Raw genomic sequence first — 57,671 nt, 5'->3', positions numbered from 1 at the left:
AACAATGCGAATTGTATTTATATTTATTGCAATTATAACCGCATTATACCTTTTATATCCCACCATTAATTTAAGTATGATGAGTGAAGTTGAAAAAGAAGAATTGCAAAAAACTGACAATGATCAACTCATCGAACTGAAATCAAAAGCAATTTCCCTGGGACTGGACCTGCAAGGTGGAATGCATGTTGTCCTTGAAGTAGATGTGCGTAAGCTAATGGAAAAGCTTGCAAAATATAAAAATAAAGAATTTGTGGATGCGCTTGAGGAAACAGCAACTCGCGTAGATGAAACAGATGAAGACTTTGTTACTGTTTTTGAAGAAAACCTTGTAAAAAAAGAGATGCGCCTTGAACGTTACTACGCCAATGCTGATCGTAGGACACGGGAAGATGTAATCACATTCTTAAATGATCAAACTGTTGAGGCTGTTGATAGATCTCTTGAAATCCTTCGTAACAGGATTGACCAATTTGGTGTTTCAGAACCAACCATTCAGAAAGCCGGTGGCAGGCGCATTATTCTTGAGCTTGCAGGTGTTACTGACAGAAACAGGGTACATCGCATTATTGGAAAAACGGCTTTATTAGAGTTTAAGCTTTTAAAAGATGATGTAACAACTGAAAGGGTTGCTACAAGAATAAATGAATTTATTGTTTCAAGAATATCTCCGAATGATACTTCAAAATCTTCAGAAGTTGAAAGTGATACAACCTCAACAGCATTAGAAGACTTATTTGGTGTAACTGAAACAAGCAATGACTCTACCGCGGACAGTACTTCCATTGCAAAAAACTCACTTTTCGAAGAAGGTCTTTTCTTTCAACATCCAAATGACAAAAACACTTTAGTTGTTCCTGTAGATAATGAAAACAAGTTCAAAACAATAATTGAGCTTCCTGAAATCTCTAAAATAATCGCAGAAACAGCAGGAAGTGCAGAATTTGTATGGGGATCAAAGAAACAACTCAATGATGAGTTTCTTCAGGTCTATCTTGTAAATGCACCTGTTGAGCTAAGCGGCGAAACAATTATTGACACGAACCCAATGCAAGCAGATCTAAATGATCCATCAAATATCGGGAAATATGAAGTTTCTATTACATTAAATGATGATGGTTCAAAAACTTTTGCACGTGTTACCGGGGCAAACATTGGTAAACGCCTTGCAATTATACTTGACAATAAAGTATATCTCGCACCAAATCTTCAAACAAAAATTTCAAATGGCCGTGCACGGATCACAGGCATGGATACTTTTGATGACGCTAAAGATTTAAGTATTATTTTAAAAGCAGGTGCTTTGCCGGCTCCTGTTGCAATTATTGAAGAACGTACAGTTGGGCCGTCTTTAGGGACTGACTCCATCAAATCTGGTGGCTATTCAGCTGCACTTGGGCTGCTTATCGTTATGATTTTTATGGTGATTTATTACCGCCTTTCCGGGTTTGTTGCAAATTTAGCACTAATTTTAAACCTTGTTTTTATTATGGCAGTAATGGCATCATTTGGAGCTACATTAACCCTTCCTGGTATTGCAGGTATCATTTTAACAATTGGTATGGCAGTTGACGCCAATGTGTTGATTTTTGAAAGAGTACGTGAAGAAATCAGAAAAGGAAAAACAATACGGGCATCGCTAGACCAGGGTTATGGCAAAGCATTGATAACTATTTTAGATGCCAACGTTACAACATTTATTGCCGGGCTTGTTTTATACACATTTGGTTCCGGCCCAATTAAAGGTTTTGCTGTTACATTGATGATTGGTATTGTTGCCAGTTTGTTTACAGCGATCATTATCACCCGAGTTATCTTTAATTCAGTACTTGATAGAAGTGCTGTAAAACAACTAAGTATTTAACCCGGATTTTATAGGAGTTTGTTAATTCATGCAATTTTTTAATAACACAAATTTTGCTTTAATCGATAAAAGAAAAATGGGATATATTGTAAGTGCAACATTGCTTATAATCTCCATCGGTTCTTTAATTTTACATGGCGGGCCAAAATTGAATATCGATTTTACCGGCGGTTCGTTATTACATTTACAGTTTGAAAAAAATGTTGAGATACAGGAATTTCGTGACCTTCTTGCATCAAGAAATTTAAAAGGTGAGATCAAACATTTCGGCGCTGAGAATGAAATTTCTATCCGCATGAGCACCGAGCATATCAAAGAAGATATTGCCAGCCTGCTTTCCGCTGATATTAATGCAGCTATTCCCGATAACCCGTTTGAAATATTAAGAAATGAAACGGTAGGGCCAAAAATTGGTGTTGAACTTCTTCTGGATGCTTTGTATGCCATATTCGTAGCAATGCTATTGATTCTTCTTTACGTCATTGTCCGATTTGAATTTAAGTTCTCTATTGGCGCTATTGCTGCCCTTGCACATGACGTTATTATCACGCTTGGGATTTTTTCTGTTTTTGAAATTGAAATCTCTGCACCAATAATAGCTGCCGTTTTAACCATTGTTGGATACTCACTTAACGATACAATTGTTGTATTTGACAGAGTAAGGGAAAATTTAAAAGCAGCCAGCAAAAACATCAAAGATATTACTGATCTTGTCAATAAAAGCCTCAACGAAACACTATCTCGTACAGTTGTGACATCGTTAACAACTTTGATTGTTGTAGTAGTTCTTTATTTCCTTGGAGGAGAGGTTTTAAAAACATTTGCATTTGCATTAATAATTGGTGTTCTTATTGGTACTTATTCTTCAATATTTGTCGCCAGTCCGATTGTTGTAGACTGGAAAACCAAGAAAGCTTAAAGTATTATAATACAGCTTTAAAGGAAGGGATTTAAGATGGTCAATCAGGTATCAGAAAAAAATGGTATTGTGATTATTGCTTTATCAGGCAAAATAATGGGAGGTCCTGAAGCAGGCCAGATAAATGAACAGATCAATAATTTTATCGATAAAGGAAAGATAAATATTGTAATTGATCTTGAGCATGTTGAATGGATGAATAGTTCTGGTCTCGGTATTTTGATTGGTGTAATTACCACTTTAAAAAATAATGGTGGCAAATTAGTTGTCACAAACGTTTCAGACAGGATTTTGAATCTTTTAAAAATCACAAAGTTGGTTACTGTTTTTGAAATTGAGCAAGATTTAGATTCGGCATTAGCTGCATTTTAAAACAATAAAATTTTAAATCAACTCCGGTTCTTATTGAGCCGGAGTTTTTTTTTGAGGTATTAGAATGTCCGTTCAAATTGTTGTAGGTGCCCAGTGGGGTGATGAAGGAAAAGGCAAAATAATTGACGTCTTGAGCGTTGATAAGGAAATGGTTATTCGCTATCAGGGAGGGGCAAATGCCGGTCATACCGTTTATATTGGAGAAAAAAAATATGTTCTGCATTTAATTCCAAGCGGCATTTTGCGGGAAGATGTAAAATGTCTTATCGGTGGTGGCGTTGTGCTGGATCCAAAAGCATTCTGTGATGAACTTGAAGTACTGGATAAAGCCGGCATTTCTTATAATGACAGGTTATTTATTTCCCCAAGAACACATATAATTTTACCATACCACAAAAAACTTGATGCACAATCTGAATCGAATAAAGGCAAAAAGCAAATTGGTACAACCCGTCGAGGGATTGGTCCGGCATATGCAGATAAATACAACCGGCTTGGCATTAGGGCAATCGATTTATTAAATCCTGAATTGTGTGAATCAAAAATTACATCCAATCTGGAGTTTAAAAATTTTGTTTTTGAAAAATATTACAAAACAGAACCTGAAGATGTAAAAGAAACAATAATGTTTGCCAGGGAATATGCTGAAAAACTACGGCCATATATTAAAGAAACCCTTTCCATTGTTCATGAGTACCAAAAAACGAATAAACCGATTTTGATAGAGGGTGCACAGGGCGCTTTGCTTGATATTGACTATGGTTCTTTTCCATATGTAACATCTTCTCATCCGGTTGCTGGCGGAGCTTTTATAGGCTCTGGTGTTGCTCCCTCACAAAGCGAAATAAGTGGGGTTATGAAAGCTTATTTGACCCGTGTTGGAAATGGTCCGTTTCCTACCGAATTGGAAGATGAAACTGGCGAAAAGCTTCGCAGAAACGGACATGAATTTGGCGCAACTACAGGACGGCCAAGGAGATGTGGCTGGTTAGATTTAGTCGCGGCTCGTTATTCTGTTCAGGTAAATGGCTTGACAAATATTGCACTAACAAAGCTGGATGTGCTGAGTGATTTTGAAAACATTAAGGTGTGCGTTTCATACAAGCATAATGGTAAAGAAATAGAATGGTTACCTGCTGATCAAAATGTTTTAGAAAATATTACACCTGTTTATAAAGAATTAAAAGGTTGGAATTGCTCGATTGACGGAATACAAGATTTTGATGAATTGCCAAAAGAAGCCAAAGATTATATTAAGTTCATTGAATCTTTTTTGGATATTCCTGTTAAATATATTTCTACTGGTCAACGACGAGACCAAATAATTTATAGAAAAATCTAAACCATTCCGTGGTTTAATACATGGGAAACAGTAGTATTATTTGCTGATTTCCCAAGATAAAAATTTTGTCCCTTACCTTAAATCAACCCTATTTTTAAATTATGAAAATATTTCTTGTTGTTTTGTTGCACTTTGCCTCGGCTACCTGTCAGGTAAACGAACCACCTCAGGAAAACCCGTTTTTTGAAGTGCTGTACTTTGCCAATCTAAATGGTAACATTGAAAATTGTAATTGCGGAGATCCGCCTCTTGGTGGATTGGATAGAATTGCTACGATAATTGAGAAACAGAGATCAAAGAATCCTGAATTAATCGTTATTGATGGTGGAGATACCTTTAATACTTACCCGTTTATCGAGCTTGATAAAGCCATTGTCGAGGCTTATCAAATTATAAAACCGGATATTTGGGTTCTTTCTGAACAGGAACTTATTGAGGGAACTTCTTTTCTTGCCAAAATCAGCAAAAATAATTTGGGAGAACATGTTTCCTCAAATTATAGAATAAAACAATTACCCGAGTCCAATTCGAAAAAACCTCTTATTGCTGGGAATACAAATATTACTTTTAATAGTTTTCTATCTCCCAAAATTGTTAGAGATTACGCCAATCAAATCGACAATAATAGTGGTTTATTTTTTCAGAATTTAAAGACTCTTAAAGAAAGTGACTTCAATATTCTTTTACTGCATGGTGAGGAAAGTGATCTTGTTGATTACACTACGAAGTTTAAAATATTTGATTTGATTTTAATGGCTCATGAGCAATCAGATGTAATTAATTTAAACGCCAAACCCGCTATTATTGGTTCCGGAGCAGATGGAGAAAATATTATTTATATTAGTTTGCACAAATCCAACAACAAGATTATAATTAATGCCGCGCGAATATCTGTTGGATTAGAAATTGAGCCACATCCTGCGATTGTACCAATAATCACCAAATATAAAGAAAGCATAAATCAGAGGGATCAATGACAATTAAAGAAGCATTGAAAAGTGTTATTCAAAAAAATGATTTGAGTCGTGCAGAGTCAAGAGAAATTGTTAATGACATAATGCAGGGTAATGCAACGGATGCACAAATCGCAGCTTTACTTACTGCTCTCCGAATGAAAGGTGAAACTGTTGATGAAATAAGCGGTGCTGCCGAGGCAATGGCATCAAACGCCGAACCGTTCAAAATTGATGCTCAAAATGTTGTAGATACTTGTGGTACCGGTGGTGATAATTTGCATACATTTAATATTTCTACAACGGCAGCCCTTGTTGCTGCAGGAGCAGGTGTCAAAATTGCAAAGCATGGAAACCGTGCTGTTTCCAGTAAATGTGGCAGCGCGGATATTTTAAAAGCATTGGGTGTTAATATTGATATTTCAATTGACAAATTCACTTCAGTTTTTAACAAAATTGGTTTGGCTTTCTTATTTGCCCCGGTTTATCACAAGGCGATGAAGTACGCTGTCGGGCCGAGAAAAGAAATGGGAGTCCGCACTATTTTTAATATTTTGGGCCCATTAACCAATCCTGCAAAAACTAAAAGACAGGTAATTGGTGTTTTCGATAAAGATTTATGTAACACCATGGCTCATGTCATGAAAGAATTAGGTTCCGAACATGTGATGATTATTCATGGCCATAATGGTCTGGATGAATTGACAATAACAGGAGAAACTTTTGTAAGCGAACTAAAGAATGGAACCGTTAAAAATTATACAATTCATCCGGAAAGTGTCGGGATAAAAGTTCGTGATATTTCCACAATTCAAAGCTTGGATTGTGATGCAAATAAACAGATTATCCTGGATGTATTAAATAATAAAAGCGGGGCAGCACTTGATATTGCAGTATTAAATGCAGCTGCTGCAATACTTGTAAGTGGTAAAGTAAATAATTTACTTGACGGAGTAGAGTTAGCATATGAATCCGTTTCAGATGGTAAAGCTAAAGAAAAACTTGATCAGCTTATCAATGAAACAAACAGGTAATATTTTACTGTGCATGATAAATTAAAAGAAATATTTAAAGTAAAACTTGAAGAAATTGAACAGATCAGATTGGATGGTTCGGATAAAAGACAATTTCCACTCGTTTCATTTAAAGATCAGATCGCTTCTTTAAAAAAATTAGCTTTAATTGCAGAAATCAAAAAAGCATCGCCATCAAAAGGAATTATTCGTAAGGATTTTAATATTGACGAAATAATTGATTCTTATAGTTCCATGCCTGCAAATGCCGTATCTATTTTAACGGATGAAAAGTTTTTCCAGGGGAGTAAGACTTATCTAAGTAGGTTTAAAACACTTTCTAAACTACCCGCATTAAGAAAAGATTTTATAATTGATGAAAAACAGGTCTATGAGTCTTTTAATATCGGTGCTGATATTATTCTCTTAATTGTGGCTATGCTTTCAAAAGAGAAACTACAAAGCTTATATCGCCTTGCAACATCTTTGGGAATGGAGGTTCTTGTTGAGGCACATACTGAAAATGAAGTAAAGACTGCTCTTGATATTGGAGCAGATATTATCGGAATAAACAGCCGCGATTTAAATACCTTTAAAGTGGATTTGAATAATGCATTAAAGCTTTGCTCTTCAATTCCCAGTAAAATAATAAAAGTTGCTGAAAGTGGGATCCATACTGCAGATGATATAAAAAAAATAGAGGCTGCCGGTTTTAATGCGGTTCTAATTGGTGAAGCGTTTATGACCTCAGAAAGCATCTCTCAAAAATATCGCGAGTTATTTTCAATATGATGCGAATTAAAATTTGCGGGATAACAAATCTTACAGACGCGCTTTTTGCACAAGAAAGCGGTGCAGATGCTTTGGGTTTTATCTTTTATAAAAAAAGTAAACGCTATATTGCACCCGAAATCGTAAAGAATATCACCTCAGAACTAAATCCATTTATTAGCAAAGTTGGCGTTTTTGTCAACAGTTCTGCAGATGAAATTAATAGTTATTCCGCTTTATGTGGCTTAACTCATGTTCAACTGCATGGAGATGAAGATATTAGTTTTGCAAGTTTAATAAACCGTCCTGTGATTAAAGCATTAAATTTCAGCGCTCAACTTCATGAGGAAGTTAAGGTTTGGAAAAATTATACATTGCTTATTGACAGTGGTGATACAGAAAACCGTGGTGGAACCGGGCAAACATTACCATGGAAAGAATTAACTAAAATAACAGGTGGTCTAAGGTTTATTTTAGCTGGCGGATTAAAACCAGCCAATATTCTGGAAGCAATTAAAATAACTAATGCGGCTGCGCTGGATGTTAGTAGTGGTGTCGAGAAATCTCCGGGAATTAAAGACCATTCATTAGTCAGGGAATTTATTGAATCAGCAAAGTATGAATTATTATAATTTACAACCCAACGAAAAAGGCTATTTTGGTCAATTTGGAGGACGTTTTGTCCCCGAGACTATTATGCCTGCTTTAATAGAACTTGAAAAAGCCTATAAATTAATCACCCCAACAAAAGATTTTAAAGATACTTTTGCAGAGTTTTTGGCAAATTGGGTTGGCAGGCCTACTCCTTTATACTTTGCAGAAAACTTATCAGATTATTTAGGCGGCCCAAAGATTTATTTAAAGCGGGAAGACTTAAACCACACCGGTGCACATAAAATTAATAATGCCCTTGGTCAAATTTTACTTGCCCGGCACATGGGCAAAAAAAGAATTATTGCGGAGACAGGTGCTGGTCAGCATGGTGTGGCTACTGCAACCGTGGCTGCCCGTTTTGGGTTTGAATGTGTTGTTTACATGGGTGCTGAAGATATTGAACGCCAGAAACCAAATGTGTTCCGAATGGAGTTGTTAGGAGCGGAAGTGAGGTCTGTTACCTCAGGGACTCAAACCTTAAAAGATGCAACAAATGAAGCGATCCGTGACTGGGTCAGCAATATCCGGGATACTCATTATATAATTGGCAGTGTTGTTGGGCCACATCCTTATCCGATGATTGTTAGAGATTTTCAACGCATTATTGGAGATGAATTAAAGCAACAGTCTTTAGCACGTTTTTCAAAATTACCTGAAGCAATTATTGCCTGTGTCGGTGGCGGCAGTAATGCGATGGGCGTGTTTTATCCTTTTATTGAAGACAATTCGGTAAGATTAATTGGTGTTGAAGCAGCCGGTGAAGGTGTAGATTCAAATCAGCACGCTGCATCGATCACAAAAGGGAGGTTAGGTGTTTTGCACGGATCAAAAATGGATTTGTTGCAAACTCCGGAAGGACAGATTAAACCGACACATTCAATTTCCGCAGGGCTTGATTATCCGGGTGTTGGTCCTGAGCACAGCTATTTGAACGAAATAAGACGTGTGGAATATAAAACTGCCAATGATGAATCTGCAATACGCGCTTTGAAAATGTTATCTGAGAAAGAGGGGATAATCCCAGCTTTAGAATCATCTCATGCCATTGCTTACTTAATTGACAACATCAAAGAATTTAGTAAGTCTGAAAATATTGTGATCAATCTAAGTGGAAGAGGTGACAAAGATTTGGAATCAGTAAGAAAATATTTATCCAAGAAAAAGGGAGACCGAAAATGAGCAGAATCCCTTCAATTTTCAAACGTCAGAAAACAACTGGAGAAAAAGTAAATATTGCTTATATCACTCCGGAATATCCTTTTAAAAACATTACTGTTCCACTTGCAAAGATGCTTTCTGAAAACAATGTACATATTTTAGAAATTGGTGTGCCTTTTAGCGACCCTTTGGCCGATGGTCCAACCATTCAACATTCTTCATTTAAATCATTACAGCATAATACAGATTTAAAAATGATATTTTCATTTGTCAAAAAAATCAGGGAAAGCAGCGAGGTTGGAATAGTTTTAATGTCGTATATTAATCCAATTCTATCGTTCGGTGTTGAAAATTTTTTAGACTATGCAGTAGAATCGGGAGTAGATGGGGTTATTATTCCTGATTTACCTTTTGATGAAATTGATTTTGTAAAACCAGATTTTGATAAGAAGGGTGTTGATTTGATTCTTTTGGCTGCGCCAACATCACCTGTAGAGAGGCTTAAAGCTATTGCATCAAATAGTAGCGGTTTTATATATTGCGTCTCTGTTACCGGTGTTACCGGAGCACAAAAGTCTGATTATATTGATAACTCTACCCTGGATTTTTTAAACAAAATACGCACTGTCAGTTCGTTGCCAATAGCAATTGGTTTTGGGTTGAGCAAAAAAGCTCAATTAGCAAAACTTTTCGAACATACAGATGGATTTATTATTGGTTCAGCATTAATCAATTCTATGGAACAGGCCGATAATGTAGATAACGCAGTTATGATGGCCAAGTGTTTTATTAACAACGTATTTAAATAAATAAAGCCAATCGCGATTGGGTTTTCACTAATTTTAAAAGAACAAATCTTGACAGATTCCAAAAGTATTGAACTCCAAAACAAAATTAAGAAGTATCGAATTGAGATTGATAATATTGATGCTCAATTGGTATCCTTGTTAAATAACAGGGCTTTATCGGCAACAAAAATAGGGCATATTAAGCGTGAATATAATGCGCCTGTTTACGTGCCGTCTCGAGAAGAAGATGTAATCAGAAATGTACAGGAGGTGAATCAAGGACCATTGAGTAATAATGCATTAAAGCGGCTGTTTGAGCGCATTATTGATGAGTCTCGACGCCTCGAAAGAGAGACAACCCATAAAGAGTAATATGAAAAATTTACCCGTTTTTGATAGGTTGTCCGGTAAACAAAAAGCATTTTTAATAATAATCTTTTTGATACCATTATTTCTTTTGGAAATTTTGACTTTTTTTTCAAGTCCGGAAGACGTTGTAACTGGCAAAGTAACAAATATTGAAATTCCTCGTGGTGCTGCTTTAACACAAATTGCAGACACACTGCTGGCAAAAAAATTAATAAAAGATAAGGATGTTTTTGTACTTCTGGCAAAATCTCTTGGGTACGAAAAAAAGATGCGTGCGGGCAGTTTTTCAATTCAAAATGGACTAAATGATTATCAGGTTGTTAACTACCTTATTTCAGCCAGGGAAAATACTACTGCAATTACTTTGTTAGAAGGATGGGAATTAGAGCAAATTGCTTCTGAAGTGGAAAAAAAACTAAATATTCCTTCAGAACAATTTATGGAATTGTGTTTTGATAGTTTATTTATTTCAGAATTTGGTCTTAATGTTAAAAATCTTGAAGGATATTTGTTACCGGAGACATATCACTTTGCAAAAGGTGAGAATGTTTATGAGGTAATTAAACATCTTGTAAACCAGACACTAACTATTTTTAAAGCCGATTCAGTTCAAACTAGACTTCAAGAATTAAGGCTGAGCCAGCATGAGATTTTGACGTTGGCATCAATAGTAGAAGGTGAAGCATTAAAGGACGATGAGCGTCCGATCATTGCTTCATTATATTATAACCGGCTAAAAAAACGGATGCGCCTGCAAGCAGATCCCACAATACAGTATATTGTGGACGGGCCGCCCAAAAGACTATTAAATAAAGATTTGGAGATTGAATCTCCATATAACACATATCTTTATTACGGATTGCCGCCCGGGCCAATAAACAACCCAGGCAGGTTATCGATTTTGGGAACAATTTTTCCAACTGAAACCAACTATTTGTATATGGTTGCGATTGGGAACGGCAGACATACTTTTACAACAAACTTAAAAGATCATATAAAAGCGAAAACAGAATTTGATAAAGTTCGCCGCCAGGTTGCGCGTGAACGTAGAAAAAAGGGAAGCAATTAATGGCATTTGATTTTTCCGGACTTAACCCAGAACAAACCAAAGCAGTAAAACAGACAGATGGCCCTGTATTGATACTAGCCGGTGCAGGAAGTGGCAAAACGCGCACATTAACATCCCGGATTTCTTATTTAATTCAGGAAAAAAATGTTGATCCAAAAAATATCCTGGCAGTTACTTTTACCAATAAAGCCGCCAGGGAAATGAAAGAACGGGTTGAACAAATACTCGGAGAAAATATTAGTGGTCTGTGGATCGGCACATTTCATAGTATAGCGGCAAGAATAATGCGTACTGAAGGTGAAAGCCTCGGCTTTACAAATAACTTCACTATTTATGATGTGGATGATCAGGTAAAAGCTATTAAAAAAGTAATCAGTACGTTAACTGTTCCGCAACAATTATACACGCCAAAATTGATTCAAAACAGGTTGTCAAAAATCAAAAACCAGTTTCTTTTCCCGGAGGATTTATATGATATGGAGAAAAGGGAAGGACTGGATGAATATCTTCCATCGATTTATATGTCGTATCAACGTTTTCTTAAAGAAAATAATGCTTTAGACTTTGATGATTTATTGATAAAACCTATAGAACTTTTTCAAAAGAATGACAAAATTAGAAAGAAATATGCGTCCCGCTTTAAATATGTTTTGGTAGATGAATATCAGGATACAAATAAAGCACAATATTTAATGATTAAAGAGCTTGTAAAAGATCACCAAAACTTGTGTGTTGTTGGAGATGAAGATCAGGCCATTTATGGTTGGCGTGGTGCGGATATCAGCAACATTCTAAACTTCCAAAAGGACTTTAAAAATGTATCCGTTTTTAAACTGGAAGAAAACTATCGCTCAAATAAATATATTTTAGATGCCGCAAATGCTGTTGTGCAACATAATAAAGACAGGATTGGCAAGAACCTTTGGACAAGTCGTGAAGACGGTACAAAAATTTCGGTTCAAATTTCAAAAAACGATCTCGGTGAAGCTGAAGTAATCCGCGAAAAAATCCATGATGAGGTTTTTACGAATAAACGAAGTTTTAAAGATATTGCCGTTTTATATCGCACCAATGCGCAAAGCCGTGTTATTGAAGACCAGATGAGGCGAAATGCCATTTCTTACAACATTGTAGGTGGTAAAAAGTTTTATGAGCGAAAAGAAATAAAAGATATTGTTGCTTATTTAAAATTAATTGTAAACACAGCGGATAGTATTTCATTAAAAAGGATTGTAAATTTCCCGTTACGGGGAGTAGGTGAAACAACCATCGGGAAAATAGAAAAATTCACAGAAATGGAAGAATGTACTCTGTTTGAAGGTTTAGGCAGAGTAGAAGAAGTTGCCCAAATTTCTCCGGCTATGAGCGCCAGAGTAAAAGGTTTCTTTGATTTAATTACTAACTTTATCTCGCTTAGCAAAGATTTGTCCGCGGTTGAACTTACTTCAACACTGGCATCCGAATCTAAAATAATGCATCACTATCAAACCGAATATGATCAATATGAAAGTGAGAGTCGTGTAGCAAATATTCGAGAATTCTTTAGTAGTATTGAGGATTTCACAGAATACCGCCAGGCAAATAATCTTGATGATAGCCTTGCTGCATTTTTAGAAGAAGTAAGCTTAATGACTGATATTGATAATTGGAATTCAGATTCAAATGCTGTGACATTAATGACTTTACATGCGGCCAAAGGACTTGAGTTTCCGGTTGTGTTTGTCGCCGGGATGGAAATGGGGCTTTTACCGTTACAAAGAAATGCAGCAAACCTTGATGAGCTGGAAGAAGAAAGACGTTTACTTTATGTGGGCATGACGCGTGCTGAGGAAAAACTGTACCTGAGTTACGCACAATCCAGACGGAAAAACAATCAGTTTATTCAAACATTGCCATCGCTTTTTATGGATGAAATTCCACAAGATTATCTGCAATATTCATCCAAAAGTTATATGCCTGATTCCAAAACTGTTCGGACACGCAGCAGGAAAAGTAAAATTGAATCATATATTGAGAAACAAGATGAAGACCAAAGCGTTGATGACACCTATAAAGTCGGACAGAGGGTGTATCATGCTACTTTTGGTAAGGGCCAGATTCGCAACCTTGAAGGCCAGGGTGAGAAAATGAAAATCACTGTGGATTTTACAGATGAAGGTATTACTAAAAAGCTTATGAAGGAATATGCAAACCTCACACCTCTGGAAGAGTAACCCTCCATTTCTAATCAGGTATGTACCAATGAGTTCTTTTCGGAATTTATTTTTAATCACATTTTTAATCATTTCAAATACACTATTTGTTTCCGCTCAATACAAGGACGCTGGTAACGAATTTTCCTATGCATTAAAATTGTATGATCAAAAATTTTATGATTTAGCTGCCCAGCAATTTATTAAATATTATAACAGTTACCAGGGAAGCCCTAATGCGGCAGAGGCTAAATTTTATGCTGGTCTTTCTTTGTTCAAATTGGAACAGTTTAGCAATGCCCGGGTCGAGTTTCAATCATTAGCACTGGAATATCCAAAACATCAAAAAGCCGGAGAAAGCTGGTTTAAGATTGGTGAGTGTTATGAAAGACTTGAAAAATATGCTGATGCTGCAAAATCATTTGAAACTTTGAAAACACTTTACCCAAACAACCCGATGGCTGCTGAAGCCCTTTACAAAGCAGGGCATAATTATAACACGGTTAAAGATTATCAAAAGGGGAAAAGTGTTTTAGCTGCTATTTTGGACAGATATACGGCAAGTCCTTTTTATTATAAGGCTTTGCTGGAACTCGCACTCATTTATCATCAAATTGATAAACCTCAACAAGCAAGGATGTATCTTGAAAAAATTATTCAAAACAGTTCCAACAAAAACGAACTGGCGCAGGCCTATTATACAAATGGATTAATCAACCTTGAACAAGGTTATTCAAATGTTTCCATTGAAGCGTTTACTAAAGTTACAAAAGACTATTCAAACTCAGAGTTTTATGCTAAATCCGCTTTTTATCTGGGAAAACTCTATCTTCAAAACAATAATTATAACCATGCGATTGAATATTTTGGAAAAGCCGAAGACGAAAATTCTGATCTGAAACTAAAAAACAGTATAACCATTTTAAAAGGCGATGCTTTTTATTTAAGCAAAAAATATGCTCTTGCGGAAAAAGCTTATAAAAATGTATCAGAGTTTGAAAGTGACTCTGCGAAATATGTTTTAAATCTAAAAAAAGCATTAAGCTTAAAGAAACAAGGCTTAACACGGAAAGCCTTAAATGCTTTATCCGAACTTATAAATTCAACACCATCAAATTCTTCAACAGCATTTAAAACAATATATGTTTATTTAGATTGGTCAATTGCCGCGAAAGATTACAATCAGGCAATATCGCTTATTCTGCAAAAATTGAAAACCGAACTGAAAAGTGATGAACAATTTTTATTACTTGATAAATTAGGATACACATATTGGGAAGCCCGTCGCTGGCGAGACCTTGTGCGTGAGCTTGGCCCTTATGTGAACACTCCAAACCTAACCAGCTTTAAGGATGATTTCCTTTTTTACCTGGCAACGGCTTATTATAATTTGGGCGAGTTTGAAGAGAGCGCCCATTATTATGAGGTATTAATAAAACAGTTTAGTGCCAGTAAACATTATCAGAAATCAAGTGAATATCACAAGCATTTAGTTGATTACAAATTGATAGATCAGGGAAAGGCTTTGAGGACCCTCGCAGCGATTGTTGCCAAAGACAGCCCATCAAAAGAAATTCCTCTTGGGAAATTCTATTTCAACGATCTAAAGGATTACCAAAGCGCCAGGCTTCAATTTGAGAAAGCTGTTTCAACTGAACCATCGCAAATAGGTGACGCACATCTGTATCTAGGGAAATCAATTCTAAAACTGGCAGACATGCCCGGTAAAAGTGAAGGGGAACAGCAACAACTACTAAAAAAAGCTTCCCAAAATTTTCAGTTAGCCGTTGAAAACCTTGCTACGTGTTCAGCCCCGGATGAAGCATCATGGCTTATGGTTAGAACCGGAATTGCTGTAGATACCATTTCTATTATTAAACAAAAAAAATATATTGAAACCCTGATTGCAAAGTATAAAAACAGCACTCTTCAAGAAACATGGCTTTACACTTTAGCAAATGACCTTGCCTTTGAACCTAAATATGAAGAGGACTCTCGAAATAACTTTCAAAAACTAATAAAAAATTATAAAAAGTCAGAAAACTATTCCTCTTATATTTATGGATATGCAAAGTTGCTGGTTAATAAAGATCTTGAAAAAGCAATTTCATTATTCAAAACTATTGCCCTGGAACATAGTAATACTCCGGAGGCTGTTCTTTCTTTGTATGAAGTTGCAAGATATTATGAGGAAAATAGAAAATATAAAGAGGCCGTTCAGCTTTACTCTTTATTACTGGATCAATTTTATTATTCCGACCTGGCTGAGAACGCAGACAATAAGGTTGGTGAATTGAATTTAAAATCCGGTTTATATGAAGAAACTATCCTTTCTTTAAAGGAAAAAGTAAACGATCCTTTTATAAACGATATAGTTTTATCACGGGAATACTTAAATGCTGATGCTACAAATAATCTTGTTTATATGGGGATTGCCAGTAGAAGAATAAAAGAAAACCAAAGAGCTCAAGATTATTTTAAACGTTATCAGACGTTATCGCCCAATGGATTATTGAAAAATGTAGTCTCTTTTGAATTGGGAGAGTTGTATTTTCACCAAGGGCGAAAAAACCTTGCTCTTGAAAGTTTTAGAAATATTTCAAAAAAAGACAGTTCATTATATAACCAGGCTCTTCTATATTCAGCAAATATTCTGTTTGATGACCAAAAGTATTCTGAAGCAGCAAAAGCCTACCAACAGCTTGACAAATTATATGAAAACAAATCACAGCAAAAAGATATCCAAGGAAAATTTATAATTAGTAAGATCAAAACCGGCGCTATTTCGGAAAGTGAAAAACTTATAAAGACATACAAAAAGAAATTCTCTAATGAAAAAGAAATGCTTGCTTCATTTACAATCGAGATGGGTGAATTTCAGCGGAAAAACAAGAATTACGATAAAGCTATCAGATATTATAAAACAGTTAAGAGTAAATATGATAATACTTCAAAAGTTGATGATGCAGATTATTTTACTGCGTTGACCTACGTAACTTTGAATAAAAACGAAGAAGCATTTGATATACTAACTAACTTCTATAAAAACTATTCTAAATCAGATAAGCTACCGGCTGTTCTAAATACTTTGGGCACTCTTTATTTTCGGGTTGAGAAATATGATAATGCGATAAGTGCATTTAAGAACGCATTGCAAAAATCAACAGATACATATCTGAGTGGTCAAATAATGGGAAATTTGATTAAAACATATACGCTCACCGGGTTTTGGGATGCAGCACAAGGCTTGGCAAGACAGTATGTTGAAGAGTACCCTGATGCTGAAGATATACTTGATAAAAAGATGATTATTGCCCAGGCATTTACAAACTTAAATCAATTTCAAAATGCAGTAGATTATCTTAAACGTATGAAATTAGAAGCCGATAGTGAAAAAGAACCGGAAATTCAATTCTATATTGGTGAAGCTTTATTGAAAGCAGGCCGGTATGAAGAAGCGATAGCAGAGTTTGTAAAAATTCCACTATTATCTAAAAAAACAAAGTTGCAATGGGAAGCCAGTGCTTTGTATTATTCCGGGCAGGCATACGAAAAATTAGGCCGGGTACCGGATGCTGTTAGAATGTACAGAGAAATTATCAGCCGTCCCGGAATTGACCTGATTTTAAAAAGGGATGCAGAAAAAAGAATTACACAAATTCAAGGTTAAAAATTTAACGGTAAGGCAGGAGAAATCATGTTTCGAAATTTAATTAAGGTGTTTTTTATAGGTTTGACTCTTTTAATCTGGTCATGCTCTGGTTCAAAAAGTACAACTGAACAGACACCTCAATTTGCTGACCAGGAAATGCAGGATCGAGTTGATGATTTACTGGACAAAATTGATGATAATCCAACTAATCCTGAATACCGCAGGCAATTAGCTGACTTATATGTTGAGAATGGACGCGGATTGGATGCACTTCAAACTCTTGAAGGCGGTTTGGCCATAGATCCAAATGATGCAGAGACAAAGTTTCAATATGGTGAAATTGCCGAGCAGGTGGGTGATAACCGTAAAGCTTTTACAGCATATAAGGAAGTTTTACAAAGCTCTTCCGGTAATGATTACCTGGATCGAATTGCACCAAAGTTTGTTGACGCCTTTACTGTCACTAAAGTTATGGCAACCTCAGCAAATGAGGCGTTTGGTAGTTTTTCCAGCGATGGTGATAAAATTATTTATCAGTCAGATCATAATGGTAATTGGGACCTTTTTGAATATACAATTTCTACGCAGGATACAAATCAAATAACAACAACTCCTGCACATGAAGAATCTCCTGTTTATAATCCTAAAACCAATTTTATTGCCTATACTTCCACTGTAGAAGATCATCGTAATGTTGATGTTAATATGCTTGTAAGGGATATCTTTTTATATGATCGTGACAATGAGCGTCATATTAATGTTACTTTAAATAGCTCTGATGATTGGAAACCTAAATTTTCGCACAATGGTGAATTTATTGCTTTTATGTCTGAACGAGACGACTTACGCGATGTAGATTTTTCCCAATTAAAGGGCGAAATCTATGTGATGGAAAAAGATGGTCGTTTTCAATTAAGGGTAACAAATAACGATGGTTTTGATGGCGGTGCTTCAATTGCACCTGGAAGTACTGAGGAAAATGGTTCTCTCTTTTTCGATTCTGATCAAAATGGAAAATTTGAAATCTTCAAATCAAACTTCAAAGGTGACGATATAACCCAGGTTACTTTTAATCCAAACTCTAATGATGTTTCCCCGGATGTTTCTGCAAATGGCGATAAAATAGCTTTCTTTTCTGACCGTGATGGAAACTATGAACTTTATATGATGAATAGCGACGGTTCAGCTCAGATGCGTTTAACATCAAATCCTGCAGATGATTTTAATCCTGTTTTTTCTCCGGACGGAACAAAAATTCTTTTCCACTCCAACAGGTCCGGTAATTACGATTTATATTTATTAGATTTGAACCAGCAAGGTTCTGCACCAGCGATGTTCCAGGTTATTGCTAATATCGATCAGGCTTTGCAGGCGTTGTAAAAAATTCAAAATTAAATTTAAGCGGTACTTCTGATTTTAGGAGGCCGCTTTTTTTTATTTAAACAAGTCCTGAAATGAGCCATTTAGAATTTGATACAATAATTAGGTATAGAATATCTAATAAAAAATTCCTATTTTCGTTTCATTAAAAATTAAACCAAATAATTCCTAACTTCCTCAGTGAACTCCCACATTCTCTGTGGTAATAAGAAACTATGAACCTGTCTCAATTAATAGACTTTCTTTCTCGTGACCAAGAGTTTCAATCCAATCTGACTAAATGGACAGAAATCCCTGCAAAAGAAGGGCAATTTTCCAATTTTCCAGAAAGTATGGATGTCCGCCTAAAAAAAGCTCTCAATGAAAAAGGAATAACTGAACTATTTACACATCAGGCTACCGCCTTTGATCTTGTTAATCAGGGTAAAAACATTGTTGCTGTAACTCCTACAGCCTCTGGCAAAACAATGACCTATAATTTGCCAGTTTTAAACCACCTTCTAACGAATCCGGAAGCAAGGGCATTATATCTTTTCCCTACAAAAGCACTTTCCCAGGATCAGTTAAAAGAAGTACAAGATTTAAACGACCGCTTAAAACTTGGGGCCAAAACCTTTACTTTCGATGGTGATACTCCCGCAGATATCAGACGTACTATTCGTGCTGCAGGAAATATTGTTGTTACAAATCCGGATATGCTTCACCAGGGTGTTTTGCCTCATCATACATTGTGGATCAAACTTTTCGAAAACCTTAAGTTTATAGTCCTGGATGAATTGCATACTTATCGTGGTGTGTTTGGCAGCCACATCGCTAATTTAATTGTCCGCCTAAAAAGATTGTGCGATTTCTATGGTAGCAAACCACAGTTTATCTGCTCCAGCGCTACAATCGATAACCCGAAAGAATTGGCAGAAAAAATATTAACCGAAGATGTTACAGTTGTTGATAACAATGGTGCGCCAAGTGGTGAAAAACATTTTCTGTTTTATAATCCTCCTGTTGTAAATTATGAGCTTGGCTTAAGACGATCGGTTGTTTCTGAAGTAAAGAATGTTGTTCGTAAACTATTACCAACCGGTGCCCAAATAATTGTTTTTGCGCGTAGCAGGATGCGTGTTGAATTACTTGTAACATATTTGCATGATCTGGCCCGTGAAATTAAAATGGATAAAAACCTCATCCGGGGTTATCGTGGCGGTTATCTTCCGAATGAGCGGCGCCAAATTGAAAATGGTCTCAAGAATGGCTCTATCCGTGTTGTAGTGAGTACAAATGCCCTGGAGCTGGGTATCGACATTGGTCAGCTGGATGTGGCTATAATGGCCGGTTACCCGGGCTCAATCGCGAGTACCTGGCAGCAATCGGGCAGGGCTGGGCGACGGCAATCCGTAGCTTTAACCATAATGGTTGCTTCCAGTGCACCATTGGATCAGTATATTATTGAGCATCCAGACTACTTTTTTGGCAAGAATCCTGAAACAGCTTATATAGACCGTGAAAATCTGCCTATTCTAATGAGTCACCTCAAGTGTGCTTCTTTCGAGCTCCCTTTTAATGAACAGGAGAATTTTGCACCGGCAATCACAAACCAACTGCTTGATTTTCTTGTAGAAGAACGTGTTTTGCGTAAAGCTGAATCAAAATATTTTTGGATGAGTGAAATATATCCGGCAGATGAAGTAAGCTTGCGCAATACAACTCAGGAAAATGTGGTAATTATCGATACAAGCAACCAGAATAAAGTAATTGGCGAATTAGATTTGTTTGCGAGTCAGGAAATGCTTCACGATGATGCGATTTATATTCATAACAGCATTCAGTATCATGTTGAGAAGCTGGATTGGGAAGAACTGAAAGCATATGTACACCGTGTGGATTCTGATCACTATACTGATGCAATCACAAAAATTGATATTAAAGTTCTGGATGTCCTTGAAGAGGATGAAAACCCGGCATATGCAAAATATTTTGCCGACGTAGCTGTTGCCAGAACCACCACCGGCTATAAAAAGATTAAATTTAGGACCCATGAAAATATTGGTTTTGGCAGGGTTTATTTGCCGGAAATTGAAATGCAGACCAATGCCTTGCTTTTACAATTTTCCGATGCATTTTTTACAGATGGCTATTTTAAGGAATCTGTTATAAGTGAAGGATTAAAAGGGATTGCATATACTTTGCGCAACCTCGTTCCACTTTACGTAATGTGCGATACAGCAGATGTTTCGGTTTTTTCAATGGTGCGTGATCCATTTAGCAAACAACCAACAATTTATATTTACGATCGTTACCAGGGCGGTATTGGACTCAGTAAAAAACTAATCAAAAAAGACAAAGTTTTATTGAAAGCAACACTGGACCACATAAGCAAATGTCCTTGTAAAACTGGCTGCCCATCTTGCACAGGCCCAACTTTGGAGGGAACTCTTGTCGCAAAAGAGAGTGCCTTAAGAATGCTGAATTTGCTGAACTTGGAATAAGCTACATTTGTCATTTCTGCAGGTTTTATGCAGGAATCTTGATTAGATAATCACGTTGTGGTTAGTCAGACAAGATTTTATCAATCTAATACATTTATGGACTTATCAAAAAAACTCACCTACTACAAAAAATCACCTGAAAAAGAAAAGCTAAATCACCCGCCTTCGTTAATAGCTTTAAAAGATCATTATCATGGTGAAATTCTATTTGATGAAGCGCCAATTTTAAAAATTCAAAAGAGACACCCGTATCCAGATTATAAAAATGATAATATTCATATTAACCTGATTTCTAAAAATGAATTCACCGATCCGATCCGGCGTGAGAAATGTGTTTTCTTTGATCTTGAAACAACCGGCCTTGCAGGTGGCACCGGTACTTTTGCTTTTCTAATTGGATTTGCATACTGGCAAAATGAAGAAATAATCACTGATCAGTATTTCCTTCCGGATTTTGGCCGTGAGTACGAAATCTTCAATGTTTTGCAGGACTGGTTGAGTGGATTTGAATATCTGGTTTCCTATAATGGGAAATCTTATGACATGCCTCTGCTTAGTTCCCGTTTTATATTAAACAGGCTGAAGCCGGGTTTTAAAAATAGAAAACATATAGATCTTATACATATGTGCCGTCGTATTTGGAAAGAAAGCCTTCCATCTTGTGATCTAAAATCTATTGAACAACATTTGTTAAATGTGCACAGAACCGGCGATATACCAGGTGCTTTTATTCCCCAGGCTTATTTTAATTTTATAAACACCGGAGCAATTCATGATGTGTTGAGAATGATTGAGCATAACTTGCAGGATATTCTGTCTCTTACACTATTTCTTGATCAGTTGGACTATCTAAACAAGTCACCACAAAAACTCCCATTAGATTCCAAGGCGGTTGCTAATTTGGCAAAAACTGCTTTTCAAGCTGGGGATACCTTATACTTTGAAATGATAGAGAATTCAGAAGAACTTCAATCAAAAATCTCCATTGATTATAAATATTGGAAAAGCTTGCTTCTTAAACGATCGGGGAAACTGGATGATGCAAACAAGATTTGGGAAGAATTATTGACAAAACCGGAGTATTGCTTTTTTTCCTTAGAAGAATCTGCAAAGTACCATGAGCACCGAAAGAAAGATTTGCCTGCTGCATTAAATCTTGTTGAAGAAGCATTTAAAAGATTGGATTTACAGGCGGAACTTGGTTATCAAATATTTGACCCATCATGGAAGACCAGATTTGAAAAAAGAAGAAACAGGCTGAAAAATAAATTGTCTATCTAAACGAATAATAATATTTTTCTTTGCAAAATATTATAAAAATAGTAATTTAGCAGTACATATTTTTATCTTTCGATCCAACAAAAACCACATTTTAAAATATTATAACCAAGCCAGCTTTAGGGAGGTGTTATGAAATATAAAAGTATTGGTGAAATGTTTTTTGCCAAACGTACCGACAGCCCGGATAAAACAGCTTATATGTTTAAGGAAAACGGGGAATGGAAGTCTGTTTCTTTTGAAGATGTTATCGGGCGTGCAGAACAAATAGCGGCCGGTCTTTCAGCTTTAGGTATTGAAAAAGGGGACAAGGTTGCCATAGTTTCTGGAAATCGGTTGGAATGGGCTTTAATCGATTATGCTACGGTTAGTCTTGGGGCAGTGTTAGTAACAATTTATCCTTCCTTATTAAAAGAGCAAGTCCAATATATTTTGAATGATTCAGAGGCAAAAACGGTTTTTGCAGAAGATGATATTCAAATGGATAAAATAAATGCTGTAAAAGATAAACTTTCAAATCTTAAAAATTTTATTACAATCGATGTTAAAAACTCCAAGATTGATGCACCATGGCAAGGGTTAGACAAACATATGGAATCTGGGGCGAGTACTCTGGAAAGTGATCCGAACTGCGTAACAAATGCAGTTGCAGAAGTGTCTCTTGATGATTGGCTTACATTAATTTATACATCAGGGACAACTGGTGAACCTAAAGGTGCAATCCTTACACATGGGAATTTACTTTCAAATATTGAAGGAGGATTACAATGTCTTTCGGTTGGGCCGGATGATACTTTTCTAAGTTTCCTCCCATTAAGCCATGTTTTTGAAAGAATGGCTGGTCACTATTTGGCTTATTACGCTGGTTCTACAATCGCTTATGCCGAGAGCATTGATGCTGTGCCGGTTAATATGGGTGAAATAAAACCAACAATAATGGCTTCTGTACCGCGTTTATATGAAAAGATGTATGCGCGTGTGTTAGAGAATGTTGAACTTGGTTCAGGTGCTAAACAGAAAATATTTCATTGGGCTGTTGGAGTTGGACGGCAATATATTCACAAAATTATGTATAAGCAGTCTGTAGGTGGTTTACTTCAGTTTAAACGCAACCTTGCCTACAAATTAGTTTTCAGTAAATTAGCCGAACGTGTTGGCGGGCGCATCAGGTTTATGATCAGCGGTGGCGCTCCATTATCTGGTGAAATTGCCGAGTTTTTTGGTTCTGCCGGTATTATGATTCTTGAAGGTTATGGTCTGACCGAAACATCGCCATTAATTACTGTAAATACTCTTGATGCTTTTCGCTATGGATTTGTTGGTAAGGCCGGTCCGGGCATAGATATTAAAATTGCAGATGATGGTGAAATTTTAGCCAAAGGTCCAAATATTATGGTTGGATATTACAAAAAGGAAGCAGAAACCAAAGAAGTTATTGACAGCGATGGATGGTTTCATACCGGAGATATTGGACATCTTGAAGATGGCTTTTTAAAGATCACTGACCGCAAGAAAAATATCCTTGTTACGGCAGGTGGTAAAAACATTGCACCGCAACCAATTGAAAGCAATATGGTTACCAGTAAATATATTGAGCAATTTCTGATGCTTGGCGATAAACGAAAATTCTGTAGCGCAGTAGTTGTTTGCTCGGAAGAACCTTTACAAAAATGGGCCGATGCAAAAGGTCTCAAATTTGGAAATTATGAGGAATTGGTTTCTTTACCGGGCGTTGAAGAATTGGTCTCAGCAGAGATTGACAGGCTTTCTGCAGGATTAGCAAGTTATGAAACCATAAAGAAGTTTATTATCGCAAAAGCGCTTTTTTCTATTGAATCCGGTGAGCTTACACCATCAATGAAAGTAAAACGCAAAGAGGTAATCAAAAACTATCAAAAAGAAATTGAAGCAATGTATGAATAATTATCGGGGAGCCTTTGGCTCCCTTTTTTTGTTTTATACGAATCATTTATAATAATTTGAAGGTGAGAAGGGCAGTTGAAAGAGATAACATATAAAGATTCTGGCGTTGATATAAAAAAAGGTGAAAGGGCCGTTTCCGATGTAAAGTCGATGATTAAATCTACTTTTACACCAAATGTCCTTGGCTCAATTGGCGGGTTTGGCGGATTGTTTGAAGTTCCTCAAGGCTATAAAAAACCGGTTCTGGTTTCCAGTACAGATGGGGTTGGCACAAAACTCTCGGTAGCCGTTAAAGCCGGTAAACACGATACAGTCGGCGAGGACCTGGTTAATCACTGCATTAACGATATTGCCGTACTTGGGGCTAAACCACTTTATTTTCTTGATTATTTCGGTACAGCCAATCTGGATGAACAAGTATTTAATAATGTGATTAGCGGATTTGTACGCGGTTGTAAAAATAGCGAAGTAGCCTTGGTAGGCGGGGAAACAGCTGAAATGCCGGGGATTTATCATGACAAGGATTACGACCTGTGTGGGACAATTGTTGGTATTATTGAAAAAGATCAGATTGTAACCGGTGAAAAAATCCAAAAAGGTGATAAACTTATAGGAATTGCTTCGAATGGAATGCATACAAATGGCTACTCCCTGGCTAGAAAAGTATTGTTTCAAAGCTTTGAAGTTAATCAACATATAGATGATCTTGGCTGTACATTAGCTGAGGAACTTTTGCGAGTTCATAAATGCTATCTTGGTATAATCCAAAGTTCATTAAACAAATATAATATTAATGGAATTTCACATATAACGGGTGGTGGGATTATTGGCAATACAAAACGCATTTTACCTGAAGGTCTTAGTCTATCAATTGATTGGGAGTCGTGGGACTCTCAACCTGTTTTTGAGCTGATTCAAAAAACAGGATCCGTTCCAACCGAAGATATGAGAAATACATTTAATCTTGGTATTGGTTTAATCTTAATTGTTCCGGAAAATCAGAGTCTGCAATTGCAAAATGAAATAAAAATGCAAAATGAAAAAGCCTGGATAATAGGTGAAATCGTTTAGCGTCTTCATTTGATTGTAAACTAAACATTTGTATATTTATACATAAAAGTCATCAGCCTGATGGCTTTTTTCACTTCTGCACAAAACCTTGGGGTCCTTTATGTTTGATGCATTACTCGTTGCCATCATCGCCTATCTTTTTGGCTCATTTCCTACAGCAATAATTGCCGGTAAAATACTCAAGAAAATTGATATCAGGGATCACGGAAGCGGAAATGCCGGTGCTACAAATGTTGTACGTGTTTTAGGTTGGCAAGCAGGTCTGGTAGTACTTTTGATAGACATGTTAAAAGGTTTTATACCTGTGTTCTGGATTGCGCCCATGATTATCGGTGGTGCTGACAATGTTGTTTATTATCAAATCCTTGCAGCAATTGCTGCCATAATAGGTCATATCTGGACTATATTTGCCGGATTCAAAGGAGGTAAGGGCGTTGGAACTGCAGCAGGTGTTTTTTTAGGAATTGCACCATTGGCGCTTTCGATTGCACTCACAATATTTGCAATAATCGTGGCGGTTACAAGATATGTTTCCCTTGGATCACTCCTTGCAGCCTTAACCTTTGCAGCTACTTTAGCTATTCAACGCTTTGTCTTTAACCAAAACACTCCGGATATTTTGCTTATCATTGGTGGTATTGTAGTTGCACTTATCTGGTTTGCCCACCGAGAAAACATTAAGAGATTAATAGCCGGTACAGAAAGCAAAATTAGTTTTTCAAGTAATAAATAAGGGGATTCTATGAATATATCTGTAATTGGAACAGGTAGTTGGGGAACAGCCCTGGCTTTGGTTTTATATGAAAACGGCCATGCCGTTAAATGTTGGACACTTGATCAAAAACAAGTCGATAAAATTAAAGATACAGGAGAAAACGGGGATTTTTTACCCGGTGTAAAAATACCTGAATCACTTTTGATCTCAACAAATATGAAAGAAATCGTCAGTGATGCCGAAATAATAGTTAGCGCGGTTCCATCCCAGGTAACACGTAAAGTAGTTGAAAATATTAAATCTGTTCTTCAAGGGCCCGATCCTATTTGGGTAACTGTTTCCAAGGGTATCGAAAATGATACTTATTTGCGAATATCACAAGTTATAGAACAAGCCGGTGGAGTTGATCCCAATAAAATTGTTGCTTTATCTGGCCCAAGCCATGCCGAAGAAGTTGGCAGAAAAATCCCAACAGCTATTGTATCTGCATCCAAAAGTATAGAATCAGCAAAAATAGTTCAGGAAGCATTTATAAATCAATATTTGCGTGTTTATGCAAATGATGATGTAATTGGTGTCGAATTAGGAGGAGCCTTAAAAAATATTATTGCTTTAGCAGCGGGTATTTGTGATGGAGCTGGTTTTGGCGATAATACAAAGGCCGCATTAATAACCCGTGGGCTTGTAGAAATAAACAGGTTGGGTGTGGAGTTAGGTGCAAAAAGTGATACATTTGCCGGATTAAGCGGAATGGGAGATTTGATTGTAACCTGTATGAGTAAGCATTCCCGTAACAGGCATGTTGGGGAACAAATCGGCAAGGGGCGTTCATTAAAAGAAGTATTAGATGAAATGGTAATGGTTGCAGAGGGCGTGAAGACAACACTTTCTGCCTATGAAATTTCGCAAAAAAACAATGTTGTCATGCCAATTACCGAACAAATTTACCACACACTATTTAATAACAAATCCCCACAAAAGGCGATGATTGATTTGATGACTCGCGCATCAAAAATTGAAGATTGGGGTTAACAGAGAAAATTTATCAGTTTTTTGAAATATGATTTCTATTTTTAATAATTTAATAAATAAATAATCTTAGAGGAAAGAATGCCATCAATAATTACCCTTACCAGACACATTATAGAGGAACAAAGAAAGCATCCGCATGCAACAGGAGCTTTCACAGATTTAATGAACGACATTGCCTTTGCCGCAAAACTCATCTCTTACCATACAAATAAAGCAGGTTTGATGGGCGTTTTAGGAGAAGAAGGTACAACAAATATACAAGGTGAGAAAGTAAAAAAATTAGATGTTTTTGCGCATGAAACAATGTTCAGGGCACTGGATCATGGTGGTCATCTATGTGTAATGGGCTCAGAAGAGGAAGAGCACCCCATGGCCATACCCGAAAATTTTCCACTTGGTAAATATGCCATATTATTTGATCCGCTGGATGGATCGAGCAATATTGATGCAAATGTAAGTGTGGGGACTATTTTTTCAATTTATACACGGGTTACTCCCGATGGGCGACCGGGAACTATCGATGACTTATTGCAACCCGGTAACAAACAAATTTGCGCAGGCTATGTTGTGTATGGCTCCAGCACAATGCTTGTTTATACGACAGGGAATGGCGTGCATGGTTTTACTCTCGATCCAAGTTATGGTGAATTTGTTTTGTCTCACCCGGATATGAAAACACCGAAGAAAGGCGATATCTACAGCGTTAACGAATCAAATTTTGACTATTGGGACCAGACAATAAAAAACTACATTCACTATGTAAAGCAAATAGATGAACCAACTGGAAGGCCTTTAAATTCACGCTATATTGGATCTATGGTAAGTGATTTCCACCGTAACCTTTTATATGGCGGCGTTTACCTTTATCCGGCAAACCAACACGCGCCAAATGGAAAACTTCGTTTAACCTATGAAGCAAATCCTATGGCTTTTATAATAGAGCAGGCAGGTGGTAGGGCAAGCGATGGAACCCAGAGAATAATGGATATAGTACCAACCGAACTTCATCAAAGAACCCCGCTGTTTATTGGATCGGAAGTCGATGTCAAAATGATTGAAGATTTTATAAAAGGGAAATCACCAAAAGAATAGTGAATCACTATAAAATAATCGTTTATAATGTTGATAAATATTACGCATAGGTATAATTTACAATGCTCATTTAGTATGATTTAATTCTAATTACAAGGAAATAAATGTCACAAATTATTAAAATAAAAGATGTTGCAAATTACTTAGATCAGGAAGTAACATTTGAAGGCTGGTTGTATAACAAAAGGTCCAGCGGTAAACTGCGTTTTTTACTTGTTCGGGATGGATCAGAAACGATTCAATGTGTTGTATTTAAAGGAGACGTTTCCGAACAGATATTTGAAGATGCAACAAAACTAACCCAGGAAAGTGCATTACGAGTTACAGGCAAGATTGCCAAAGATGATCGTTCCATACTTGGTTTTGAGATGCAGGTTTCAGCTCTTGAAATTGTAAATTTAGCTGAAGAATATCCAATCACTAAAAAAGAGCATGGTACAGACTTTTTAATGGATCATCGCCATCTATGGTTAAGGTCTTCCAGGCAACATGCTATTATTCGTGTCAGGCATGAAATTATTCGCTCTGCCAGGGAGTTTTTTGATGACAGAGGATTTACTCTTGTTGACACTCCAATTTTCACTCCAAATGCCGCTGAAGGAACAACAAACTTATTTGAGACAGACTATTTTGAAGACAAAGCCTATCTTGCACAAAGCGGGCAATTATATGGCGAAGCAGCTGCAATGGCTTTTGGAGATATTTATTGTTTCGGGCCTACTTTCCGTGCTGAAAAATCTAAAACACGAAGGCATTTAACTGAATTTTGGATGATTGAACCTGAAATGGCTTTTTGCGATCTTGCCCAAGATATGCAGGTTGCTGAAGAGTTTATTTCTCATATCGTAAAAAGCGTATTAAAAAATCGCCGCAAAGAATTGGTTCTTCTTGAACGGGATATCGAAAAACTTGAAAAAATTGAAGCGCCTTTCCCAAAAATCTCTTATGATGAAGCTGTAGAAATACTAAAGAAGAACAATATTGATTTTGAATATGGTGGTGATTTTGGCGGAACTGATGAAACTGTAATTTCAGAGCAGTTTGACCGTCCGGTAATTGTACATCGCTATCCGGCAGCAGTTAAAGCTTTTTACATGAAAAGGGATGAAGATAATCCAAAATTAGCTTTAGCAATGGATATGTTGGCGCCTGAAGGTTATGGTGAAATAATTGGTGGCTCTCAACGCGAAGACGACCATCAGGTTTTATTGCAAAGAGTAAAGGAACATAATTTACCCGAAAAAGCATTTGCCTGGTATCTCGACATCCGTAAATATGGTAGTGTTCCTCATTCTGGGTTTGGTTTAGGAATTGAGCGGACCGTTTCCTGGATTTGTGGATTATCACATGTAAGAGAAACCATTCCATTTCCAAGATTAATGAGTCGGTTATATCCATAAATAATGAAAATCTTTGCTTATAAATATATTGTTGAAGGGCGGGTGCAGGGAGTTGGCTTTCGATGGTTTGTGCTAACAGCAGCCCAAAAACTTAATATATTGGGCACTGTAAGAAATACCCGAAACGGTAATGTTGAGATTTTTGCTCAAGGCACTATTAATAATTTGGAGCAATTCAAATCAAACATAAAAAAAGGTCCGGCATTGTCCAGAGTTGATTCAATCAAAGAAGTACCTGAAAATATAAATGATTCATTAAAAATATTTGAAGTAGTGGTTTAAATATGTCCATAGAAAACATAAAATCTTCTATTCGCAATATACCAGATTTCCCCAAAAAAGGTATAAATTTTAAAGATATTACTCCAGTATTACAGGATAGTGATTTACTAAAAGACTCGATTGATATTTTAGCTGAAAAATGTATTTCATGGAAACCTGATTTTTTATGCGGAATCGAATCGCGTGGGTTTATTTTTGGATCGGCGTTAGCATATAAATTGGATATTGGTTTTGTTCCGGTACGTAAACCGGGGAAACTGCCGTATGACACCTATAAAATAAATTATGATCTTGAATACGGATCAAATTCACTTGAAATTCATAAAGATTCTTTTTTTAGTGGAGCAAAAGTTGTTATAGTTGATGATTTACTTGCTACTGGAGGTACTGCCAAGGCTTCGGTTGAATTGGTTAAAATGTGCAAAGCAGAAATTGCCGGAATCTTGTTTCTTGTTGAATTATCATTTTTAGAAGGACGCCGGGGTCTTTCTAGTTATCCAATTGAATCAATAATTAAATATTAACTTCATTTTAGGGAATTATATGAAAAAGCTTTTAATTGCAATAATTGGGATTATGTTGCTAAGTATATCTCAATTGCAAGCAGGCGAAGAATGGTTTAGACAATATGCCCAGGGAGTGAAAGCTTCTAAAGAAGGAAACTATGAATTAGCTGTTACAAAGTTTCAGATGGCTTTGAAAGTTAAGGGAAAGGATACAAAAAAAATCCGTACATATGGAATGCATTTTATAAAGTATTTCCCTAATAGAGAACTTGGAATTGCATATTATCATTTAGGGCAAAAGGATAAAGCTGAAAAATTTTTAAAAAAATCTGCCCGGATGGCGCCTAGTGTAAGGGCGCAGGAGTTTTTGGGGAAAATAAATTCTGGAACTTTACCCCCAGCTCCTGTGACAATTACACCAAAAAAGGAAACAAAGAAGAAGACTAATCCTGAAAAGAAAATGATTGTTGGAAAAAAGACAATCAAACTGGTAGGTGAGAGAATGAGCGTGGCCATTTTACCATTTCAAAACAAAGGTGCTAGTAAAGATCTTGGTGAAATTATTCTTGATAAAATGATTACTGCGCTTTTTAACCAGGAACGATTTAAAGTAATTGAAAGAAGCCAACTTGATAAAATAATTGAAGAGCAACAGTTGGGAATGAGTGGTATTTTAGATGCTTCCACCGCTGCTGAGTTAGGTAAAGGTTTGGGCGTAGATGCCATAATCATTGGCTCGGTTGCTGCTACCAAGTCAGGCTCTATAAGTATTGATGCCCGCGCAATCGACACTGAATCTGCGACTATAATAATCGCACACGATGCTTATTCCGGTAGTGCTGACGCTTTGAGTGTTAAGAATACTGTTGAAAATCTGGCCAATAAGTTTACACAAAGCCTTCCGCTTGTAGAAGGCACAGTTATACAGGTTAATCCGGATGGGAAAATTTTGTTAGATGGCGGACGTATGGCTGGATTAAAGAAGGGTTTGAAGTGTATAATTTATAAAGAAGGCCGGGAACTAAGACACCCAATTACCGGAGAAGTTTTAGGTAAAGACACTATCATCATTGGTGAAGTTTTAGTAACGGAGTCATTGGAAAAATTTTCTACTGCAAAAATAATTAAAAAGTCTGAAGGACAGATTGTCGCATTAGGCGATAAATTTTTAACAAAATAGGGAGGCTGCAGAATGAAATTAATTTTTACACTACTTTTTCTTTTATTTAGTTTACCGGCTTTTGGCCAAAACTTTGCTGAGTTTGGATTAAACGGAAATGGCGCCCGTGCAGCCGGTTTAGGTTATGCATTTACTGGGGTTGCAGATGACGCTTCTGCCATATCCTGGAACCCAGCGGGTTTATCTCAATTATACCAAATTGAAGCTAGCGTAGTTGGACGCCTTGGAACAGGTAGTGGGACAATAGAAGGCTTTTCCAACTCTGTTAGAGGAATTGAGTCCTGGGATATTGATGTTAAATCAAAATTTCAGCTTAATTTTCTTAGTTTTGTTGTGCCATTTAATGTTGGTGAATTTAACATTGTTGGTGGAATAGCATTACGCAGAATGTATGACTTTAGTGGTGAAATCACTCAAACTATAAAAGGGGATGGAATCTCGGCATCATTTTTTGATAATATTATTAAAGACAATGTTGATGGCGGGATAAATTCAATAGCTCCGGCAATAGGTGTTCAATTAAATGAAATGATCTCAGTTGGGGCAACCATTAATATCCTTACCGGAGTAGAGGAGGGTAGCGGCAGTGAAGAATTAGACGAGTTCATTCTTTCTGAATATGATTATGAAATTGAGTATTCAGGGGTTGCAATGGATATGGGATTACTTTTTAAGCCAACAGAAAATCTATCCATAGGTGCTAATTTTAATTTGCCACATACCAGGTCATTTAAATATACAAAATTTGATGGAATGTCTTTTGATGGGGAGAAAGTTGATTTTGAAGCACCACTGTTTTTCAGGGTGGGTGCCGCATTCCGTGCCACCGACAATCTACTTTTTGCCATTGATTATAATAACCGTCCTGTTTCAGAAATTATCTTTGCACCAACTGACGAGAAAATTGGTGGCAAAGATATTAACTCTATCCATTTTGGAGGAGAATATTTAATAACAAGTGGTAATTCTGTAATTCCTGTTAGGCTCGGATTTTATAACAATCCTTCCGGTGCCGTGGATGATGCTGGTGATCAGATTGTTACAAATGTTCTAACCGCCGGTGTAGGCCTGATTTTGGGTAATGTTATTTTGGATGGCAGTTTTGAATTTGGAGGAACAGAAGCTGTAATTGATGATGATGATAATATTACTTTTAAAGGAAATGAATTTCTAATGTCGCTTGGGGCTGTTATTCATTTTGGAAACGATGATTAAAATCTAAAATATTACACATATAAATTTGATATAATTTTAAAGCCGAAGTAAATTTCGGCTTTTCTTTTGCCCCATTAGCTCAGGCGGATAGAGCGCGGGATTCCTAATCCCGGTGCCCAGGTTCGAGTCCTGGATGGGGCACTAAATAACTTTAAAAATATAAGTAAAATACATTGGAAGTACCATAGAAAGGAAAGTGCGAAATGCTTAAACCACAGAAAAAGAAAATCAACAAAAAAGATTTAAAAAAAGATCCATTATTGGATGGTTTGTTAAAAGGACAAACGCTATATGAAGAGAATAAAAACAGCATCCTTTATACGGTTGTTGGGGTTCTTGCAGTTGCCCTTATTTTTATATGGGTTAGCTCGATGATGGAAAACAGGGAAATGGAAGCCTCATCACTGCTTGGTAAGGCACAGATTGAGTTTGATCAGTTTAATTTCAGCAAATCACGGGACTTTTTAAATGTTTTAAAAGAAGGTTATTCTGGAACAGACGCCGCTGAACAGGGTATATTTTTGCTTGCAAACCTTAATTTTAATGAGCAGCATTTTGAAGAAGCTAAAATGCAGTTTAAAGAATTTGCAGGATCATATTCAGGAAATCAATTGTTGGTTTCTTCAGCATACGCAGGAATTGCCGCTTGTCTTGAAACTGAAAAGGATTATACCGGCGCAGCTGAAAATTATGAAAAAGCATCAAGTAAAGCAGGGAAATTAGTGCAGGCCTCAGAATACATTTACCTGGCAGGGTTTAATTATGAAAAAGCGGGTAATGGACAAATGGCGCAAACAATGTTCCAAAAAGTTATCGACGAATTTCCCGATTCTCAAAGAAAATATGATGCACAAACTAAATTAATTCTTATAGCCTCAAAATAATGGATATAAATACTCGGGCATCACAATATTTAATAGATGTTTATAAACGTATTCCTCTAAATATTACACACGGGGATGGAGTTTGGCTTTATAATGATGATGGGAGTGCATATCTCGATTTTTTAGCTGGAATTGCAGTAAATGCACTTGGTTATAACCATCCTCTGATTAAAGAAACCATCATTAAGCAGGTTGAGAAGAATTTACATTTAAGCAATTTATTTGTTCAGGAAATTCATATTAGCCTGGCAAAAAAGCTGATTGAACTGACACCTTTTAGTAAAGTTTTTTTTACAAATAGTGGTACCGAAGCAATAGAAGGTTTGCTAAAGCTGGTAAAGAAATGGGGCAATGAGCGAAACAAATCAAAAATCATTAGCTTTCAAGGTAGCTTTCATGGCCGATCTATTGGAGCTGTCTCAATTACAGGACAAGAGAAGTACAGGAAAGGTTTTCAACCACTTTTACCAAATATTGAAATTGTGCCCTATAATGATGTAAATGCTTTTGAAATGGTGCTTGATGATGATGTAGCCGGCGTCTTTTTTGAAGGAATTTCCGGAGAAGGCGGTATTAGAGAAATTTCACCAGAAATGATTGAGGCCATAAAATCCGGTAAAGAAAAATATGACTTTCTTGTCGTTGCTGATGAGATCCAAACTGGAGTAGGACGTACCGGAGCATTTTATAATTTTGAGCATTATGATTTTATTCCGGATGCAATTGCCACAGCAAAGGGCCTTGGCGGTGGATTGCCACTAGGTGCTTTTCTGGTTTCTGAAAAGATAAAAGATCTGTTTAAAATTGGAGAACATGGTACCACATATGGTGGCAATCCACTTGCATGTGCAACCGGCCTGGCAACAGTTAATTATGTAAGTACCGATACTTTTTTGAAAAGTATCATAGAAAAAGGAACATATTTTAAAGCAAAATTAGAAAGCTTGGCCAAAAAATACCCGAGTATTATAAAAGAAGTTAGAGGACGCGGGCTTATCCTCGGCGTTGAAGTGCATCATTCTGCAATTGAGATAAAAGATTTAGCATTAAAGGAAAAACTTATTTTTAATGTTGCTGGGGGCGGAACTGTATTAAGGTTTGTACCTCCTCTAATTATTGAAAATAAACACATTGATACAGCCGTTTCAATTTTAGATTCAATTTTAAAAAACTTAACTAATCAATAATAACATTGGGATTTATCATTGCTATATGATTATCTCTTCCTCAGTTCAAATTTATTTTTATTGTTTACTCCGGTAATATTTTATTTTTTAAATGAATATTCCATATCGCTGCAAAAAAACCTTGAAGAAAAGTCCACAGAAGATGATAAGAAATTCCACTCGCAGAACTCGCGTTTTCATATACTTTTTAAATCGGTTTTTATATTAATTGCTATATTCTCCATTGCACAGCTGTCTTCTGTTTTAATAATAAATAATGAACTCACTAAGACTAATAACTTAATTAAGGTTGATTTTTCTTTTTTTACTTTTTCATTTTTACAATCTGCTTTTTTGATTACTAATCTCATTATTTTATTTTTTTCATTTCTATATTTTAGGTTTAAGCCAAATTATAGACACTACTTTATTCAAAAACTTATAAAAGTATTTTCTATAATACTTACTGTAGGGGGACTGACTGGGCTTGTTTTTTATTATCTGCTTACAAAAGATGTTGCATTACCTGAGCTGTTAACATATTCTGCAAATTCGAAATCACTAAGTTTTATTGATTTTAATATCATTTTTTATGGTCCTGTGATTGTACTGTTTATAATTTATACCTATGCTTTTCGCTTATTTAGTAAAAACAGGAATCAAAAAACATCCAGGTTTTACTTTATTTCATATACTTTAACTTTATTGGTAATAGTTTTTCTTTTTATAGGTATTGGTTTGAAGTATTTTGATTTATTTGGAATTGGGCCAACCAAACATATTTTATTTCATTATTCAACATTTTATGCAGGCCTTGCATTAACCTATCAAATTGTACTTTCTTTTTGCGGGGCAATTTTTTCTATTTTTATTTATACAAAAAAGGGTGAATTTATTGGTAGCCAGTTTGCTATTAATTATATATTAAAATTGGCACGTTTAAATTATTTCAGCACATTGGGATTATTAATTATTTCTTTTGTTCCATGGGCAATGCTTGAGTTATTTAAGTTTTTATAATTTTATTCAGCGGAGTTTAAAGAATGTTTTCTGAGAAACTAATCTTACGATTAAAAAACGCTTATACTGTAACAGTTCTAACCGGGGCAGGCGTCTCTGCAGAAAGCGGTGTTCCGACATTTAGAGGAAAAGATGGATTATGGAAGAATAATCCTGTTGAAAAACTTGCCACAATTGATGCTCTTGAAAGTGATCCAAAATTATTTTGGGAGTTCTATCATTGGCGCAGGAGCCTTTTAAAGGAAATAAAGCCAAATCTGGGACATTTCTCTTTAGTGGATATGGAAAATTATTTTGAAGATTTTACTTTAATCACCCAAAATGTGGACAATTTACATACAAAAGCCGGAAGCAGTAAACCGATTGAACTTCACGGTAATATAAAGCGTAACAGGTGTACAAATTGCAGCGATTTAACTTTGTCTGATTCTGAACAAATTGATGAATCAGTAGTTCCAAAATGCACTAAATGTGGTTCTGTTTTAAAACCGGATGTTATTTTATTTGGAGAGGCATTAGATCAAAAAGTTTTAAGTAAAGGCCAAGAAGCATCAGCCACATGTGAAGTTTTTATATCGATTGGAACATCATCGCTTGTTGAGCCGGCTGCTTCATTGCCTTATATCGCAAAAGGAAATGGTGCTTATCTGGTTGAAATAAATACTGAAAAAACGCCACTTTCGGACAGTGCTGATGAGGTAATAAATTATCCTTCAGCAAAAGTATTAACAAATCTTGTAATAATTTTAGACAGGTTAAGATAAATATTTATGAATCACATTAAAATTGTAGTAGTTATCTTTTTTTCTATTACCAGTTGCGCCTATTATAATACCTTTTTTAACGCAGAAGAGAACTATAGGGCGGGGCTTGAAAAAAAGGAAAACAACACACAAGATAAAATTCCTGCTGATGTAATAAAGCATTTTGATGCTTCGATTGCCAAATCCTGGAAAGTAATTGATTTTTACGGTGATAGCAGTTCTTGGGCTGACGATGCATTATTCCTTATTGGAAAATCATATTACCAGCTTGAGGAATATGACAAATCTCAAGAAATACTTGAGCAGTTTCTACAGAAATACTTGAGATCTGATTTGATTCCTGAAGCAGAGCTTTGGCTTGCAAAAACATACTTGAAACGAGAAGATAATGAGCAGGCATTATTGAAATTTAGAAGTATGATTTCAAAAACAGAAAACGATGAAATTCGGGCAGAAGCATATCTAAACATGGGCGAGTTATTTTTTCTCTCAGGGGAATACGAAGAAGCAATCTCTAACTTTACAGAATGCATTAATGCAACTTCAAATTCTGAAACAGCGGGCAGGGCACAATATAAACTTGCAGATTCCTATTATCAATTAGATGATTACCAAACTGCAATCGAAAGCTATGAAGAAGTTTTGGGGTATGATCTACCAATCATTAAACAATATGATTCTATTATACAAATGGTAAACTCTTTAATCGAGTTGGGGAATTATGAACGGGCTGAGGAAATATTAAAAACAACATTGCGTGATCAGCGTTTTAAAAAGCATTTTTCAATGATCGCTACAAAATTAGCAAATATGATTGAACTTCAAGGTGATTCTAATTTTGCAGTAGAAAACTATAATGAAGTTATAAATACTTACCCGCGAACAAATGGTTCTGCCTTAGCGAATTTTTATATAGCTCAGATTTATGAATTTGAGTTTGGTTGGCTTGATTCTGCAAAAATAAAATATGACCAGGTAAAAAAACAATTTTCCAAATCAGAATCTGCTGAAGAGGCTGTTAAGCGTTCCAAAATACTCGCAGACTATATAAAAATAAAAAAACAGCTCAATAAAGATCGCGATGACATGTTCAATCTTGCTCATGGAGATTCTAACTTGGTAGACAGTCTTGTTACCGGAACAGATACTCTCGTAGTAGATCAAACTGATACAACCCGGTCTGAGGCAAATTTTGGGCAAGCTATGCAAATTGCAAATATCGCTAATCTTAAAGCAGAGGAAGACAGCCTAAAAATTGTAACACCAAAAATTAAAGAAAAAAAGATTGCGGTTTCCAGAAAGCCTGAAGTTGTCGAAGCGAGTCTGTTAAAAAATGATTTTAGAATTGCTGAATTCTTTTTATTAAACTATCAGCATTATGATAGTGCCAAAGCTAGTTATTTCCATTTTGTGGAAAATCATTCAGATAGTTTGCTGACACCCAAAGCATATTTTTCACTTTATTATATTTTTAAAGATATCGACGGAGACTCTTTAACTGCCGATTCATTAAAAAATATAATCATACAAAATTACCCAAATACCATTTATGGAAAAAAACTATCCGGTATTGAAACTGAAGAATTAAAATCTGATAATTCAAATATTTCAAAAACAATGTTTCTTGAAGCCGAAAACCTTGTTGATGAGCAAAAATTTATCGATGCAATCAATGTATTTAATGAGGTAGCCATTAATGATTCTGGATCAGTATGGGCAACAAAATCCCGCTATGCATCGGCATATATTTATGAAAACTATTTAGAAGATATAAACAATGCTCTTGAAAGCTATAGAGTGCTGGCAAAAGAATACCCACAAAGTGAGCAGGGCAAAATTGCTAAAAATAAAATTGCAGAACCACCTGAAGAAAAAATTGAACCCGCACCATCCGATTCAACACAATCATTAAATACTTTGACACCAGATTCCACTCTGGCTAAACCAGATGTTTTACCTCAAAATGATGAAAACCCGATAAATGATTAGAAAAAATATATCTATTATTATAATTGTAGTAGGGTTTTTCATCTATCAATCATGTACAATTGATAGAAGCCTTAGACACAGGCCACCCGAAAATAATTCATGGAGATATCAAAGAGTAAATACAGAGTTTGAATACATTTCTGGTGTAAGCTCATATTATGGAAAAAAATTTCATGGGCGTAAAACCGCAAATGGCGAGACATTTAATATGTATGATCTCACAGCGGCACATAAAACACTACCTTTCGATACAATAATTGAGGTAGAAAATCTTTCCAACAATAAAAAAGTAACTGTCCGAATAAATGACCGCGGCCCATTTGTTAGAAACAGGATTTTAGATCTATCATTTGCTGCAGCAAAAGAAATTGGAATGATTCAATCCGGGACGGCTGAAATTAGAGGTAAAATTATTTTTAAACCTGAAGCAAAAAAGTAACATTTTTTGTATGATTGAGTTGTAGGCTAATAGAAAACTGCCTAACTTTGAAAAAAAAATAACAGTATTTCTGGAGGAATAATGGCAAAATATGTAGAATTGAGTGATGGTAATTTTGAAGAAGAGGTATTAAAATCTGATGTACCTGTTTTAGTAGATTTTTGGGCAGAGTGGTGTGCACCGTGCCGTATTATTGCGCCTTTGGTTGAAGAATTGGCCAATGAGTTTGAAGGGAAAATCAAAGTTGGTAAAATGGATGTTGATCAAAATCCACAATCTTCTATGAACTATGGCATTCGTTCAATCCCAACACTTCTTTTTTTCAAAGAAGGTAAACCAGTAGATCAACTATTGGGTGCTGTACCAAAAGGGCAAATTGAAGCAAAAATTGCAGCTCTTGTTTAAACTTACTAATTATAAAAGATATGCGATACTATACCAAAATAGTATCGCAAATATTTGAAATGCTAAAAGAAAAAGATTTTTCAAAAGTTACCTTTGAAAAAAGTGCTACAACAAGAGAACAATCTCCATCATTAATACTTCCCGAAGTTGCCTTTGCAGGTCGCTCAAATGTCGGAAAATCATCATTACTCAATTCAATATTCCAGCGTAAAAATCTTGTTAAGACATCTTCAACGCCTGGTAAAACGCAACTGATTAATTATTTCAATGTAAATGATCAAATCTATTGTGTTGATTTACCTGGATATGGATATGCGAAAATCCCAAAATCGCAAAAAGCCAAATGGCAAAAAATGATTGAAACATACTTTCTTGAAAATAAAAATTTAAGAAGAGTCTACCTTTTAATAGATTCCCGGCATAATCACATGGAAAGCGATAGGGAAATGCTTAGCTGGTTAGAGCATTTCGGGTTAAATTTTTCTTTAATACTCAGCAAAACAGATAAGATTAAGAAACAAGATTTACAAAAGCGCATAGCTTTTTATACCAATACTTATCCTAACTCTCATTGTATACCGTTTTCAATAAAAGATGGGACCGCTGTTAGAAATATCAGGTTTCAATTATTGAAAGATATTTCAGGTTAATATATCTATCAGAATAATTAATAGTTCTTGACAAAAATGATATATATCTTAAATTTTGCCCTGCATATATTATTTTCAAAATTGATATAGATCACAAATTTTCTGCTTATTTTTTTGAACTATATCTTTTTTTAAAACGCCATCATGGAGGAATTTTGGCTAAACAATCCACCGATAAAATAACCAGTTCTGTAGATTTATCGAAACCATCTTTTTTAGAAAACGAAAAAAAATGGCTGTCTCTTATTGCGGAGATTAAATCCCAGCGCGAATTAATTAATTTGGGTGGCGGGAAAAGTAATATTGAGAAACAGCATAAGAAAAACCGTCTTACAGCGCGTGAACGTGTCTCAAAACTAATAGATCCTAAAACTACTTTTTTTGAATTGTCTCAGTTCGCTGCATTTGAAATGTATAAAGAGTGGGGCGGGGCGCCTTCTGCAGGAACAATTTGTGGAATAGGTTATGTTCATAACCGTTTGTGTATGATTATAGCAAATGATGCCACTGTTAAAGCTGGTTCATTTTTTCCTATGACTTCAAAAAAAGTTATTAGGGCGCAAACAATTGCTTTTGAAAACCATCTGCCAACAATATATTTAGTAGACTCTGCCGGGATTTTTTTACCATTACAAGAAGATGTTTTCCCGGATCAGGATGATTTTGGCCGAGTTTTCTATTTGAATGCACGAATGTCTTCAAAGGGTATTCCTCAAATTACAGCTATAATGGGTATGTGTGTTGCGGGTGGTGCATATTTACCTGTAATGACAGATAAAATTTTAATGACGGAAGGAAGCGGATTGTTTCTAGCTGGTCCGGCATTAGTAAAAGCAGCCATTGGACAAGAGATTAGCGCCGAAGATTTAGGTGGTGCAAAAATGCACTCTGAAAATAGCGGGACTATCGATTATAAAGAAAAAGATGATCCGGCAGCAATAGATCATCTTAGAAAACTTGTTAAACAAATGGGTGGTTTCGATGACTCTGGTATAAAGCCTATAGCTTCCAGGAAAAATAAATATGAGAAAAAGGAGCTTTATAAAATTGTACCATTTGAAGGTTCAACTCCATATGATATTTTTGATGTACTTCCCAGGATTATTGATGACGCAGAATTTGTTGAATATAAAAGAAACTATGGCAAAACAATAGTATGTGGTTACGCACATATAGGTGGGTACCCGGTTGGAATAATCGCAAACCAAAAAAAACACATAATTAAAAAAGGGCAGCCACCTCAATTTGGAGGTGTGATTTATACAGAAAGTGCAGAAAAAGCTGCCCGGTTTATAATGGATTGTAATCAGAATAAAATCCCTTTACTGTTTATCCATGACGTAAATGGATTTATGGTTGGACGGGATGCAGAATACTCTGGCATTATCAAGGCTGGCGCAAAATTAGTAAATGCGGTTTCTAATTCGGTTGTACCTAAAATTTCCCTCATAATTGGTGGTACATTTGGAGCAGGGAATTATGCAATGTGTGGTAAGGCATATTCTCCAAATTTTATTTATGCATGGCCAAGCGCTAAATATGCTGTAATGGGAGGAAGCCAGGCAGCTAATACTTTGTCTGGTATAAAAATCAAACAATTAGAAAGACAAGGGGAGAAACTATCTGAAGATGAGAAAAAAGCTCTTCATGATCAAATAAAATCAAGCTATGATCATCAAACAGATGCCCGATATGCTGCTGCCAGACTTTGGGTGGACGAAATAATTTTGCCAGAAGAAACCCGGGAGAGGTTAATAGTATCTTTAGAAGCCGTAACCAAGAATCCTGAAATTAAATATAATCATTTTAATGCCGGTGTTTTACAAACATGAGTTGTCCAATTCTAAAATCAGTACTAATTAAACAGGATAAAAATACAACTACGATACTATTAAATCGTCCTGATAAAAAAAACGCATTGAATGATCAGCTTATAGGTGATTTAAAAGAAGCATTTAATTACGCAAAACAAAATGATTCTACCAAAGTTGTCATACTTTCCGGCACAGGCAATGCATTTTGCAGTGGTGCAGATTTATCATATATGATCTCATTGAGAGAAAATAATTTTTCTGATAATGTGAAAGACTCAAAATCACTTTCGGATTTGTATTTAAAAATTCTTAATTTCCCCAAACCTGTTATCGCTAAAGTTGTAGGTCCGGCTCTGGCAGGCGGCTGTGGATTAGCTTCTGTTTGCGATTTTGTTATTGCAGACGAAAACGCAATTTTTGGCTATCCAGAAGTTAAAATAGGATTTGTTGCTGCAATGGTGTCTGTATTTTTAATTAAACAAATTGGAGAAAGAAAAGCCAGGGAGTTATTGTTAACCGGAAAAATATTATCTGCATCTGAGGCATTGGAATGCGGACTAATAAACAAAGTTATTCCAGAATCTCAAATTGATAAAACTATTGAACAGCTGATAAAAGACTTAGAAAAAAATTCTCCAAAAGCCATTCAAGTTACTAAAGAAATCTTAAGTTCTTTTCAATATTTGGAGAATGAAAAAGAGATAGACAGGCTTGCTGAAATAAACGCTAGTTTTAGACAAACAGATGAATTTTATGAAGGACTAAGTGCGTTTTTAGAAAAAAGAAAACCCACTTGGACTAAAATCTAAAGGAGCAAATTAAATGCTTGTATTAACAAGAAGGTTAGGGGAGTCTATAACAATTGGTGAGGATGTGAAGTTAATTGTAGTAGAAATTGATGGCAATCAGGTTAAACTTGGAATAGAAGCCCCCAGAGAAATTGAAATATATCGTGAAGAATTATATGAAAAGATAAAAGGGAAAGCTTTTGTTCCAACTAAATCAAGTGCTAAAGTTGTAAAAGAATAAAACTTATAGCTGATTTTATTTGTCCCCACATATTAATTACAAATAATTGTCGTCCTTTTTGTCAAAATAATTGTCTACAAATCTTTCAGATTTTTTCTTTAAATCCCCAATAACTCGTCCTTTATATTTTTTATGTAATTGAGAAATTTCCTCAAAAGCCTTATCAGCGTTTTCTGGTAGCTTTCCTGGATGACAGGAATAATAAATTTTAAGAAATTCTACAGCCAAAGCATCTTTGTCCATTTGTCCCTCATAATTAAGTAAAAATTTATTTTTATAGAATTTATTTTTTTTAATGGAATTAAGCAACATTGATTGCAAGTATTTAATGCCAATAAAGAGAACAGGGTATTTTCACAAATTTAAGTTTACATAATATACATTATATAACATTATATTGCGTATTGTAATTATTTAAGTATTTGTTTTGTTTGGCTTTATGCTCGTTTTAATGGATTGTATATGTTTATTCCATATGTTATTGTGTGTCTGTAGGTTTGGCAGATATATAATTTAGTAATCAGAAATTAATCAAAAAATAATTGTCCTTTAAAATTGAAAATAAAATACCGATAGTTTTCTTATTCAAAAAAATATTAAAGGATATATGCTTTGAAATCTCTAATCATCGAAGACACCGCTGTTATTTATAGAATTGTAAATCATATCCTGTCTGAATTTGGTGAGAGCCATATTGCAGTGAATGGATTAGAGGGGATTAAAAAAGTAAAAATGGCAATTGATGCAGGACAAAATTATGACTTAATTTGTCTTGATATAATGTTACCGGAAATTAATGGATTAGATGTACTATCTAATATTCGTAACCTGGAAAAAAATAGTAGCGGGACTAAGAAGTCAAAAATAATTATACTAACCTCCTTAAGCGAGCCAAAATATATAAAAGCTAGCCTGGCCAGAGGTTGTGATAGCTACATATTGAAACCTGTAGATAAATACAAATTATTAGCTGAAATGAAAAAATTAAAAGTTATTGAAGAAGCCCAGGCTCAACCAGGTTAATTCGCTACAATATTAACAAGTTTACCGGGAACTACAATCACTTTTTGAACTATCTTTTCTTTCAAAAGCTCAGGGACTCTGCCAAAAGCTAATGCCTGTTGCTCAATTTCATCTTTAGCAACATTTTTACTCGCAGTAATTTTTTCTCGGATTTTACCGTTTATTTGCACAACCCATTCTACCTGATCTACTTCTAAAAAATCATTATTATAAACAGGCCAGCTTTGTTCAGCAATAGTCGAAGATAGTTTCATTTTTTGCCAAATTTCTTCTGATATATGAGGAGCAAATGGATTTAATAATATTAGAAAATTTTTTATTGTGTCTACGGGTAATTCATCCCACTTATATGCCTCATTAATGAAAATCATCATTGCAGAAATAGCTGTATTAAATCTCATTGCTTCAATATCTTCACTAACTTTTTTGATAGCTGAATGTAGAATTCTTAATTGCAGGTTGTTTGGTTCAATGTCCTTAACTTTCGGTAGCACTTCCCCACTTTCTTCATCCATAATCAAACGCCATATCCTATTCAAAAACCTGTTTACACCTTCTACACCAGTCATACTCCATGGTTTCATAGCTTCTAAAGGTCCCATAAACATTTCGTATAACCGTAAAGAATCAGCGCCATAGTTTGTTATAATATCATCTGGATTAATAACATTACCACGGCTTTTGCTCATTTTGAAGGATCTGGAATCAATTTTAATATCCGGATTTTCTTTTAAAACAAAGAAATCACCCGATTTACTGACTTCAGTTTCATTAATTCTTTGCGAAATTATACCTTGCTCTTTCAGTTCATCACTATTCAAAGCTGAATATTTTTCTGCAGAAACCGGTTCAGATTTATCATTTTTAAATAACGTATACTCAGCCTCGCCAAGAATCATGCCCTGATGTACAAGTTTTTGAAATGGCTCTTTTGTGCTGACATAGCCTAAATCAAAAAGAACTTTGTGCCAAAACCGCGCATATAAAAGATGTAAAACGGAATGTTCTGCACCACCAACATATAAATCTACAGACATCCAATATTTTTCTTTTTCCGGCTCAACAATTTTTTCATTATTATCAGGATCGATATAACGTAAATAATACCAGCATGAGCCAGCCCATTGTGGCATTGTATTAAATTCACGCGTATAGATTACACCATCAATTTCTACATATTTCCATGATTCGGGTGCCCTTGAAAGTGGTGGCTTCGGATTTGTGTCATCATCAGCAACAGGCTGCGGTTTGAAATCTTCCATTTCTGGTAAGGAAACAGGCAAATCATTTTCATTTACAACTGAAGAATTTCCATCTCCATCATGTAAAACAGGAAATGGCTCGCCCCAATATCTTTGACGACTAAACAACCAATCACGTAGTTTGAAATTTACTTTGCCTTCACCAAAGCCTTTTTCTTCAAGGAATTGAATCATTTTAGTTTTTGCATCTTTGATCTTCAGCCCATTTAAAAACTCACTATTTATTGCAGAACCTTCTCCGGTATAGGCTTTACCATCAAAACCATCCGGTACCCGAACAGTTCTAATTATTGGCAAATCAAACTTTTCCGCAAACTCCCAATCACGTTCATCCTGTCCTGGAACTGCCATAATCGCGCCTGTTCCGTACGACAATAAAACATAATCTGCAATCCAAATGGGTATTTTTTTATTATTGACCGGGTTAATCGCAAATGCGCCTGTGAATGCTCCAGATTTGGTCTTTGCCAATTCAGTTCTTTCCAGATCACTTTTAGTTTCGGCCTCTTTTATATAATTATCAACCGCATCTTTTTGAGCTGTTTTAGTAATTTTACCAACCAGTGGATGTTCGGGCGAGAGGACCATGTAAGTGGCGCCAAAAAGCGTATCAGGCCTCGTTGTAAAAACCCGGATTTGATTAGAATGGTCTACGATTTTAAAATCTACCTCTGCCCCTTCGGATTTGCCAATCCAGTTACGTTGCATTTCTTTTGTGCTTTCCGGCCAATCCAAATCATCCAAATCCTCAAGTAACCGATCCGCATACTCTGTAATTTTCAACATCCACTGACGCATCGGGCGTCTGTATACCGGATGAGCACCTCGTTCACTTTTGCCATCAATAATTTCTTCGTTTGCTAAAACTGTTCCGAGCTCCGGGCACCAGTTCACAGGAACATCCGCCAGATAGGCAAGACCTTTTTTATAAAGCTGAATGAATATCCATTGAGTCCATTTATAGTAATTTGGATCTGTTGTGTCTACTTCCCTATCCCAATCATAAGAAAAACCTATTGCTTTAAGCTGTTCACGAAAACGATCAATATTTTTCTGTGTTGTTACTTTTGGGTGTGTCCCGGTTTCAATCGCATATTGTTCTGCTGGCAAACCAAATGCATCCCAACCCATTGGGTGCAAAACATTAAATCCTTTAAACCGTTTATAGCGCGCAATAATATCTGTAGCTGTGTATCCTTCCGGGTGACCGACGTGAAGCCCGGCCCCACTTGGGTAAGGATACATATCTAAAACATAAAATTTGGGTTTATTTAGATCAGGTTTTTCAGGAGTTTGGAATGTTTTACTTTCATCCCAATATTTTTGCCATTTTTTTTCGATTTCAGAAAACGGGTAAGCCATTTTTTTCCTTGATATAATGTTAGGTACAATTCTTTGCTGAGCCTATAATTTAAGGATATACTTATCCTTATACAAGGTTGTACTAAAAGACAGAAATACAATTTTTGCTGTTTGGATTATATCACTAAAGAAAAAAGAAAATAAAATAATGGGGCTGTAAGAATAGATAAAAAGTTTACCAGGTCATTATCCAACCACGCATATCCGGAAATAAGTTTATTTTTTTCATTTTGTATATTTAATGCTTTTTCTGTGATTTGATTAGTTTTTGTATTCATATATTGAGCCTGTAATGTAGCGCCTAAAAAACTATCTACAAATGATGCAAAAAAACCTGCCAATGTTAAAAACAAAAGAAGATTGAGATTTGTAAATAAATCAACTGTCATCCAAAGCCCTGTTAAAGAAACAACAAAGCTGCCCATCAAAGAAGCAAATGATCCTGTAAGGGAAATTCCACCAGACCGGCCTTTTTCTACAGGCAAAAACGTTGTTATTAAGCGGGGTTTAGATTTACTAAAAACACCTAGTTCAGTTGCCCAAGTATCTGCATTTGCCGCTGCAACAGAAACTATATAAAAATAGTATATCAACTCAGAAGGATAAAAAAAGTAGCTCGTTGCCCAAATAACCGCAATACCACCATTTGCAAAAACCTGTTTCCCATCTCGTTTTGAAGATTTCTCAAACACTAATTTAAATTGATGCTTTAGATTTTTCCCCGTTTTACTTAAAATACTAGACGAAAAAAAGAATAGGAGCAGCGGTATTGTGAATTCCCAGGAACCAAAACCATAAATTAAAATAGCCACCAATGCTGCAGAAATCGAACCATCCAATGTAAGAAGTTTAAATTTGAAAGTTAAACCAGAAAATAAAATTGCAAAAATTGTAGCTTCAATAAATTGTTGCTGAACTTCACTTTCTCCATGGAAAAACACATACATCACCAAAGTTGCAAATATCATAACAGAAAAATTATCCGATCCTTTTGAAGAAATTGACTCTGAAATTGAAATCACAAAAGATGCAACAAAGGCAATTATAAAAATTGAATGATTCGGTGTGAAGTTAATCATATCCGGAAATAAAAAATATGAAACGGTAATAATCACATAGCTGCTAACAAACATTGCTGCATTCCCCTGGAGTGACTTTTCATCACGCCAGATAATATATTTAACCGGATTTGATGATGCTTGACCAACAATGGCAGCAGCTGCATCAGCTAAAGCAATTATCAATACAACAATAATAAAAATCAGTTTATAATCTTCCCACAAAAATATTGCAGCCAGAGCAATTGAAAACGGGTAAAGGGTTGTACCGTAAGTAAGCCGATCACTTTCCATGGCAGGTAAAAGCTTAAATTTTTGAATCAGGAAATTAAGAATTGTAAAAGTTAGTGATAAGAAAATAATTGGCTGAGGTTCTACAATATTTAGAGAAAACAAAACCACAAGCAGGCCAACAATAATATGAATAAATTTTCTTGAAAACTCCTTTTCTAACTTGAATACGCGACTTATTACTTCTGCTAAGCCAAGTAAGAGTGTAAGAGAACAGAAAAAATAAAGGACAACAAACCACTGGTTTGCATTAAAAGGTATGTAGTCAAATAGATTCAAAATTTAATTTGGTTTGTTTGAAATTGATGTTTGCAGAATAATTTGGAGCGATTTTAAAATTGTCGGGGTGAGAGGATTTGAACCTCCGACCTCACCGTCCCGAACGGTGCGCGCTACCGGGCTGCGCCACACCCCGAATAATTAGAAAATAAATATTTGTATAAACTAAATCAACCGGATGTTTTTGCAAATCTAAGAGAAATAACCAATCCAAAAATCAATGTAACAACTGCACCAAATCCGTTGATCGAAAACTCAAATCCTGGATAAATCTGATAGAATGAACCTATAATTAACCCAAGGATGGCGTACATTGTAACTGCCGGATGATGTTTTAAGGCCCAACTCATAATTTTAGAGAATCCGAGAATTCCAATTACAACTCCAATTCCCAATGAGCCCAAAATTAATCCCCTCCCAACAACTTCTTCTGAAAATCCGGAGCTGAGTATTAATTTTGTTAAACCACTCAACGAGCCGAGAACTGTCCAATAAACACCAAGCAAAATAAGAATAAACGAGCCACTGACTCCTGGAATAATCATGGCTGAAGAAGCAATAATTCCACATAAAAGAAAATATGCAAAATCCCAAACGGAAAAACCTGAAAACTCAGTCACAATGTTATTTGTTTCAGCTGATCCAGAACCTGACTGGATGACAGCAAGGATAATTACAGCTGCCATTCCTATTAAAAATGATACTGCCCTGTTTGCATTTAATTTCATATCATCATGAGATTTTAAAACAACAGGTATACTGCCAAGAATTAATCCCATAAAAAAATAGACCGTCATTAATGGATAATTTTCAAAACACCACGTTAGCAACCCGGCCAAACCCACAACAGCGATAATCGAACCACCAAAAAGAATAGCAAGATATACAATATATTCCCAGCGTTTTTCTTTATCAGTAGCAAAATTACCAAGGGCTTCCATCAAGTGTTCATATATTCCAAAAACAACGGCAATTGTACCACCGCTTACTCCAGGAATAATGTTCGCAACTCCCATCGCCATTCCAACAAAAAATAATCTAAGATAATACCAAATATTCATTAAATCTTCCTTGTAATTAATGTAGATTAATCATTTTTATATTTTATTTTTGCCATCCATACTGACCTATTAAGGGTACAAACGAAAGTTTCTCAATCTCTATTTTTGAATATTTTGATCCTTGTCTTATATACATGGTCAACATTTGTTCATCTTTGTCACCAACCGGAATTAGCAATTTTCCACCCTCTTTAAGTTGCGATAATAGGCTTTCCGGAGATACGGGAGCACCAGCTGTGACGATAATTCCATCGTAAGGGGCATATGTTTGCCACCCCATTGTCCCATCACCAATACGAATTGCAAAATGATACTTAAGTTCCTTTAGAATGGATTCTGCATTTTTGCCAAGAGGAGAAATCCGTTCAATTGTAAAAACCTGTGCACCCATTTGGCACAATACAGCTGCCTGATATCCTGATCCTGTTCCAATTTCGAGTATCCTCTCCCCTTTTTTTAAATTCAATGCCTGGCTCATTACCGCAACTGTATAAGGGTGCGATATTGTTTGGTCAAATCCAATAGGGAGTGCTTTTTCATCGTATGCCTGAAACTCAGAGCCTAAAGCGACAAATTTATGTCTTGGAACCTGATTCATTGCATTCAAAACAAGATCGCTATTTATGCCTAACTTTCTAAGATTAATGATCATTTCATCGCGTTTTTTTGAGTAAATCATGTAAAAATCTCTTTTAGAATAAGCTGTGTAAATTTAAATGTGTCTTTTATGTGACTTATATTTGAGGCACTATTATTGTAAATTGTTGGGATACTTACAAAATTAATTTCAATCTTCTTTTTTGCACATTCAATAAGAAATTCACTTTCAAATTGAAAACCATTCTCTTTTGTTTTTACCTGTTTAATTATATCCCGTTTTATTAATCTAAACCCGCACTGACTGTCTTCAATATTCTGACCAGATATTTTACTCAAAATTGCAGATGTAAACGTATTGGAAAGGTATCTTAGGAAAGGCATTTGTCCAATTTTAAAATCTCGTTTACCAACAACTACCGGTTTTGCATTATTTGTAGTTTTTTTCAAAAAGGAATTAATTGATGCCGGTTCGTGCTGTAAATCCGCATCCATGCATAAGACATAGTCTGATTCTGTTTTGGAAATAAAAATCTCAAATCCTTTTTTTAAGGCATTACCTTTTCCATAATTTTTAATTGAGTCGTAAACTATAACATTTTTGCTGTTAGCAATTTCCGAGGTATTGTCTTTTGAGCCGTCATTTACAACAATAATTGCATCTGGTTTGTTTTCAATTTTAATAATTTGGTCAATCAATTCTCCAATGCTGCTTTGTGAATTGTATGCTGGTATTAAAATCGAATAGCTGGGAAGGCTCATTTATTAATCACACCAAATCGTAGTAAAAAATGAAAAATTTGTTCTAAAAAAAAAGGGTTTACAAAACTCTGCAAACCCTTGCTATTACTGTCGGAGCGACAGGATTTGAACCTGCGACCCCATGACCCCCAGTCATGTGCGCTACCGGGCTGCGCCACGCTCCGAATGTTGAAAATTAGAAAGGAATCCCTTAATAATCAATTTATTAAAACAGGTAATTATAAATTATTATTCAAGAATATTTTTAATATCTTTTAGTTCTCTAAGAATAAATTCAATATTTGTATTTTTATGCAAGCTATGCTCAATATCTGAAGAGTTATTGTCAGGTTTAGGAATGGCGGCTTCAATTTCTGGTTTAAAATTTTCAGATTTTTGTTTATTTAAAAACTGATTCGCACCTTTTATAGTAAATCCCTGGTTATACAAAAGGTCCTTAATCGTTAATACCATTTCAACATCTTTTTTATAATATCGTCTACTGCCTCCATCAGTTTTATGCGGATCTAATACAAAAACAACTGTTTCCCAATATCTTAATGTAGATTGTGCAATCTCAGTTATTTCTGATACTTGCCCTATAGAATATGATATTTTATCAATGTTTAACACGGCATCTAAACCTTAACTAAATAAAATCTAAGATATTGCTTTAGATAATATCTGGCAATATTTTATTTGTTATTAGAGCATTTTTTGTCTTTTCAATAAATAATCGCTCAAAGCAGACTCAATTGGTTCTGATGTTCTGATACGAATATAGTCAATGTGGTTTTCGTAAAAACTGTTTTTTAAAAATGAATAGTGTTTTTTTATTTGTCTAAGGTATTCTTGTTGAATATAACGAGAGTCTGCTTTAATTTTTGATTTATTCTCTAAATCTTCAAAAATAAACTCTCCCTTAAAATCGAAATCAATTTCCTGATCATCTACAATATGAAAAACAATTATTTCATGTTTATTATAGCGTAAATGTTTTAAACCTGATAAGACTTTTTGCGGATCATCAAGCAAATCAGAAATAATGATTATTAGCCCTCTTCTTTTAATCCGCTCAGCAATACTATGCAAAGCATGAGTAATGTTTGTGTCATTTCCCGTTTTTACTTCAGAAAGTGCCAGTATAATATCTTTTATATAAACAGGTACACTTTTTACAGGAAGTTCCTTTTTTATGGATTCATCAAACAGCATCAAACCTGTGGCGTCTCTTTGTTTTAGCATTAAATAAGCTAAGGACGCGGTTAACACAGAAGCGTACTCAAGTTTGGAAATATCATTACTTTTGTAATTCATTGAGCTGGATATATCAAGTAAAAGAGAACAACGAAGATTTGTTTCTTCTTCAAATTGTTTAATATAATAACGGTCACTACGTGCAAATACTTTCCAATCGATATGTTTTAAGCTGTCTCCCTGCATGTAAGGACGGTGCTGACTGAATTCCACACTAAACCCATGAAAAGGGCTTTTATGCAAACCTGTAATAAATCCTTCAACAATATGCTTTGCTAAAAACTCTAAACTATTTATCGATGAAAGGATACCTTGCTTTAAATATTTTTTATAGTCTAAATTTTCCATTGGTTTGCTATTTCATTCTAGTCTTTTCAATCATAAATCTTGAACATGAATCTCTTAAAGAAATTTCCTTGCCATTAAACTTACATAAATATGTGAAAACAAATTTTTCTTCTATTTCAACGTTAAGAAAGCTTTGTCTGAACTGACAATTTTTACAGGTTTTGACTGATTTATTTAGTAGATCTTTTTGGGGAGATTGTATACTTTTAAATTTTGTAAAGGAAGTTAATTTAGAAATAAACTTCTTAATAATAACTAGAAAACTTAACTGAACTATTAATAAGATTAGCAAAACAATTATTATTGCGATCGAAAGCTCAGTACTCATATTATTTTCTTTATTTACATATTTATTTAATTGAATTCTTAAACAGCAAAAACAAAAAAAATATCCCTAATTTTCAATTTTATTTTTGGCTAAATTACAAATCAACCCCATTTTGTTTTGCTGCTGCAATAATTGTATTATGCATCAACATTCCAATGGTCATTGGCCCTACTCCTCCGGGTACAGGGGTAATTGCTGAAGATTTTTCAAACACAGAATCATAATCAACATCACCTTTTAAGCGATATCCTTTTTTTGCTGTCGGATCATCAACTCTGTTAATACCAACATCAATAATAACCGCGCCTTCTTTGATCATATCAGAAGTTAGAAAATTTGCTTGCCCAATTGCAGCTACAATTATATCTGCATTGGCCGTATGCTTTTTTATATCTTGTGTCCGGCTATGCACTATTGTAACTGTGGCATTGGCAAATTTGGATTTTTGCAACAAGATGTTTGCTACAGGTTTGCCAACTATATTGCTACGCCCAATAACAACTACTTCTTTTCCTGAAGTTTCGATCTTATAATATTTTAAAATTTCAACTATTCCAGCCGGCGTACATGGCAGCAAATAAGGCGAACCAATTGTTAATAAACCAACATTTTTTGGATGAAAGCAATCAACATCTTTTAGGGGATTAATGGCCTCTATTACTTTTTGTTCGTCAATATGTTTTGGTAAAGGTAATTGCACTAAAATGCCATTGTATTTATCATCTTTGTTTAACTTATCAATTAATTGCAATAAATCAGATTCACTGGTTTCTTCTGGCAAGGCATGTGTTGAAGATAGGATTCCTAATTTTTCACACATACGCCCTTTACTGCGAACATAAACCGCTGATGCGGGATCATCTCCAACCAAAACTACGACCAGGCCAGGTTGAATATTTTTTTCTTTTAATAACTCAACATGAGTACTGTTTCTTTGGTTAACAAATTCAGCTACTTCTTTACCATTGAGTATTTTTGATGAATCCATAATCTTCCTTTGAAAAATTTAAGCGTGTAATTTTCTGCGCTTTACCAGTATTTTCATTTATAGAAATAACAACGCCATTTAATCGGATATTTCTTGTTGCCAGTTTAAAATATTTTGGAAGCTGTGTTTTAAATCTTTGAACCGCTGTTCCAATATCCATCCCAATAACACTGTCAAAAGGTCCGGTCATACCAACATCGGTAATATACGCAGTGCCCTTATGCAAGATTCGCTCATCAGCTGTTTGAACATGGGTGTGTGTACCAACAAGTGCTGATACTTTTCCATCTAAATGCCAGCCAAGAGCTTGTTTTTCTGCGCTAGCTTCAGCATGAAAATCAACAAAAATAATGGGGGTTTCATTTTTTATTTCATCAACAAGTTCAATACTTTTTTGAAATGGGCAATCTATTGGAGGCAAGAAACTTCTTCCCTGCAGATTTATTACAGCAACTTTATTGGCAGGTTTAGAATCACTTGAATGAATAATATAGCCTTTACCGGGTTTATCAAATGGATAATTGGCAGGCCGTAAGGTTCGGAGAGAACTATCTTCTATAACGTCAATACTGTTTTTTTGCCAAATATGGTTTCCGCCGGTAATTACATCTACACCAGAGCTAAGTAATTTTTGGGCTTGTTTTTTTGTAATGCCCTTTCCTGCATCGCTGTTTTCACCATTAACAATACAAAAGTCAACATTTATGTCACGTTTTAGGAGGGGTAAATAATCAGCACAAAAGTTTAATCCTTCATGGCCTACAATATCCCCAACAAATAGTATTCGTATCATCAGGCATAATCAACTGATCTAAATTCACGGATTATACTTACTTTAATTTGATTGTTTGAATCAACCTGTTTGCGGATTCTTTTTGCAATATCAGTTGCAAGTTGGTTACTCACAGCATCGTCTGCTTTATTATGATCGATAATAATACGAACCTCTTTACCGGCCTGAATGGCATAAGAATTACGAACACCTTCAAATGAATCTGCGGCCTCTTCTAAAGCATTTAGACGTTTAACATAACTTTCAATAACTTCTCTTCTTGCACCAGGTCTCTTTTGGCTTATTTCTTCAGCGATCTGAATCAAAATCGGAATTGGGGAATTTGCCTCTGTTTTATCACCATAAGCCAGAATTGCATTTAGAACGATTGGATTTAAGCCATACTTTTTAACAAACTCATGACCAGCTTTGGAAAAATTAGACTCGTTTGCTTTTGGCACAACAAGACCAATTTTATGTAGAATTCCTGCCCTGCGTGCAAGGTTTGCATCTAAATCCAGTTCAGATGCTAAAATTCCAGCCAATTCAGAAACTTCCCGACAGTGTTGCAAAACATTTTGCCCATAGCTCGATCTGTATTTGAGTTTACCAAGCGTTTTTACAATATCAGTATGGAAACCGTGAATACCAATTTCATGCAGCGTATGCTCTCCAATTTCTTCAAAATGGTCATCCATTTCAGAAATTACTTTTTCATGGGCTTCTTCAATTCGTCCAGGATGAATCCTGCCATCGCTGACAAGACGTTCCATTGTTAATTTGGCTAACTCTCTGCGGTAGGGATCAAAAGCGCTTAATAAAACAGCCTGAGGTGTATCATCGACAATAACATCAACTCCCGTTACAATTTCAAATGCACGAATATTTCTTCCTTCTTTACCAATGATTCGCCCTTTCATATCATCAGAAGGAAGTGAAACAGTAGAAACAGTTGACTCAATTGTGTGATTGGAAACTATTTGTTCCATAGCAGAAAGAATGATCCGTCGGGCTTCATCTTTTGCATTTGCTTTTGCATCCTGTGATATTTGATAAATTAAATGTGCTGCTTCTTTTTTTGCTTCTTCAGTCAGGTTTTCCATCAGAAGCTGTTTGGCTTCAGCCGAAGTTAAACCAGACAAATCTTCCAATTTTTTATTTGCTTCTTCAATCGACTCTTCCAGGCTTTTTTGACGATTGTTTAACGAGTGTTCCCGGTTATTTAATTCACGCTCATTAATAAACAAATCTCTTTCTTTTTTTGCAACAAGATCAGCTTTTCTATCAATGTTATTATCTTTGGTTAAAAGATCATTTTCTAATGTTTTTAATGAATTCCTTTTTGCCCTAAACTCTTCTTCAAGTTTTTGCTTTTGTTGATATGCTTCTTCATTTGCTTCTAAAATTTTTTCTTTTTTTAAATTCTCAATATCGGATTGTGCATCCTGAATAATTGTCTCTGCCTTTTTTTTAGCTGTAGTTAAGCTCCTTTTCCCAAGCAATGAGTTTATGAGCCAACCCAAAAAAAAGGAAACAATAAAAATAACAAAAATAACTACAATGTCTGTCAAACTCATTTTTCCTCCTGAAAGTCACATCGCCCCAAAACAAAAAAAACCCTGTTCTAAAGTGCCTAATAATAAGGGACCTGACGTGGATATTATGGGTACCTCCTGTTTGTGTCATGCTTCCTCATTTAAGTGGCTTGCAATATTCAAACAGAGTCAGTTCCCTGGTATAATGGTGTTGGTCCATTTATTAGACTTAAAACAGGGTCTTTAAATGTAAATTTTGCTATTTAATCTTCTAAAATATCTACAATAGAATGGTTCATCTTTCTTGCTTCTTCATTGATTTGATGCAATAATTTATCCCGGTACTCTCGCTCCTGGAACAACTCTTCGGTAATGTTCAGAGCTGCTAAAATTGCTAATCTTGCTGTTGATTTCAAATTTTGCGATCGATCAATCTCACGCATTTTATTATCTAAATAGTGAGCAACGTTTTTAATAAGATTATTATCATCATCAGAAACAAGTGTATACTCAGAACCAAAAATATTTACATTAATTTGTTTGGAGGCCATCAATGGATCCAATTGTTTTATCCAACACCTTTTTCAAAGGCTATATTTCCTTCCACCTGGCTAATAAGATGTGCAAGGCGTGCCTTTGCTTCATTGTTTTTAATTTTTAATGATTCGTTCTCTTTTTTTATTTCAGTTACTTTACTTAAACCCTGGCTATTGGAATTTAATTCTAATAACGAAATTTTATCTTGAAGCTTTTTATTTTCAATTTTTAATTTATAATTTTCTTGTTTAAACAACCTTGTCTTTTCTTCTAGTTCCTTTAGTAAATCATGAAGTTTATCAAACTGATCAAGTTTCATTATTTATCTCTTAAAGAAGCGTTAAATTGTTGTTTTGATTTGTTGATTAAATTTTTAAAAACTTTGTCAATTTCTTTGTCTTTTAAAGTTCTTTCATCCGATTGGAATCTCAATCTTATAGCAAGACTTTTGTGGCCACTACTTATTTTATCGCCCGAATAGACATCAAAAATATTCACATTCCTCAGGAACTTCCCACCATGCTGATAAATGAAGGAAATTACATCGTTTGCTAGAATGTTATTTTCCAATACAAGTGCTAAGTCCTTTTCAATATACGGATATTTTCCTATAGTTTTATACTTTTTATTATCTGAAATGAATTTAATTATCAAATCAAAGTTTAACTCAGCAAAATATACTTCATTACTAAGGTCAAATTCATTAATGAGATCATTAGAAATTCTACCACAATATCCAATATTTTGGCCATTTTGCGAAAGCTGTACAGAGAAATCTTTATCTAAAAAAGGAAATTCTTTCACAGAATCAAAATTAGGAATAGAAATATTTAACATTTCGAATAAAGATTCAATTATGCCTTTTAAATCGTAAAAGTCAAAGTTTTCTCCCTCATTTCCCCAGAAGTCAGGATTCCTTTTTCCCGAAATCGCAAATGCAAAATTTATTGGTTGTAGGGGCAGTTTATCTTTGCCATTATCAGAAAAAATACGACCAATTTCAAATATTTTTAAATCGGGATTCTGCCTGTTAAAATTATGTGATATTGTTGACAGAATTCCGGGTAACAAAGATGGCCTCATAACTGAGAGGTCGTCACTTATAGGATTTAGAATTTTGACAGTTTTAGTTTCAGGGATTATTGCCGCTGTTTTTGTACTTATCATGCTGTTTGTAAATATTTCCTGCAATCCTATTTCAATAAGAGTTTCTCTCATCAATGAAATATAATCATCATGCCCCGTACCTGGCTGATCAAGATAAACGGGTTCGATGGTGCTTGTAGGCAAATTATCAAGATTTATTAAACGGGCAACCTCTTCAACTAAGTCAATTTCCTCTTTAATATCTACACGATACGATGGCACTTGTATACCTGAAGGGCTGTCGATTAAATCA

At 35.4% G+C, this 57,671-nt stretch carries 53 protein-coding genes and 3 tRNA genes (2 of these 56 running past the window's edge); 40 read left to right on the top strand and 16 right to left on the bottom strand.

What is annotated here, in order from left to right:
- The 39 genes from secD to csrA all read left to right on the top strand — a co-directional run.
- Positions 1-1,864, top strand: the 3' portion of a protein-coding gene (secD, locus tag HND50_02365) for a protein translocase subunit SecD (protein NOG44042.1). 14 nt of this gene lie to the left of the window's left edge; only the last 1,864 of its 1,878 coding nucleotides appear in the window; its start codon lies off the left edge, out of view; its stop codon occupies positions 1,862-1,864.
- 28 nt (positions 1,865-1,892) lie between these two features.
- Positions 1,893-2,783 carry a protein translocase subunit SecF gene (gene secF, locus HND50_02360; GenBank protein ID NOG44041.1) on the top strand — a complete coding sequence of 297 codons (891 nt, stop codon included), beginning with the start codon at positions 1,893-1,895 and terminating at the stop codon, positions 2,781-2,783.
- A 36-nt stretch (positions 2,784-2,819) separates the two neighbouring features.
- Positions 2,820-3,155: an STAS domain-containing protein gene (locus tag HND50_02355; GenBank protein NOG44040.1), complete on the top strand. Its 336-nt coding sequence runs from the start codon at positions 2,820-2,822 to the stop codon at positions 3,153-3,155.
- A 64-nt stretch (positions 3,156-3,219) separates the two neighbouring features.
- Positions 3,220-4,497 (top strand): adenylosuccinate synthase, encoded by a 1,278-nt coding sequence (locus HND50_02350; protein NOG44039.1) that lies wholly within the window; start codon positions 3,220-3,222, stop codon positions 4,495-4,497.
- A gap of 101 nt (positions 4,498-4,598) precedes the next feature.
- On the top strand, positions 4,599-5,474 hold the full coding sequence (locus tag HND50_02345) for a hypothetical protein (GenBank protein ID NOG44038.1): 876 nt from the start codon (positions 4,599-4,601) through the stop codon (positions 5,472-5,474).
- Positions 5,471-6,484, top strand: coding sequence for an anthranilate phosphoribosyltransferase (trpD, locus tag HND50_02340; protein ID NOG44037.1), 1,014 nt, complete (start codon positions 5,471-5,473; stop codon positions 6,482-6,484). Before HND50_02345 ends, trpD begins: the two co-directional genes overlap by 4 nt.
- Positions 6,485-6,493: 9 nt before the next feature.
- Complete coding sequence (gene trpC / locus HND50_02335; protein NOG44036.1) at positions 6,494-7,255, top strand: indole-3-glycerol phosphate synthase TrpC; 762 nt, start codon at positions 6,494-6,496, stop codon at positions 7,253-7,255.
- Positions 7,252-7,866 (top strand): phosphoribosylanthranilate isomerase, encoded by a 615-nt coding sequence (locus HND50_02330; protein ID NOG44035.1) that lies wholly within the window; start codon positions 7,252-7,254, stop codon positions 7,864-7,866. The genes trpC and HND50_02330 overlap by 4 nt, the downstream gene beginning before the upstream one ends.
- Entirely contained in the window at positions 7,853-9,067 is a 1,215-nt protein-coding gene (gene trpB / locus HND50_02325; protein NOG44034.1) for a tryptophan synthase subunit beta, read from the top strand. The genes HND50_02330 and trpB overlap by 14 nt, the downstream gene beginning before the upstream one ends.
- A complete protein-coding gene (locus HND50_02320; protein NOG44033.1) occupies positions 9,064-9,855 on the top strand; it encodes a tryptophan synthase subunit alpha in 792 nt (263 codons plus the stop codon). Before trpB ends, HND50_02320 begins: the two co-directional genes overlap by 4 nt.
- A gap of 66 nt (positions 9,856-9,921) precedes the next feature.
- Positions 9,922-10,206, top strand: a complete 285-nt coding sequence (gene pheA / locus HND50_02315; protein NOG44032.1) for a chorismate mutase — start codon at positions 9,922-9,924, stop codon at positions 10,204-10,206.
- A 1-nt stretch (position 10,207) separates the two neighbouring features.
- Positions 10,208-11,272: an endolytic transglycosylase MltG gene (gene mltG / locus HND50_02310; protein NOG44031.1), complete on the top strand. Its 1,065-nt coding sequence runs from the start codon at positions 10,208-10,210 to the stop codon at positions 11,270-11,272.
- Entirely contained in the window at positions 11,272-13,485 is a 2,214-nt protein-coding gene (locus tag HND50_02305) for a UvrD-helicase domain-containing protein (protein NOG44030.1), read from the top strand. The genes mltG and HND50_02305 overlap by 1 nt, the downstream gene beginning before the upstream one ends.
- Positions 13,486-13,513: 28 nt before the next feature.
- Positions 13,514-17,134 carry a tetratricopeptide repeat protein gene (locus tag HND50_02300; protein ID NOG44029.1) on the top strand — a complete coding sequence of 1,207 codons (3,621 nt, stop codon included), beginning with the start codon at positions 13,514-13,516 and terminating at the stop codon, positions 17,132-17,134.
- 27 nt (positions 17,135-17,161) lie between these two features.
- Positions 17,162-18,496, top strand: a complete 1,335-nt coding sequence (locus tag HND50_02295; GenBank protein ID NOG44028.1) for a hypothetical protein — start codon at positions 17,162-17,164, stop codon at positions 18,494-18,496.
- Between the two features lie 215 nt (positions 18,497-18,711).
- On the top strand, positions 18,712-20,979 hold the full coding sequence (locus HND50_02290) for a DEAD/DEAH box helicase (GenBank protein NOG44027.1): 2,268 nt from the start codon (positions 18,712-18,714) through the stop codon (positions 20,977-20,979).
- Positions 20,980-21,075: 96 nt separating this feature from the next.
- The gene (locus tag HND50_02285) at positions 21,076-22,260 is read left to right on the top strand and encodes a hypothetical protein (GenBank protein ID NOG44026.1); all 1,185 of its coding nucleotides are present in this window, start codon (positions 21,076-21,078) and stop codon (positions 22,258-22,260) included.
- A gap of 129 nt (positions 22,261-22,389) precedes the next feature.
- A complete protein-coding gene (locus tag HND50_02280) occupies positions 22,390-24,180 on the top strand; it encodes a long-chain fatty acid--CoA ligase (GenBank protein ID NOG44025.1) in 1,791 nt (596 codons plus the stop codon).
- 84 nt (positions 24,181-24,264) lie between these two features.
- Positions 24,265-25,251, top strand: a complete 987-nt coding sequence (locus HND50_02275) for a phosphoribosylformylglycinamidine cyclo-ligase (GenBank protein NOG44024.1) — start codon at positions 24,265-24,267, stop codon at positions 25,249-25,251.
- A gap of 100 nt (positions 25,252-25,351) precedes the next feature.
- Positions 25,352-25,984, top strand: coding sequence for a glycerol-3-phosphate 1-O-acyltransferase PlsY (gene plsY, locus HND50_02270; GenBank protein ID NOG44023.1), 633 nt, complete (start codon positions 25,352-25,354; stop codon positions 25,982-25,984).
- Between the two features lie 9 nt (positions 25,985-25,993).
- Positions 25,994-26,998 (top strand): NAD(P)H-dependent glycerol-3-phosphate dehydrogenase, encoded by a 1,005-nt coding sequence (locus HND50_02265; GenBank protein NOG44022.1) that lies wholly within the window; start codon positions 25,994-25,996, stop codon positions 26,996-26,998.
- A 78-nt stretch (positions 26,999-27,076) separates the two neighbouring features.
- A complete protein-coding gene (gene fbp, locus HND50_02260; GenBank protein NOG44021.1) occupies positions 27,077-28,090 on the top strand; it encodes a class 1 fructose-bisphosphatase in 1,014 nt (337 codons plus the stop codon).
- Positions 28,091-28,194: 104 nt separating this feature from the next.
- Positions 28,195-29,490 (top strand): asparagine--tRNA ligase, encoded by a 1,296-nt coding sequence (asnS, locus tag HND50_02255; protein NOG44020.1) that lies wholly within the window; start codon positions 28,195-28,197, stop codon positions 29,488-29,490.
- A 3-nt stretch (positions 29,491-29,493) separates the two neighbouring features.
- Positions 29,494-29,772, top strand: coding sequence for an acylphosphatase (locus tag HND50_02250; protein NOG44019.1), 279 nt, complete (start codon positions 29,494-29,496; stop codon positions 29,770-29,772).
- A gap of 2 nt (positions 29,773-29,774) precedes the next feature.
- Positions 29,775-30,296 carry an adenine phosphoribosyltransferase gene (locus tag HND50_02245; GenBank protein ID NOG44018.1) on the top strand — a complete coding sequence of 174 codons (522 nt, stop codon included), beginning with the start codon at positions 29,775-29,777 and terminating at the stop codon, positions 30,294-30,296.
- Between the two features lie 319 nt (positions 30,297-30,615).
- Positions 30,616-31,458: a hypothetical protein gene (locus HND50_02240; GenBank protein NOG44017.1), complete on the top strand. Its 843-nt coding sequence runs from the start codon at positions 30,616-30,618 to the stop codon at positions 31,456-31,458.
- 12 nt (positions 31,459-31,470) lie between these two features.
- The gene (locus HND50_02235; protein NOG44016.1) at positions 31,471-32,673 is read left to right on the top strand and encodes a hypothetical protein; all 1,203 of its coding nucleotides are present in this window, start codon (positions 31,471-31,473) and stop codon (positions 32,671-32,673) included.
- A 68-nt stretch (positions 32,674-32,741) separates the two neighbouring features.
- Positions 32,742-32,814 (top strand) — tRNA-Arg (locus tag HND50_02230).
- Between the two features lie 62 nt (positions 32,815-32,876).
- A complete protein-coding gene (locus tag HND50_02225; GenBank protein ID NOG44015.1) occupies positions 32,877-33,557 on the top strand; it encodes a tetratricopeptide repeat protein in 681 nt (226 codons plus the stop codon).
- Positions 33,557-34,744 carry an acetylornithine/succinylornithine family transaminase gene (locus tag HND50_02220; GenBank protein NOG44014.1) on the top strand — a complete coding sequence of 396 codons (1,188 nt, stop codon included), beginning with the start codon at positions 33,557-33,559 and terminating at the stop codon, positions 34,742-34,744. Before HND50_02225 ends, HND50_02220 begins: the two co-directional genes overlap by 1 nt.
- 717 nt (positions 34,745-35,461) lie before the next feature.
- Positions 35,462-35,743, top strand: a complete 282-nt coding sequence (locus tag HND50_02215; protein NOG44013.1) for a hypothetical protein — start codon at positions 35,462-35,464, stop codon at positions 35,741-35,743.
- Positions 35,744-35,766: 23 nt separating this feature from the next.
- Positions 35,767-36,507, top strand: a complete 741-nt coding sequence (locus HND50_02210) for an NAD-dependent deacylase (protein NOG44012.1) — start codon at positions 35,767-35,769, stop codon at positions 36,505-36,507.
- A 6-nt stretch (positions 36,508-36,513) separates the two neighbouring features.
- The gene (locus HND50_02205; GenBank protein ID NOG44011.1) at positions 36,514-38,496 is read left to right on the top strand and encodes a tetratricopeptide repeat protein; all 1,983 of its coding nucleotides are present in this window, start codon (positions 36,514-36,516) and stop codon (positions 38,494-38,496) included.
- Positions 38,489-38,935: a septal ring lytic transglycosylase RlpA family protein gene (locus HND50_02200; protein ID NOG44010.1), complete on the top strand. Its 447-nt coding sequence runs from the start codon at positions 38,489-38,491 to the stop codon at positions 38,933-38,935. Before HND50_02205 ends, HND50_02200 begins: the two co-directional genes overlap by 8 nt.
- Before the next feature lie 81 nt (positions 38,936-39,016).
- Positions 39,017-39,340: a thioredoxin gene (gene trxA, locus HND50_02195; protein ID NOG44009.1), complete on the top strand. Its 324-nt coding sequence runs from the start codon at positions 39,017-39,019 to the stop codon at positions 39,338-39,340.
- Positions 39,341-39,399: 59 nt separating this feature from the next.
- Positions 39,400-39,990, top strand: a complete 591-nt coding sequence (locus HND50_02190; protein ID NOG44008.1) for a YihA family ribosome biogenesis GTP-binding protein — start codon at positions 39,400-39,402, stop codon at positions 39,988-39,990.
- A 155-nt stretch (positions 39,991-40,145) separates the two neighbouring features.
- Entirely contained in the window at positions 40,146-41,822 is a 1,677-nt protein-coding gene (locus tag HND50_02185; GenBank protein ID NOG44007.1) for an acyl-CoA carboxylase subunit beta, read from the top strand.
- A complete protein-coding gene (locus HND50_02180) occupies positions 41,819-42,613 on the top strand; it encodes a hypothetical protein (GenBank protein ID NOG44006.1) in 795 nt (264 codons plus the stop codon). Before HND50_02185 ends, HND50_02180 begins: the two co-directional genes overlap by 4 nt.
- A gap of 13 nt (positions 42,614-42,626) precedes the next feature.
- Complete coding sequence (csrA, locus tag HND50_02175; GenBank protein NOG44005.1) at positions 42,627-42,833, top strand: carbon storage regulator CsrA; 207 nt, start codon at positions 42,627-42,629, stop codon at positions 42,831-42,833.
- A gap of 36 nt (positions 42,834-42,869) precedes the next feature.
- Here the strand turns inward: csrA and HND50_02170 are convergent, their stop codons facing one another.
- The gene (locus HND50_02170) at positions 42,870-43,076 is read right to left on the bottom strand and encodes a hypothetical protein (GenBank protein NOG44004.1); all 207 of its coding nucleotides are present in this window, start codon (positions 43,074-43,076) and stop codon (positions 42,870-42,872) included.
- Between the two features lie 369 nt (positions 43,077-43,445).
- On the opposite strand from HND50_02170, the gene HND50_02165 reads away from it, so the two are divergent.
- The gene (locus HND50_02165; GenBank protein ID NOG44003.1) at positions 43,446-43,856 is read left to right on the top strand and encodes a response regulator; all 411 of its coding nucleotides are present in this window, start codon (positions 43,446-43,448) and stop codon (positions 43,854-43,856) included.
- Here the strand turns inward: HND50_02165 and HND50_02160 are convergent.
- The 15 genes from HND50_02160 to HND50_02090 form a co-directional block, all read right to left on the bottom strand.
- Positions 43,853-46,480 (bottom strand): leucine--tRNA ligase, encoded by a 2,628-nt coding sequence (locus HND50_02160; protein ID NOG44002.1) that lies wholly within the window; start codon positions 46,478-46,480, stop codon positions 43,853-43,855. The two genes, HND50_02165 and HND50_02160, sit on opposite strands and share 4 nt — an antisense overlap.
- A 116-nt stretch (positions 46,481-46,596) precedes the next feature.
- Positions 46,597-48,108, bottom strand: coding sequence for a DUF92 domain-containing protein (locus HND50_02155; GenBank protein ID NOG44001.1), 1,512 nt, complete (start codon positions 48,106-48,108; stop codon positions 46,597-46,599).
- 62 nt (positions 48,109-48,170) lie between these two features.
- A tRNA-Pro gene (locus HND50_02150) sits at positions 48,171-48,244 on the bottom strand.
- 34 nt (positions 48,245-48,278) lie between these two features.
- A complete protein-coding gene (locus HND50_02145; protein NOG44000.1) occupies positions 48,279-49,169 on the bottom strand; it encodes a DUF368 domain-containing protein in 891 nt (296 codons plus the stop codon).
- Positions 49,170-49,212: 43 nt separating this feature from the next.
- Complete coding sequence (locus tag HND50_02140; GenBank protein ID NOG43999.1) at positions 49,213-49,848, bottom strand: protein-L-isoaspartate(D-aspartate) O-methyltransferase; 636 nt, start codon at positions 49,846-49,848, stop codon at positions 49,213-49,215.
- Positions 49,845-50,528 (bottom strand): glycosyltransferase family 2 protein, encoded by a 684-nt coding sequence (locus HND50_02135; GenBank protein ID NOG43998.1) that lies wholly within the window; start codon positions 50,526-50,528, stop codon positions 49,845-49,847. The genes HND50_02140 and HND50_02135 overlap by 4 nt, the downstream gene beginning before the upstream one ends.
- A 90-nt stretch (positions 50,529-50,618) precedes the next feature.
- Positions 50,619-50,692, bottom strand: a tRNA-Pro gene (locus HND50_02130).
- 64 nt (positions 50,693-50,756) lie between these two features.
- The gene (locus HND50_02125) at positions 50,757-51,140 is read right to left on the bottom strand and encodes a MerR family transcriptional regulator (protein NOG43997.1); all 384 of its coding nucleotides are present in this window, start codon (positions 51,138-51,140) and stop codon (positions 50,757-50,759) included.
- A 72-nt stretch (positions 51,141-51,212) separates the two neighbouring features.
- Positions 51,213-52,112, bottom strand: coding sequence for a DUF58 domain-containing protein (locus HND50_02120; GenBank protein ID NOG43996.1), 900 nt, complete (start codon positions 52,110-52,112; stop codon positions 51,213-51,215).
- A 422-nt stretch (positions 52,113-52,534) separates the two neighbouring features.
- Positions 52,535-53,428 carry a bifunctional methylenetetrahydrofolate dehydrogenase/methenyltetrahydrofolate cyclohydrolase FolD gene (gene folD, locus HND50_02115; GenBank protein ID NOG43995.1) on the bottom strand — a complete coding sequence of 298 codons (894 nt, stop codon included), beginning with the start codon at positions 53,426-53,428 and terminating at the stop codon, positions 52,535-52,537.
- A complete protein-coding gene (locus HND50_02110; GenBank protein NOG43994.1) occupies positions 53,400-54,218 on the bottom strand; it encodes a TIGR00282 family metallophosphoesterase in 819 nt (272 codons plus the stop codon). The genes folD and HND50_02110 overlap by 29 nt, the downstream gene beginning before the upstream one ends.
- A gap of 2 nt (positions 54,219-54,220) precedes the next feature.
- The gene (gene rny, locus HND50_02105) at positions 54,221-55,771 is read right to left on the bottom strand and encodes a ribonuclease Y (protein NOG43993.1); all 1,551 of its coding nucleotides are present in this window, start codon (positions 55,769-55,771) and stop codon (positions 54,221-54,223) included.
- Positions 55,772-55,998: 227 nt separating this feature from the next.
- Positions 55,999-56,286, bottom strand: a complete 288-nt coding sequence (locus HND50_02100) for a cell division protein ZapA (GenBank protein ID NOG43992.1) — start codon at positions 56,284-56,286, stop codon at positions 55,999-56,001.
- 17 nt (positions 56,287-56,303) lie between these two features.
- Positions 56,304-56,591: a hypothetical protein gene (locus tag HND50_02095; GenBank protein NOG43991.1), complete on the bottom strand. Its 288-nt coding sequence runs from the start codon at positions 56,589-56,591 to the stop codon at positions 56,304-56,306.
- Positions 56,591-57,671, bottom strand: the final stretch of a protein-coding gene (locus tag HND50_02090) for a phenylalanine--tRNA ligase subunit beta (GenBank protein ID NOG43990.1). 1,304 nt of this gene lie beyond the right edge of the window; 1,081 of the gene's 2,385 nt are visible here — the last part of the coding sequence; the start codon falls outside the window, past its right edge; its stop codon occupies positions 56,591-56,593. Before HND50_02090 ends, HND50_02095 begins: the two co-directional genes overlap by 1 nt.

It is taken from the genome of Calditrichota bacterium, assembly GCA_013112635.1.
Classification (GTDB): domain Bacteria; phylum Calditrichota; class Calditrichia; order Calditrichales; family J004; genus JABFGF01.
The sequence above is the reverse complement of the archived record's forward strand: the minus strand, read 5'-3'. Positions and strand labels throughout refer to the sequence as shown.

What these genes read in the sequence shown, in the direction of transcription:
- secF (NOG44041.1), top strand. Translation starts at nt 1,893, where the DNA reads ATGCAATTTTTTAATAACACAAATTTTGCTTTAATCGATAAAAGAAAA.
- HND50_02355 (NOG44040.1), top strand. Translation starts at nt 2,820, where the DNA reads ATGGTCAATCAGGTATCAGAAAAAAATGGTATTGTGATTATTGCTTTA.
- HND50_02350 (NOG44039.1), top strand. Translation starts at nt 3,220, where the DNA reads ATGTCCGTTCAAATTGTTGTAGGTGCCCAGTGGGGTGATGAAGGAAAA.
- HND50_02345 (NOG44038.1), top strand. Translation starts at nt 4,599, where the DNA reads ATGAAAATATTTCTTGTTGTTTTGTTGCACTTTGCCTCGGCTACCTGT.
- trpD (NOG44037.1), top strand. Translation starts at nt 5,471, where the DNA reads ATGACAATTAAAGAAGCATTGAAAAGTGTTATTCAAAAAAATGATTTG.
- HND50_02330 (NOG44035.1), top strand. Translation starts at nt 7,252, where the DNA reads ATGATGCGAATTAAAATTTGCGGGATAACAAATCTTACAGACGCGCTT.
- trpB (NOG44034.1), top strand. Translation starts at nt 7,853, where the DNA reads ATGAATTATTATAATTTACAACCCAACGAAAAAGGCTATTTTGGTCAA.
- HND50_02320 (NOG44033.1), top strand. Translation starts at nt 9,064, where the DNA reads ATGAGCAGAATCCCTTCAATTTTCAAACGTCAGAAAACAACTGGAGAA.
- mltG (NOG44031.1), top strand. Translation starts at nt 10,208, where the DNA reads ATGAAAAATTTACCCGTTTTTGATAGGTTGTCCGGTAAACAAAAAGCA.
- HND50_02305 (NOG44030.1), top strand. Translation starts at nt 11,272, where the DNA reads ATGGCATTTGATTTTTCCGGACTTAACCCAGAACAAACCAAAGCAGTA.
- HND50_02300 (NOG44029.1), top strand. Translation starts at nt 13,514, where the DNA reads ATGAGTTCTTTTCGGAATTTATTTTTAATCACATTTTTAATCATTTCA.
- HND50_02295 (NOG44028.1), top strand. Translation starts at nt 17,162, where the DNA reads ATGTTTCGAAATTTAATTAAGGTGTTTTTTATAGGTTTGACTCTTTTA.
- HND50_02290 (NOG44027.1), top strand. Translation starts at nt 18,712, where the DNA reads ATGAACCTGTCTCAATTAATAGACTTTCTTTCTCGTGACCAAGAGTTT.
- HND50_02285 (NOG44026.1), top strand. Translation starts at nt 21,076, where the DNA reads ATGGACTTATCAAAAAAACTCACCTACTACAAAAAATCACCTGAAAAA.
- HND50_02280 (NOG44025.1), top strand. Translation starts at nt 22,390, where the DNA reads ATGAAATATAAAAGTATTGGTGAAATGTTTTTTGCCAAACGTACCGAC.
- plsY (NOG44023.1), top strand. Translation starts at nt 25,352, where the DNA reads ATGTTTGATGCATTACTCGTTGCCATCATCGCCTATCTTTTTGGCTCA.
- HND50_02265 (NOG44022.1), top strand. Translation starts at nt 25,994, where the DNA reads ATGAATATATCTGTAATTGGAACAGGTAGTTGGGGAACAGCCCTGGCT.
- fbp (NOG44021.1), top strand. Translation starts at nt 27,077, where the DNA reads ATGCCATCAATAATTACCCTTACCAGACACATTATAGAGGAACAAAGA.
- asnS (NOG44020.1), top strand. Translation starts at nt 28,195, where the DNA reads ATGTCACAAATTATTAAAATAAAAGATGTTGCAAATTACTTAGATCAG.
- HND50_02250 (NOG44019.1), top strand. Translation starts at nt 29,494, where the DNA reads ATGAAAATCTTTGCTTATAAATATATTGTTGAAGGGCGGGTGCAGGGA.
- HND50_02245 (NOG44018.1), top strand. Translation starts at nt 29,775, where the DNA reads ATGTCCATAGAAAACATAAAATCTTCTATTCGCAATATACCAGATTTC.
- HND50_02240 (NOG44017.1), top strand. Translation starts at nt 30,616, where the DNA reads ATGGCGCCTAGTGTAAGGGCGCAGGAGTTTTTGGGGAAAATAAATTCT.
- HND50_02235 (NOG44016.1), top strand. Translation starts at nt 31,471, where the DNA reads ATGAAATTAATTTTTACACTACTTTTTCTTTTATTTAGTTTACCGGCT.
- HND50_02225 (NOG44015.1), top strand. Translation starts at nt 32,877, where the DNA reads ATGCTTAAACCACAGAAAAAGAAAATCAACAAAAAAGATTTAAAAAAA.
- HND50_02220 (NOG44014.1), top strand. Translation starts at nt 33,557, where the DNA reads ATGGATATAAATACTCGGGCATCACAATATTTAATAGATGTTTATAAA.
- HND50_02210 (NOG44012.1), top strand. Translation starts at nt 35,767, where the DNA reads ATGTTTTCTGAGAAACTAATCTTACGATTAAAAAACGCTTATACTGTA.
- HND50_02205 (NOG44011.1), top strand. Translation starts at nt 36,514, where the DNA reads ATGAATCACATTAAAATTGTAGTAGTTATCTTTTTTTCTATTACCAGT.
- HND50_02200 (NOG44010.1), top strand. Translation starts at nt 38,489, where the DNA reads ATGATTAGAAAAAATATATCTATTATTATAATTGTAGTAGGGTTTTTC.
- trxA (NOG44009.1), top strand. Translation starts at nt 39,017, where the DNA reads ATGGCAAAATATGTAGAATTGAGTGATGGTAATTTTGAAGAAGAGGTA.
- HND50_02190 (NOG44008.1), top strand. Translation starts at nt 39,400, where the DNA reads ATGCTAAAAGAAAAAGATTTTTCAAAAGTTACCTTTGAAAAAAGTGCT.
- HND50_02180 (NOG44006.1), top strand. Translation starts at nt 41,819, where the DNA reads ATGAGTTGTCCAATTCTAAAATCAGTACTAATTAAACAGGATAAAAAT.
- csrA (NOG44005.1), top strand. Translation starts at nt 42,627, where the DNA reads ATGCTTGTATTAACAAGAAGGTTAGGGGAGTCTATAACAATTGGTGAG.
- HND50_02170 (NOG44004.1), bottom strand. Translation starts at nt 43,076, where the DNA reads ATGGACAAAGATGCTTTGGCTGTAGAATTTCTTAAAATTTATTATTCC.
- HND50_02160 (NOG44002.1), bottom strand. Translation starts at nt 46,480, where the DNA reads ATGGCTTACCCGTTTTCTGAAATCGAAAAAAAATGGCAAAAATATTGG.
- HND50_02145 (NOG44000.1), bottom strand. Translation starts at nt 49,169, where the DNA reads ATGAATATTTGGTATTATCTTAGATTATTTTTTGTTGGAATGGCGATG.
- HND50_02140 (NOG43999.1), bottom strand. Translation starts at nt 49,848, where the DNA reads ATGATTTACTCAAAAAAACGCGATGAAATGATCATTAATCTTAGAAAG.
- HND50_02135 (NOG43998.1), bottom strand. Translation starts at nt 50,528, where the DNA reads ATGAGCCTTCCCAGCTATTCGATTTTAATACCAGCATACAATTCACAA.
- HND50_02120 (NOG43996.1), bottom strand. Translation starts at nt 52,112, where the DNA reads ATGGAAAATTTAGACTATAAAAAATATTTAAAGCAAGGTATCCTTTCA.
- folD (NOG43995.1), bottom strand. Translation starts at nt 53,428, where the DNA reads ATGGATTCATCAAAAATACTCAATGGTAAAGAAGTAGCTGAATTTGTT.
- HND50_02100 (NOG43992.1), bottom strand. Translation starts at nt 56,286, where the DNA reads ATGGCCTCCAAACAAATTAATGTAAATATTTTTGGTTCTGAGTATACA.
- HND50_02095 (NOG43991.1), bottom strand. Translation starts at nt 56,591, where the DNA reads ATGAAACTTGATCAGTTTGATAAACTTCATGATTTACTAAAGGAACTA.